The organism is Kitasatospora sp. NPDC036755, assembly GCF_040636595.1.
In the GTDB taxonomy this organism is placed as follows: domain Bacteria; phylum Actinomycetota; class Actinomycetes; order Streptomycetales; family Streptomycetaceae; genus Kitasatospora.
In genome coordinates, this window is record NZ_JBEZUT010000016.1 from 1 (window position 1) to 49,554 (window position 49,554).

The 49,554-nt window shown below is 75.1% G+C and carries 46 protein-coding genes and 1 pseudogene; 28 read left to right on the top strand and 19 right to left on the bottom strand.

The annotated features are described in order from the left end of the window. On the bottom strand, positions 1-752 hold a 752-nt coding region (locus AB0E96_RS04200), incomplete at its 3' end, for an AfsR/SARP family transcriptional regulator (RefSeq protein WP_359818216.1). A gap of 281 nt (positions 753-1,033) precedes the next feature. Between AB0E96_RS04200 and AB0E96_RS04205 the strand changes: the two genes are divergently transcribed. Together AB0E96_RS04205 and AB0E96_RS04210 are read left to right on the top strand one after the other, a co-directional pair. Continuing rightward, positions 1,034-3,703, top strand: a complete 2,670-nt coding sequence (locus AB0E96_RS04205; protein ID WP_359818219.1) for a BTAD domain-containing putative transcriptional regulator — start codon at positions 1,034-1,036, stop codon at positions 3,701-3,703. A gap of 252 nt (positions 3,704-3,955) precedes the next feature. Beyond that, entirely contained in the window at positions 3,956-6,364 is a 2,409-nt protein-coding gene (locus AB0E96_RS04210) for a tetratricopeptide repeat protein (RefSeq protein WP_359818221.1), read from the top strand. A gap of 140 nt (positions 6,365-6,504) precedes the next feature. On the opposite strand, the gene AB0E96_RS04215 is transcribed toward AB0E96_RS04210, so the two are convergent. After that, positions 6,505-7,782 (bottom strand): serine hydrolase domain-containing protein, encoded by a 1,278-nt coding sequence (locus AB0E96_RS04215; protein ID WP_359818224.1) that lies wholly within the window; start codon positions 7,780-7,782, stop codon positions 6,505-6,507. Between the two features lie 422 nt (positions 7,783-8,204). Between AB0E96_RS04215 and AB0E96_RS04220 the strand changes: the two genes are divergently transcribed. Beyond that, complete coding sequence (locus AB0E96_RS04220) at positions 8,205-9,101, top strand: alkaline phosphatase family protein (RefSeq protein WP_359818227.1); 897 nt, start codon at positions 8,205-8,207, stop codon at positions 9,099-9,101. A gap of 121 nt (positions 9,102-9,222) precedes the next feature. Here AB0E96_RS04220 and AB0E96_RS04225 read toward each other — a convergent pair whose 3' ends face one another. Together AB0E96_RS04225 and AB0E96_RS04230 are read right to left on the bottom strand one after the other, a co-directional pair. Further along, the gene (locus AB0E96_RS04225) at positions 9,223-10,290 is read right to left on the bottom strand and encodes a hypothetical protein (RefSeq protein WP_359818230.1); all 1,068 of its coding nucleotides are present in this window, start codon (positions 10,288-10,290) and stop codon (positions 9,223-9,225) included. Positions 10,291-10,414: 124 nt separating this feature from the next. Next, positions 10,415-10,897, bottom strand: coding sequence for a nuclear transport factor 2 family protein (locus AB0E96_RS04230; protein ID WP_359818232.1), 483 nt, complete (start codon positions 10,895-10,897; stop codon positions 10,415-10,417). A gap of 100 nt (positions 10,898-10,997) precedes the next feature. On the opposite strand from AB0E96_RS04230, the gene AB0E96_RS04235 reads away from it, so the two are divergent. Continuing rightward, positions 10,998-11,561 carry a TetR/AcrR family transcriptional regulator gene (locus AB0E96_RS04235; protein WP_359818234.1) on the top strand — a complete coding sequence of 188 codons (564 nt, stop codon included), beginning with the start codon at positions 10,998-11,000 and terminating at the stop codon, positions 11,559-11,561. 30 nt (positions 11,562-11,591) lie between these two features. Here the strand turns inward: AB0E96_RS04235 and AB0E96_RS04240 are convergent, their stop codons facing one another. Next, positions 11,592-12,788: a hypothetical protein gene (locus tag AB0E96_RS04240; protein ID WP_359818236.1), complete on the bottom strand. Its 1,197-nt coding sequence runs from the start codon at positions 12,786-12,788 to the stop codon at positions 11,592-11,594. 305 nt (positions 12,789-13,093) lie between these two features. On the opposite strand from AB0E96_RS04240, the gene AB0E96_RS04245 reads away from it, so the two are divergent. Further along, positions 13,094-13,237: a hypothetical protein gene (locus AB0E96_RS04245; protein WP_359818238.1), complete on the top strand. Its 144-nt coding sequence runs from the start codon at positions 13,094-13,096 to the stop codon at positions 13,235-13,237. Between the two features lie 230 nt (positions 13,238-13,467). Here the strand turns inward: AB0E96_RS04245 and AB0E96_RS04250 are convergent, their stop codons facing one another. Next, a complete protein-coding gene (locus AB0E96_RS04250) occupies positions 13,468-14,715 on the bottom strand; it encodes a DUF5685 family protein (RefSeq protein ID WP_359818241.1) in 1,248 nt (415 codons plus the stop codon). 161 nt (positions 14,716-14,876) lie between these two features. Between AB0E96_RS04250 and AB0E96_RS04255 the strand changes: the two genes are divergently transcribed. The 4 genes from AB0E96_RS04255 to AB0E96_RS04270 all read left to right on the top strand — a co-directional run bounded on the left by AB0E96_RS04255 (position 14,877) and on the right by AB0E96_RS04270 (position 18,346). Beyond that, positions 14,877-15,419, top strand: coding sequence for a YrhB domain-containing protein (locus tag AB0E96_RS04255; protein ID WP_359818243.1), 543 nt, complete (start codon positions 14,877-14,879; stop codon positions 15,417-15,419). 86 nt (positions 15,420-15,505) lie between these two features. Beyond that, on the top strand, positions 15,506-16,069 hold the full coding sequence (locus AB0E96_RS04260) for an XRE family transcriptional regulator (protein WP_359818246.1): 564 nt from the start codon (positions 15,506-15,508) through the stop codon (positions 16,067-16,069). After that, positions 16,066-17,625, top strand: coding sequence for an MFS transporter (locus tag AB0E96_RS04265; RefSeq protein WP_359818249.1), 1,560 nt, complete (start codon positions 16,066-16,068; stop codon positions 17,623-17,625). The genes AB0E96_RS04260 and AB0E96_RS04265 overlap by 4 nt, the downstream gene beginning before the upstream one ends. Positions 17,626-17,653: 28 nt before the next feature. After that, complete coding sequence (locus AB0E96_RS04270; protein ID WP_359818251.1) at positions 17,654-18,346, top strand: alpha/beta fold hydrolase; 693 nt, start codon at positions 17,654-17,656, stop codon at positions 18,344-18,346. A 43-nt stretch (positions 18,347-18,389) separates the two neighbouring features. On the opposite strand, the gene AB0E96_RS04275 is transcribed toward AB0E96_RS04270, so the two are convergent. Continuing rightward, positions 18,390-19,751 carry a DUF2252 domain-containing protein gene (locus AB0E96_RS04275; RefSeq protein WP_359818324.1) on the bottom strand — a complete coding sequence of 454 codons (1,362 nt, stop codon included), beginning with the start codon at positions 19,749-19,751 and terminating at the stop codon, positions 18,390-18,392. A gap of 497 nt (positions 19,752-20,248) precedes the next feature. On the opposite strand from AB0E96_RS04275, the gene AB0E96_RS04280 reads away from it, so the two are divergent. Next, positions 20,249-20,698, top strand: a complete 450-nt coding sequence (locus AB0E96_RS04280) for a DUF2809 domain-containing protein (protein WP_359818253.1) — start codon at positions 20,249-20,251, stop codon at positions 20,696-20,698. 26 nt (positions 20,699-20,724) lie between these two features. On the opposite strand, the gene AB0E96_RS04285 is transcribed toward AB0E96_RS04280, so the two are convergent. Then, positions 20,725-21,507: an SGNH/GDSL hydrolase family protein gene (locus tag AB0E96_RS04285; protein WP_359818256.1), complete on the bottom strand. Its 783-nt coding sequence runs from the start codon at positions 21,505-21,507 to the stop codon at positions 20,725-20,727. 284 nt (positions 21,508-21,791) lie between these two features. On the opposite strand from AB0E96_RS04285, the gene AB0E96_RS04290 reads away from it, so the two are divergent. Together AB0E96_RS04290 and ddaH are read left to right on the top strand one after the other, a co-directional pair. Next, the gene (locus AB0E96_RS04290; RefSeq protein WP_359818259.1) at positions 21,792-22,685 is read left to right on the top strand and encodes an MBL fold metallo-hydrolase; all 894 of its coding nucleotides are present in this window, start codon (positions 21,792-21,794) and stop codon (positions 22,683-22,685) included. Between the two features lie 229 nt (positions 22,686-22,914). Next, positions 22,915-23,739, top strand: coding sequence for a dimethylargininase (ddaH, locus tag AB0E96_RS04295; protein WP_359818262.1), 825 nt, complete (start codon positions 22,915-22,917; stop codon positions 23,737-23,739). A gap of 25 nt (positions 23,740-23,764) precedes the next feature. On the opposite strand, the gene AB0E96_RS04300 is transcribed toward ddaH, so the two are convergent. The 5 genes from AB0E96_RS04300 to AB0E96_RS04320 form a co-directional block, all read right to left on the bottom strand. Beyond that, positions 23,765-24,496 (bottom strand): lactate utilization protein C, encoded by a 732-nt coding sequence (locus AB0E96_RS04300; RefSeq protein ID WP_359818265.1) that lies wholly within the window; start codon positions 24,494-24,496, stop codon positions 23,765-23,767. Continuing rightward, entirely contained in the window at positions 24,493-25,923 is a 1,431-nt protein-coding gene (locus tag AB0E96_RS04305) for a lactate utilization protein B (protein WP_359818268.1), read from the bottom strand. Before AB0E96_RS04305 ends, AB0E96_RS04300 begins: the two co-directional genes overlap by 4 nt. After that, the gene (locus tag AB0E96_RS04310; protein WP_359818271.1) at positions 25,920-26,681 is read right to left on the bottom strand and encodes a (Fe-S)-binding protein; all 762 of its coding nucleotides are present in this window, start codon (positions 26,679-26,681) and stop codon (positions 25,920-25,922) included. The genes AB0E96_RS04305 and AB0E96_RS04310 overlap by 4 nt, the downstream gene beginning before the upstream one ends. A gap of 162 nt (positions 26,682-26,843) precedes the next feature. Then, positions 26,844-28,025 (bottom strand): globin domain-containing protein, encoded by a 1,182-nt coding sequence (locus AB0E96_RS04315; RefSeq protein ID WP_359818273.1) that lies wholly within the window; start codon positions 28,023-28,025, stop codon positions 26,844-26,846. A 73-nt stretch (positions 28,026-28,098) separates the two neighbouring features. Then, positions 28,099-28,560 (bottom strand): Rrf2 family transcriptional regulator, encoded by a 462-nt coding sequence (locus tag AB0E96_RS04320; protein ID WP_359818276.1) that lies wholly within the window; start codon positions 28,558-28,560, stop codon positions 28,099-28,101. Between the two features lie 263 nt (positions 28,561-28,823). Here AB0E96_RS04320 and AB0E96_RS04325 point away from each other — a divergent pair, with 263 nt between their 5' ends. From AB0E96_RS04325 to AB0E96_RS04335, 3 genes are all read left to right on the top strand, one after another. Beyond that, positions 28,824-30,434: a YncE family protein gene (locus AB0E96_RS04325; RefSeq protein ID WP_359818278.1), complete on the top strand. Its 1,611-nt coding sequence runs from the start codon at positions 28,824-28,826 to the stop codon at positions 30,432-30,434. Between the two features lie 110 nt (positions 30,435-30,544). Continuing rightward, positions 30,545-31,201 carry a PAS domain-containing protein gene (locus AB0E96_RS04330; RefSeq protein ID WP_359818280.1) on the top strand — a complete coding sequence of 219 codons (657 nt, stop codon included), beginning with the start codon at positions 30,545-30,547 and terminating at the stop codon, positions 31,199-31,201. Continuing rightward, the gene (locus AB0E96_RS04335; RefSeq protein WP_359818281.1) at positions 31,198-32,328 is read left to right on the top strand and encodes an aminotransferase class I/II-fold pyridoxal phosphate-dependent enzyme; all 1,131 of its coding nucleotides are present in this window, start codon (positions 31,198-31,200) and stop codon (positions 32,326-32,328) included. Before AB0E96_RS04330 ends, AB0E96_RS04335 begins: the two co-directional genes overlap by 4 nt. A gap of 191 nt (positions 32,329-32,519) precedes the next feature. Here AB0E96_RS04335 and nagB read toward each other — a convergent pair whose 3' ends face one another. Continuing rightward, entirely contained in the window at positions 32,520-33,302 is a 783-nt protein-coding gene (gene nagB, locus AB0E96_RS04340) for a glucosamine-6-phosphate deaminase (protein ID WP_359818282.1), read from the bottom strand. Between the two features lie 341 nt (positions 33,303-33,643). Continuing rightward, entirely contained in the window at positions 33,644-34,051 is a 408-nt protein-coding gene (locus AB0E96_RS04345) for a hypothetical protein (RefSeq protein ID WP_359818284.1), read from the bottom strand. Positions 34,052-34,387: 336 nt separating this feature from the next. On the opposite strand from AB0E96_RS04345, the gene AB0E96_RS04350 reads away from it, so the two are divergent. The 4 genes from AB0E96_RS04350 (at position 34,388) to AB0E96_RS04365 (ending at position 39,136) form a co-directional block, all read left to right on the top strand. Continuing rightward, positions 34,388-35,488 (top strand): ionic transporter y4hA, encoded by a 1,101-nt coding sequence (locus AB0E96_RS04350; protein ID WP_359818286.1) that lies wholly within the window; start codon positions 34,388-34,390, stop codon positions 35,486-35,488. A 693-nt stretch (positions 35,489-36,181) separates the two neighbouring features. Continuing rightward, positions 36,182-37,507 carry a geranylgeranyl reductase family protein gene (locus tag AB0E96_RS04355; RefSeq protein ID WP_359818289.1) on the top strand — a complete coding sequence of 442 codons (1,326 nt, stop codon included), beginning with the start codon at positions 36,182-36,184 and terminating at the stop codon, positions 37,505-37,507. A gap of 213 nt (positions 37,508-37,720) precedes the next feature. Further along, positions 37,721-38,377 carry a TNT domain-containing protein gene (locus AB0E96_RS04360; protein WP_359818292.1) on the top strand — a complete coding sequence of 219 codons (657 nt, stop codon included), beginning with the start codon at positions 37,721-37,723 and terminating at the stop codon, positions 38,375-38,377. A gap of 150 nt (positions 38,378-38,527) precedes the next feature. Continuing rightward, positions 38,528-39,136, top strand: coding sequence for a GNAT family protein (locus AB0E96_RS04365; RefSeq protein ID WP_359818294.1), 609 nt, complete (start codon positions 38,528-38,530; stop codon positions 39,134-39,136). A gap of 103 nt (positions 39,137-39,239) precedes the next feature. Here AB0E96_RS04365 and AB0E96_RS04370 read toward each other — a convergent pair whose 3' ends face one another. After that, on the bottom strand, positions 39,240-39,941 hold the full coding sequence (locus AB0E96_RS04370) for a DUF4328 domain-containing protein (protein WP_359818297.1): 702 nt from the start codon (positions 39,939-39,941) through the stop codon (positions 39,240-39,242). A 361-nt stretch (positions 39,942-40,302) separates the two neighbouring features. Between AB0E96_RS04370 and AB0E96_RS04375 the strand changes: the two genes are divergently transcribed. The 4 genes from AB0E96_RS04375 to AB0E96_RS04390 all read left to right on the top strand — a co-directional run bounded on the left by AB0E96_RS04375 (position 40,303) and on the right by AB0E96_RS04390 (position 42,159). Beyond that, positions 40,303-40,779: a hypothetical protein gene (locus AB0E96_RS04375; RefSeq protein WP_359818298.1), complete on the top strand. Its 477-nt coding sequence runs from the start codon at positions 40,303-40,305 to the stop codon at positions 40,777-40,779. A gap of 66 nt (positions 40,780-40,845) precedes the next feature. Beyond that, complete coding sequence (locus tag AB0E96_RS04380) at positions 40,846-41,259, top strand: hypothetical protein (RefSeq protein WP_359818301.1); 414 nt, start codon at positions 40,846-40,848, stop codon at positions 41,257-41,259. Between the two features lie 4 nt (positions 41,260-41,263). Next, positions 41,264-41,563: a PRC-barrel domain containing protein gene (locus tag AB0E96_RS04385; protein WP_359818304.1), complete on the top strand. Its 300-nt coding sequence runs from the start codon at positions 41,264-41,266 to the stop codon at positions 41,561-41,563. A gap of 11 nt (positions 41,564-41,574) precedes the next feature. Further along, complete coding sequence (locus AB0E96_RS04390) at positions 41,575-42,159, top strand: DJ-1/PfpI family protein (RefSeq protein ID WP_359818306.1); 585 nt, start codon at positions 41,575-41,577, stop codon at positions 42,157-42,159. 87 nt (positions 42,160-42,246) lie between these two features. On the opposite strand, the gene AB0E96_RS04395 is transcribed toward AB0E96_RS04390, so the two are convergent. After that, a complete protein-coding gene (locus AB0E96_RS04395) occupies positions 42,247-43,101 on the bottom strand; it encodes a DNA ligase (RefSeq protein ID WP_359818326.1) in 855 nt (284 codons plus the stop codon). A 102-nt stretch (positions 43,102-43,203) separates the two neighbouring features. Then, positions 43,204-44,073, bottom strand: a pseudogene (ligD, locus tag AB0E96_RS04400) (non-homologous end-joining DNA ligase); the annotation flags it as partial. Between the two features lie 343 nt (positions 44,074-44,416). Here ligD and AB0E96_RS04405 point away from each other — a divergent pair. Next, positions 44,417-44,851 (top strand): CBS domain-containing protein, encoded by a 435-nt coding sequence (locus AB0E96_RS04405; RefSeq protein WP_359818309.1) that lies wholly within the window; start codon positions 44,417-44,419, stop codon positions 44,849-44,851. A gap of 162 nt (positions 44,852-45,013) precedes the next feature. Then, complete coding sequence (locus tag AB0E96_RS04410) at positions 45,014-45,607, top strand: pyridoxamine 5'-phosphate oxidase family protein (protein WP_359818312.1); 594 nt, start codon at positions 45,014-45,016, stop codon at positions 45,605-45,607. A gap of 139 nt (positions 45,608-45,746) precedes the next feature. On the opposite strand, the gene AB0E96_RS04415 is transcribed toward AB0E96_RS04410, so the two are convergent. Next, complete coding sequence (locus AB0E96_RS04415; protein ID WP_359818315.1) at positions 45,747-46,142, bottom strand: transglycosylase family protein; 396 nt, start codon at positions 46,140-46,142, stop codon at positions 45,747-45,749. Positions 46,143-46,632: 490 nt separating this feature from the next. Between AB0E96_RS04415 and AB0E96_RS04420 the strand changes: the two genes are divergently transcribed. From AB0E96_RS04420 to AB0E96_RS04430, 3 genes are all read left to right on the top strand, one after another. Continuing rightward, positions 46,633-47,202: a universal stress protein gene (locus AB0E96_RS04420; RefSeq protein WP_359818317.1), complete on the top strand. Its 570-nt coding sequence runs from the start codon at positions 46,633-46,635 to the stop codon at positions 47,200-47,202. A gap of 81 nt (positions 47,203-47,283) precedes the next feature. Continuing rightward, positions 47,284-48,738: a PLP-dependent aminotransferase family protein gene (locus AB0E96_RS04425; protein WP_359818319.1), complete on the top strand. Its 1,455-nt coding sequence runs from the start codon at positions 47,284-47,286 to the stop codon at positions 48,736-48,738. Between the two features lie 177 nt (positions 48,739-48,915). Next, positions 48,916-49,431, top strand: a complete 516-nt coding sequence (locus AB0E96_RS04430) for a hypothetical protein (RefSeq protein ID WP_359818321.1) — start codon at positions 48,916-48,918, stop codon at positions 49,429-49,431. The last annotated feature ends 123 nt before the right edge of the window (positions 49,432-49,554 follow it).

A 49,554-nucleotide genomic window follows, 5' to 3' on the forward strand; every position in this document is an offset into this window, starting at 1 on the left:
GGCGCCGGCGCCGGACGGTCGTCGGCCAGCACCTCGGCGAGTGCCGCCCGCAGCGCCGGGCCCGGGCGGATGCCCAGCTCCTCGTCCAGCCGCACCCGCGCCTGGTGGTAGACGGTCAGCGCCTGCGCGGACCGGCCCGCCTGGTGCAGACAGCGCATCAGCAGCGCCACCAGCTCCTCGCGCAGCCCGTCCCGCCGGACGCCCTGCTCCAGCAGCGGCACGGCCGACGCCCCGGCGCCCTGGCCCAGCCGCAGCCCGGCCCAGAAGAGCAGGGCGGCGGTGCGGGACTGCTGCAGCCGGTCCACCGCGGCGGCGCGCAGCGGGGTGTCGGGCAGGTCGGCGAGCGCCTCGCCGCGCCACAGCCGCAGCGCCTCCTCCAGCAGGGCGACGGCCGCGGTGCGGTCGCCGAGCCCGGTCCGCTCCTCGGCCGCGCCGGCGAGTTCCTCGAAGCGCAGCGCGTCCACGGCGTCGGCCGGCCCGGCCAGCAGGTAGCCGGAGTCCCGGGTGCGCAGCTCGAACGGCGTGTCGGCGAGCACCTTGCGCAGCGCGGCGACGTGCCCCTGCACGGCCGCCCGGGCGCTCGGCGGCGGCTGCTCGGCCCACAGCAGCTCGCACAGCTGGTCCATCGTCACCAGGCGCCCCAGCCGCAGCGCCAGCAGCGCCAGGACGGCCCGCCGCTGCGCGCCCGCCACCCCGGCGAAGCCGTCCGTCCCGACCCGCAGCTCCACCGGCCCGAGCAGTCGAATCCGCACCGGTACTCCCACCTCACCGCACAACGCCCGTGGCACCGGAAGCCTCGGGGTGGAGCAGTGTAGTGCGCGAAGGTGTCCGGTCCGAGCCGGACGGTCCTCCGCCGCCGCGCCGCGGGCCACCCCCCGGGAGGACGCCGCGGAGGCGGGCCGGGGTTGCACCGGTCGGCGGGCGCGGCACCGCTGTCGTACCCACCGGGTACGGTACGGCCGACGTCAGGGGCCCGGTCGGCCCTATCCTCGATCCGGCCGGGGAAGCGATGGTGGGGGAGGGGAACGGGCGCGTGCACATCGATCTGCTCGGACCGGTGGTGGTGCGGTGGGAGGACGGGGCGGTGGTGACGCCCTCGGCGCCCAAACGCCGGGCGCTGCTGAGCGCGCTCGCCCTCCGGCTGAACCGGACGGTGGCCACCGAGGAGCTGATCGAGCTGGTCTGGGAGGGCTGTGCGCCGCCCACCGCGCGGGCCGCCCTGCAGGGCCACGTCGCGGCGCTGCGCCAGCTGCTGGACGGCTCCGGGCTGGAGCTGGACACCCGCGGGTACGGCTACCTGCTGGCCGGCGAGCCCGACCGGATCGACGTGCTGAGCTTCGGCCGGCTCTGCGAGCGGGCGGGTGTGCCGCTGCCCGGTCCCGCCGTCCTGCCGCTGCCCGAGCCCGCCGTCCCGCCGGCCGACCCGCCGTGGGACGCCTCGCCGGACCGGGCCCTGCCCCTGCTGCGCGCCGCGCTGGACCTGTGGCGCGGCCCGGCGCTCGCCGACTGCGGGTCCGCGCTGCTGCGCGAGCGGGCCCTCCCGCACCTGACCGACCTGCGGCTGCGCGTCCTGGAGCGGCTGGCCGACGGCCTGCTCCGGGCCGGCCGGGGCGGCGAGCTGGCCGCCGAACTCGCCGAGGCGGCCGACACCAACCCGGCCCGGCAGCCGCTGGCCGCCCGGCTGGTGCGCTGCCTGGAGCAGGACGGCCGGAGCGCCGAGGCGCGGGAGTGCTACGAGCGCGCGGTCGCCCGGCTCGGCGGGCCGCCCGGTCCGGAGCTGCGCCGGGCCGGGGAGCAGTGCGGCGCCAGGCTCGCCGCCGACCGCCGGTTCGTCGGCCGGGGCGCCGAACTCGCCCGGCTGGACGAAGTGTTGCCCGCCGCGCGGGACGGCCGCCCGATCCTGGTCACCGGGCCCGCCGGAGTCGGCAAGACCAGCCTGGTCCGCCAGTGGACGGCCGGGCGCGCCGAGGACTGCTTCCCGGACGGCGTCCTGCGCGCCGAGCTGCACGGCTTCGACCCGGACGGGCCGCGGGAACCCGCCGAGGTGCTCGGCGATTTCCTCGCCGCCCTCGGGGTCGCCCCGGAGGCGCTGCCCGCCGACCCCGGGGACCGCGCCCGCCGCTACCGCGAACTGGTCGCCGGCCGGCGGATGCTGGTCGTGCTGGACGACGCGGCCGGCTACGAGCAGCTCGCCCCGCTGCTGCCCGACCCGCCCGCCACCGACAGCGAGCCCGCCCCGGTCGCGGTCGTCACCAGTCGCAGCCGGCTGCGCCACCTGCTGGTCCACGTCGGAGGCATTCCGCTGCCGCTGGGCGTGCTCGGCGCCGACGAGGCCGCCGACCTGCTCGCCCGCGCTCTCGGCGAGGACCGTACGGCCGGGGAGCCGGAAGCGGTCGCCGAACTCGTCGAGCGCTGCGACCGGCTGCCGCTCGCGCTGCGGCTGGCCGCCACCCGCCTGGCCGCCCGGCCGGACTGGTCGGTGGCCGACCTGGCCGCCGAACTCGCCGCCGAGCAGACCGGCCTGGCCGCCCTCTCCGGCGCCGGAACCGGTGGCACGCGCGGCCCGCTCGGCCTCACCACCGCGCTGGACGACACCTACCGCACGCTGGCGCCCGAGGCCGCCCGGCTGTTCACCCTGCTCGGCCTGCACCCCGGCGCGGAGATCGGCACCGACACCGCCGCCGCCCTCGGCGACCTCCCGCCCGTCACCGCCCGCACCCTGCTGACCCGGCTCGACGCCGTCCACCTGCTGGAGGAGACCAGCCCCGGCCGGTACGCCCGGCGCGAGCTGGTCCGTCGGCACGCCGCCGCCCAGGCCGCCGAACTCACCTGCGACGAACGGTACCTGGCCCTCGACCGGCTGATCGCCCACTACCTCGACGTCACCGCCGACTGGACGGCCGAGAGCGCGCCGGCCGGGGGCTGCGCCCGGGCGGCGGCCTGGTTCCGCCGCGAGGAGAGCGCCCTGCGCGCCGTGGTGCTCTGCGCCGAGCAGCGGGGGCGGCCGAGTGCCGCCTGGAAACTCGCCCACCGCGCGGGCCTGCTGTACGAGGCCGGCGGCCACGACCGGGCGCACTGGCGGGCCGTGGTCGAGGCAGGGCTGAGCGCCGCGCACACGGAGCGGGACGAGGCGGCGGTGGCCCGGCTCGCCACCGACCTCGCCGTCCTGCACGTCGACCGCGCGGCCCACCGCACCGCCGCCGACACCCTGGAGCGGGCCGTCGCGGCCGCCGACCGGGCCGGGGACCCGGTGCTGCGCCACCACTGCCGCAGCCGGGTGGCCGCCGCCCTGCTGCGGGCCGGCCGGTACGAGCGGGCCGTCCCGATGCTCGGCGACCTGGTCGCCGCCGCCCGCACCCCGGCCGTCGGCCACCTGCTGGTCCGCGCGCTCACCGACCTCGCCGACGCGCTGGTCCTGGCCGGAGACCCGGGGCCCGCCCTGCGTCACGCCGACGAGGCGGTGCGCGCCGCCACCGCCCGGTCCGGTGGCGCCGAGGCCGTCCTCGCCACCCACAGCCGGGCCCGCGCGCTGCACGCGCTCGGCCGCCGGGACGCCGCGCTCTCCTCGGCCCGGCTCGCCGTAGCCCTCGGCCGTACCGTCGGTGACCCGGCCCTCGAAGCCCGCTCCCACGGCCTGCTCGCCGACCTGCTGGACGCGCTCGGCCGCACCGTCGAGGCCGCGCGGACACGGGGGCGACCGTGACCGCCCCCGGGCCTCCGGTGGCGGAAAACCGCAGATCGGCCAGCGGAACCACAGGCGGAACTATCGGCGGTTCTCATTCCGGGGGGCCGTCTGCACCCTGCCGACCGTCCCCTGTGCATACCTCCTGACCTGGGCGGATACCCTGGGGGAGGGTCAAGTAGGACGAACATGTCGGCCCGGGCATACTTCTGCCTGGAGCGAATCGCCGGAGGCGGTTCCAGGCAGAAGTGCGGAACTGCGCAGGACGAGCGAGTGGGGGCGGGTATGGCGGCCGGGGGCGGCACGGACACGGACACGAACGAGTTCAGCTGTCTGCTGGCCGGGCACCGGGTGGCGGCCGGCCTGACCCAGGAGGAGCTCGCCGCGGCCGCCGGGGTCAGCCTGCGGGCCCTCGGGGACATGGAGCGCGGCCGCACCCGCGGCCCGCAGCGGCGCACCGTACGGGCCCTGGCCGAGGCGCTGGGACTGGACGGCGCGCAGGCGGAGGCGCTGGACCGGGCCGCGCAGTCCGGGCGCCCGCGCGGGACACGGCCCGGCTCCGTGCCCGTCGTCGGCGCCCGGCCGGGCGTGCCCGCCCCGCGCGAAGCCGCCTTCGCCCGGGAGGCGGCCTCGGCCGACGCCCCGCCGCAGGCTTCCGCGGAGGCCGCCCAGGTCGTTCAGGTCGCCCTGGAGGCGGGCCAGAGCGCCCTCGCGCTGCCCCGTGACATCGCCGACTTCACCGCCCGCGAGGACGCCCTCGCGCTGCTCGCCGGCCTGGCCGAGGACGAGCGGCCGGCCCACCCGCGGGTGGTGCTGATCAGTGGTCAGCCGGGCCTCGGCAAGACCGCCTTCGCGCTGCACGCCGCCCACGCCCTGGCCCCGGGCTTCCCGGACGGCCAGCTCTCCCTGGACCTCGGCGGCATGTCCCCGCAGCCGCTGCCCGCCCGGGACGCGCTCGGCCAGGTGCTGCGCGCCCTGGGGGTCGCGGACGGCGCGGTGCCCGCCGGCACGGAGGAGCGGGCCGGCCTCTACCGGGCACTGGTGCGCGAGCGTCGGCTCGTGCTGGTGCTGGACAACGCCGCCGACGAGAGCCAGGTGCGCCCGCTGCTGCCCGGTTCGGGCCCGGCCGTGACCATCGTGACCAGCCGCAACGTGCTGCCCGGCCTGGAGTCGGTGCACCGGTTGAGCCTGGACGTGCTGTCCCCGGCCGAGGCCGCCGGCCTGCTGGCCCGGATCGCCGGGCGCGAGCGGATCGAGGCCTCGCCCGACGCCACCGCCGAACTGGCCAGGCTCTGCGGCTACCTGCCGCTCGCGCTGCGGATCGCCGGGCAGCGCCTGGTCGCCCGCCCGCAGCAGCCGGTCGCCCACCTGGTGCGCCAGCTCGCCGCCGAGGAGAACCGGCTGGACCTGCTGGAGACCGGCGACCTGGCCGTCCGCCCGGCCTTCGAACTGTCCTACCGGAGGCTGCCCGCAGAATCCCAACTCGTGCTCCGCCGCTGCGCGTTGACCGCCGGGCAGGACTTCACCGCGGAGATCGCCGCGGCCTACGCGGGCCGGTCCGCGGCCCGTACCGAGCTGGTGCTGGAACAGCTCGTCGACGCCGGGCTGATGCAGGCCGCCACCCCGGACCGCTACCGGCTGCACGACCTGGTGCGGCTGTACGCGGGCGAGCGGCTGGCCGCCGACGAGACCGCCCGGGAGCTGGCCGAGGCCAGCACCAGGGCCGGCCGCTGGATCCTCGCCAGGGCGGCCGAGTACGGGCTGCGGTTCGACCCCGACCACGCCACGGACGGCACCGGCACCGGCGGTACCGCACCCGCGCACCTCACCGAGGCGGCCGCCTGGCTGGAGTACGAGCACCCGGAGTGGCTGGCCGCCCTGCACCAGGCGCAGCGGGCCGGCCGCCACCGGGAGGTGGTGGAGACCGCCGAGGCGATGCACTGGTTCTCCGACCGCCTGCTCAGCTGGGGCATCTGGGCCGAGGTGTTCCAGCTCTCGGCGGACGCGGCCCGGGCGATCGGGGACCGGCGGGTCGAGGCGGTGCACGTCAACTACCTGGCCTGGACGTACGTCACCTGCCTGCACCGCTACCAGCGCGGCATCGAGCTGGCCACCGAGGGGCTGGAGCTGGCCCGGGCGGTCGGCGACCGGGAGCAGCAGGGCTGGGCGCTGACCTACCTCGCCTCGGGCCTGCGCTACCTCCAGCGGCACCGCGAGGCGACCGACGCCTTCCACCGGGCGGCGGACGCCTTCGCCGAGGTCGCCACCCGCTCGGCGATGATCGGCCGGCTGGTCACCCTGCGCGGAGCCGCCAACTGCCTGCGGGAGTCCGGCCGGGCCGAGGAGGCGGTGGAGTCGCGCCGGCGGGCCCTGGCGGAGGCGCTGGAGCTGGTGGAGCGCTGGTCCTCGCCGCTGATCCACCTGCTGGCGGCCATGACCGCGCACGAACTCGGCCTGGACCGCGCGGCGCTGAAGCGCTGGCCGGCCGCCGAGCGGGCCTACCGGCAGGCCCTCCTGCACTTCGAGGCGGTGGGCCGCCCGGACAGCATGACCAAGACGCTGACCGAACTGGGCACCGCGCTGATCGAGCAGGGCCGCCCCGAGGAGGCCCGCGAGCTGCTCACCGAGGCGCTCACCGACCTGAGCGCGGAGGGGCCCCGTACGGCGGGCGCCCGGCACTGACCGGCACCGCCGGGGGCTGCCGGGTGCCGGTCGGCACCGACGGGCGCCGACCGGCAGATGCCGCGACGTGCCGCCACGCGGCGGCGCCCGCTCCCGGTCGGACCGGAAGCGGGCGCGCGGGTGCCGGGCGGGACGGCGGGTCAGATCCGGGTGTCCTCCACCACCGGCAGCGAGTTCACCGGGGCCGGGACCGAAGCCGGGGCCGGGGCCGGCGCGAAGGCCGTCCGCGGGGCGACGGGCTGCTTGCCGCAGAAGGCCGGCTCCAGGGTGTTCATCAGCCCCTGCGTCACCGAGCCGTTGTTGGAGGCGTTGGCGAAGACCACCACGCTGCGCCGTCCGTCCTGGGTGGTGAAGGACTGGGTGTTGAAGCCCTGCACGATGCCGCCGTGCCCGTACACGTCTCCGCAGGAGAGGGTGATGCGGCGCAGGCCCAGGCCGTAGGAGATCTTCGCGGTGGGCGTGGCCAGGGCGGCGGTCATCTGCTGGAGCGAGGCGTCCGAGACGAGCCCGCCGTTGCCGCCGGCCATCAGCGCGGTGAGGAAGCGGTCGAGGTCCTCGGCGTCGGAGATGACGGCCCCGGCGGCCCACAACCAGGAGCCGGTCTGCGCGGTGGAGTCCAGCAGCGGCTTGGTGCGGTCGTCGTTGGTGAGGTAGCCGGTGACGTGGGCGCCGCGGATGTCCTGGTCGGGCACCACGAAGGAGGTCTTGCGCAGGCCGAGCGGCTGGAGGATCCGCTCGTTCAGCACCTCCTGGTACGGCTGGCCGGTGAGGTGCTCGACCGCCAGGCCCATCAGCACGAAGTCGGTGTTGGAGTAGGAGTAGCGGGTGCCGGGGGTGTACTGCACGCCGTGCTTGACGGACATCGCCACCAGCGCGCGCGGGTCGTAGACCTTGGTGCGGATGCGTGCCTCGAAGGCGCTGGTGGTCTCCTCGCCGGCCTGCTCCAGCAGGTCGTTGGTGTGGTCGAAGACGCCGGCCCGGTGCTCCATCACCTGGCGGCCGGTCATGGTCCAGCCCTCCGGCAGGGTGCCCTCGGGCAGGTACTCGCGCAGCGGCCGGTCGAGGTCGATCCGGCCCTCCTCCGCCAGCTGCATCACGAGAACGGCGGTGAACATCTTGCTGTTGCTGCCGACCCGGAACCTCCACGAGGAGTTCATCGGGGTGCCGTCCAGGTCGGCCAGGCCGACCGAGACCGAACGGGTGCGGGCGGCGGCGTCGTGGTCGCGGATCACCGCGAAGGCGCCCGGGGCGCCGGCCGCGGCGGTGGCGTCGAGAGCGGCGCGCACGCCGGCGAGGTCGGGGGCGGTCGTGTCGGTGGTGCCCTGTCCGGCGGCCGCGGCGGGCAGAGCACCCGTCGCCACCAGGACGGCGGCGGCCGCGACGGTCGCGAGCGGACGCAGAAGGCTGGTCTTCGCCATGTTCATCGGTTCTCTCGTCAGCTGACGCGGTGTCGGACCGCGCCGTTCGATGATCACTATCACCGGCCGGGGCGGCTGATGGCAATGTGAACCGTTTCGCCCGCAATTCGCGTTGTCGGTGGTGGTATCGGCGGCCGCACCGTCCGTTCTCCGCTCCGGGGCCAAGGTTTCACCTGCCGTCGTCTACCCGCGTCGACCTGAGCGCCCCATGCTGTTCGGGCGCCTTCGCGCACTCCGGTGCGCTCGCCGCACCGGCTTCCCGCCCCACCGACCACGGAGCTTCCCCCGAGTCCGCGGTCACCGCCGACTCCGCCGACGGCAGGCCGCCCGGCCGCACCGGATCCGCCCGGCCGCACCCCGGCGGCACGCACCTCCCGTCCCGCGCCCGGCTCGCCGGGCCGTCCACTACCCGAGGAATTGTCATGACTTCGTCCACGAAGCCCGTGAACCCCCGCTCCCGCCTCACCGCGACGGCGATCGGCTCCGCCGTCGCCCTGGTCGCGGCCTCCGCCGGCCTCTGGGCGGCGACCGCCACCACCGCGCAGGCGGCCGCCCTGCCCACGCCCGACCACATCATCGTGGTGGTGATGGAGAACCACGCCTACACCCAGGTCGTCGGCAGCAGCAGCGCGCCGTACCTCAACAACACCCTGATCGCGGGCGGCGCCAACCTCACCCAGTCGTACGCCATCACCCACCCGAGCGAGCCGAACTACTACGCGCTGTTCTCCGGCTCCACCCAGGGCACCGTCGACGACAGCTGTGTGAAGGTCGGCGGCTTCCAGGCCGCCAACCTGGCCTCCGAGGTGATCGCCGCCGGCAAGACCTGGGCCAGCTACAACGAGACCCTGCCCAGCCAGGGGAGCACCGTGTGCAGCAGCGGCAAGTACGCGCAGAAGCACAACCCCTGGTTCGGCTTCGGCAACGTCCCGCTGAGCTCGGCGAAGACCTTCGCCCAGTTCCCGACCGACTACAGCACCCTGCCGAACGTCTCCTTCGTTGTGCCGAACCTCTGCAACGACATGCACGACTGCTCGGTCGGCACCGGTGACACCTGGATCAAGAACAACCTGGGCGCGTACGCCACCTGGGCGCAGACCCACAACAGCCTGCTGGTCGTCACCTTCGACGAGGACAACTCGCTGTCCGGCAACCGGATCCCGACCGTGGTCTACGGCGCCCACGTGACCCCCGGCAGCACCAGCTCCACCACCTACAACCACTACAACGTGCTGCGCACCCTGGAGGACCTGGCCGGCACCACCGGCCACGCGGGCAACGCTGCCTCCGCCGCCGACATCACCGGCATCTGGAACTGACCCGCGCCGATCAGCCCCTGCCCGCCCCGCTGTCGCGGCCGGGTCCGGGCCGGTGGCCGTTCGGCCGCCGGTCCGGACCCGGCCGGCGGGAGGTGCCCGCAGGCCCGGCGGAGCCCGGTGGTCAGACCGCCCGGGTCCGCGCCCAGTCGTAGAGGCGGTGGGCGCTGTCCCCGAGGCGGGTGGCGTACAGCGTGCCGGCCGGGCCGCCCGCGAGCTCGTCGGTGGTGGTGGTGACGCCGACGACGGTGCCGGTGCCGGTGCGCGGGTCGAACCCGGCGAAGTGCGGGCCGCCGCTGGCCCCGTGCGACATGTCGCAGGCCCCGCCCCACAGCAGCGGGGCCGTGGGGCCGGGGTGGGCCGGTCCGGCGCAGTGGATCATGCGCGAACCGGTGTACCGGGCGGCGGGGTTGTTCAGCCGGTCCTTGGGATACCCGAAGGTGTGGACGAACTCGCCCTCGGTGGGCGGGGTGAACGCGATCCGCTGGCTTCCGGTGACGTCCGCGACCGGCCGGCCGTCGGCCGAACGGTTCGCCACCAGCAGCCCGGTGTCGTAGCCGGCCACGGCGACCTGGTCCGAGCCGGTGCCGGCCGGGACGGCGTCCCAGCGGGAGGAGGTGGCCGCGGTCCTGATGCTGAAGCCGCCGAGCGGCTTGGTCCCGTTGCGGTAGCCGGGCACGAAGTAGAGGTTGTGGTTCCAGGTGTCGTCGGCGCCGGGTGCTCCGACGCCCCGCAGGCAGTGGGCCGCCGTGACGACGGTACTGCGGTTCGGGGCGGCGACGACCGTCGCGGTGCAGCTGCCGTCGTAGCCGTCGGAGAAGGTGAAGAAGAGCCGGCCGACGCTCCGGTCCACCGCTCCGCCGTGGGTCCACACGGCCCCGGGGTCCGGGGTGTCCGCGGGCAGCGGCCGGGGGTCGTCGGGGGTGTCGTCGTCCTCGGGCACGGGCGTGATCTCGGGGACGAGGGCGCCCGCCAGCTTCATCCGGGCGGGCGTCCAGTAGGCGTCGATCCGGTCGCGCTCCTGCGTGGTGGTGGCGCCGGCGTGCGTGGTGACGGTGTCCCGCTCCACGGCGGCGGCGGTGCCCGGCAGCACCGCCGCCATCGTGGCGGCACTCAGCAGGGCGGCCCCCGCGGCGGCGAGCCTGCGGGCGAGCGTACGGTCGGGGGCGGACGTTCCAGGTGTCTTCGGCATGTCCGGCACCGTAGGCGCGGAACGTCAGGGTCCCGTGTGGAGCGGGTCTCGGTGGGCCGTCGGAACGATCAGGTTGCGGTAACGGTGTCGCGGCCGTGTATCGGCGGCCCGCCGCCCGGGCGGCTCAGAGGCCGAGTTCGGTGAGGCCCGGGTGGTCGTCGGGGCGGCGGCCGAGCGGCCAGTGGAACAGGCGGTCCCCGGGGGCGATCGGCAGGTCGTTGATGGAGGCGTGCCGACGGGCCATCAGCCCGTTCCGGTCGAACTCCCAGTTCTCGTTGCCGTAGGAGCGGTGCCAGCGGCCGGCGTCGTCGTGCCACTCGTAGGCGAAGCGGACCGCGATGCGCTCGCCGTCGAACGCCCACAGCTCCTTGATCAGGCGGTAGTCCAGCTCGCGCTGCCACTTGCGGGTGAGGAACCCGGCGATCCGCTCGCGGCCGACGAGGAACTCCGAGCGGTTGCGCCAGCGGCTGTCCGGTGTGTACGCGAGGGCGACCCGCTGCGGGTCGTGGGTGTTCCAGGCGTCCTCGGCGGCCCGGACCTTCCGCCGGGCGGTCTCCGCGGTGAAGGGGGGCAGGGGCGGGCGCCGTTCGGTGCCGGTCTCGGGCATGGGTGCTCCTCGGAATGATCGTTCCGCCGGTGAGAACGATCGTTCTCACTGCTATGGCTACGATAGGAGAACCATCGTTCTCACGCAAAGGGCACGGCAGATGGAGCAGGAAGACCCACGGAGCCGGATCCTCGACGCGGCCGAGGAGCTGTTCTACGGGCAGGGCATCCAGGCGGTCGGCATGGACGCCGTCCGGGCCGCCTCCGGCATGACCATGCGCCGCCTCTACCAGCACTTCCCGTCCAAGGGCGAGCTCGTCGAGGCCTACCTGCTGCGCCGTGACGGCCGCTGGCGGGCGAGCCTCGCCGTGTACGTCTCGCGCACCGGGGGCTCCCCGCTGGAGCAGTTGCTCGCGGTCTTCGACTGGCTCGGCCGGTGGTTCGCCGAACCCGGCTTCCGGGGCTGCGCCTTCGTCAACTCGCTCGGTGAGCTGGGCGCCCTCAGCCCCGCGGTGGTGGCCGCCGCCCGGCACCACAAGGAGCAGTTCGGCGGCTACCTCGCGGGCCTGGCCGAGGCCGCCGGAGCCCCACCCACCACGGCCGTCCACCTGGCCCTGCTGGCGGAGGGGGCGATCACCAGCGCGGCCGTCCACGGCGATCCGACGGCCGCCGCCGACGCCAGGGAGGCCGCCCGAGTCCTGCTCGACGCGGCGCCGGCCCGGTAGTCGGCGGCGGGTGACCCGCGGCCGTGCGACCTACAGCTTCCAGCGCATGGAGAACGGCAGGCCGTACTGCGCCATGCCGCGCAGGAGGATCTGACCAGAGACGAGCCCGCTGTTGCTGATGTAGTGCGGCGTGGCGTACGGGATGTGCGGCGCCCACCGGGGAAGCGCGCTGACGGACCCGTCCGGGTTCCAGAGCTGCGCGTAGAACTGGGCGCGGGTCGGCGGCGGGTCGCTGGTGTACCCGACGACGGTGCCCTGGTCGTTGATCGCGGTCGCGAAGCTCGCCAGCGCGGTCGGTTGGAGCGGCCGCGGCGTGCCGTCGGCGTCCCAGCGCGCGGCCTGCCCGTTCTGGCGGCCCACCACCGTTCCCGAGGTGTTCACGGCCGTCGCCTCGGTGTGCGCCCCCAGGTCGGCGACCGCGCCGAAGGCGTCCCAGACGAGTCCGTGCCGCGGCCCGGACGAGGCGTCCGCCCAGCCGATCACGATGCCGGAGTCGGTGATGCGGGTCGCGCCGCCGCGCGTGAGGCCCGCCGGCAGACTCAGCGCGGTGACGGTTCCGTCGGGGCTCCAGACGACCGCCCGCGGGGAGGCGGTGCCGCCGGCCGGGTAGGAGTGTCCGACCGCCGTGCCCGCGCCGTTGACGGCGACGGCCGCGCTCCCGGTGTCGCCCGGCAGCGGAGGCAGGGCGACGGGCGTGCCACTCGGCGGCCACGCCACGGCGTGCTCCGAGGACGCGTCCGAGGAGGATCCCACCGCGGTGCCGTCCTCGCTGACCGCGGCCGGGGCCGCCTCCGAGTCGCCGGGCAGTGGAAGCAGTTCGACCGGCGTGCTCCCGGAGGCCCAGCGCAGTCCGTGCTGTTCGCCCGTCTGTGACCGGGAAGTCCCCACCACGGTCAGGTTGTTGTTGATCGCGGTGGCCTTCGCGCGCCCGCCGCCCGGCAGCGGGTCGAGCCCGCTCATGGACCAGTCCGTCTTCCAGAGCATCAGGGAGATCCTGAGCGGCCCGCCACCGGCGTAGTCCCCCACGATGACCTCGGAGACGCTGTCCCCGTTGCCGTTGGCGACCTGGAGTTCCCGGGAGTACGTGCCGGGTTCGGTGGGAGGTGCCTCGATCGAGATCTCGGCCAGGGAGGGGCCGGCGGCCGCTGGTGCCGAACCCGCGGTCAGGGCCGTGGCCGCGGCCGCGGCGACGACCGCGGCGAGTGTGCGAGAGGTGCGCTTGCTCATGGGATGTGCAGCTCCTGTCTCTCGTCGGTGCCACGGAGGCGGGGTGGAGCCGGCGGCACGCCGGTTCCCCGCCCCCGTACCGCCCGCAAGTCTTCACCGACCCGGCCCGGCCGCGCAGCCCGACGGATGATTTGCCCCCGTCCGGTTCGTCGCCGGAGCGATGTCAACTCCCCTGTGGTGGAAGGCGATTCCGGACGGGGAGGTCGGCTGCGGCGGCAACTCCCGGACGAACCGCGCCGGGCGAGTGCTTTTCGCCCGAACGCGCGTTTATCGCCCATTGATCGTCACCGCCTAGCCTCGGGCGCATGGACAAGAGGACGGCCGAGAGGCCGGGGGCGTTGCCCGAGGGACGGATGACGGAGCAGGACACCGAGCGGTTCCGGCAGTTGCTGGCGCGGTTGGAGGACTCGCTGGCGGTGGACCGGAAGACGGCCGGGCGCGATGCCTGAGTGCGCCGAGCTGCGCCCGGCGGCGTCATCGGTGGTGGTGTCACCGGTGACGGTGCTGCCGCTGTGGCGGCGGGGGGAGGACGGGCCGGACCGGGGCGCGGACCGGCCCGGGGTGCCGCGGGGGCACTCCGGGCCGGTGGCGGCCGGGCAGGGCGGTCGCGCTGGTCAGGGCGGTCGTGCCGGTCAGGACGGGACGGGCGAGGTGGAGCCGGTGGGCTGACCGGTCGGCTTCAGCCGCAGTCGCAGCAGCAGCCGTCGCAGCAGTCGCACCCGTCGCAGCAGTCGCAATCGCAGCCGCAGTCACCGCAGTTGCAGCAGTCGGTGCAGTCGCAGTCGTGCCGTTCGCAGAAGCCCTTGCGCGGCTCGCGGGTGAACGGGTCGTTGTGGTCGCAGCAGAGCAGCTGGCAGGTGCAGGCCATCAGCGCCCACACCGCGCACCCGGCGAGCAGGTTGCGCGGGTTCGGCGGCTTCCCGCCGGGCGGGGTGAAGCCGGGGCCCTGCGGCACCCACGGCGGGATCGGCGCCTGGCCCGGCGGCGTCTCCCGCGGCGGCGCCTGGTGCGGGTGTTCGTCCGTGGCGTGGCCGGCCGCGCCCGGGCGGCGGCAGCCCGCCCCGTGCCGGGCAGGACCGAAGACCCGGTCCACCGCACGCTCGGTCTCGTGCCCGAGCAGAACGTGCACCAGCGCGCGGTCGGTCAGTTCGACCTCGCGCAGGGCGAGCCGGATGCCGTGCACGGCGTCGCGGCAGAGCCGCTCGGCCTCGGCGCGGTCGGTGCCGGTGGCGGTCAGCGGGTTCCACGCGCCGGAGGCGGCGTCGGCGCTCTGGTCCTCGGCGGCGTCGAGGAGGTGGGCGAGCCGGCCGAACAGCCGTCCGGCCTCGGCGAGCGGGGCGGCGTTGCCGGGGCGCCCGGCGATCACGGCCGTGTGCGCGAAGGCGGCCGCGGTGGCGGTCTCGGTGGGCTCGGTGACGAGCAGGACGGACCCGCCCGGCCCGAGCGAACGCTCCAACTCGCCCTGCCGGGAGGCCGCGTCGAGCAGCACGGCGGTGTCGAAGCCGACGACGGAGGCGCTGCCCGCGCTCTTCCGGTCCCAGCGCCGGGTGACGGCGCGGGCTCCGGCCGCGACCGGGCGGCGGGCGAAGACGCCGTCCCGGTCCTCGACGTGGTCGCGGATCTTCACCGAGGCCAGGGCCAGGGAGACGGCGGCGGCGAGCCGGGCGCCCTCGCCCTTGGCGACGGAGGCGGTCCGCATGCCGCGCAGCGGGCACGGTCCGGCGGTGCGGCGCCAGGAGGAGTCCTCCCGGGCGGCCTGGGCCTCGACCAGCACGGAGATGATCAGACCGTCGTAGTTGGTCGCCGTCCGGGCCAGCTGCCCGTGGTCGTCCCGCAGCGCGAGGCAGAGCCCGCAGAGGTGGGCCATCCAGGAGGTCTGCAAGCGCTCGGACAGTCGGTGCCTGCACGGTTTGATGATGCCGAACACGCGGGTCCCCCTCGCCTCACGGGCCGCCGACCGGCCACGATTCGCCGGACATCATATGATCGCCGCCCCTCCTTGACGGAGAATCCGCAGCTTCGGCCGGCCCGCCCGCCGAGCGACGCCCGGGGCCGAAATCCGGTTGACCCGAGCGGAAGGATGGAGGCGTGATCTCCCAGGAGCGAGCGGTCGAGCTGGTCGAGTCCTTTCTGGCACGGGAACGGCCGAGCTGGGAATGGGCTCGGCTGATCCCGGAGTTGGCCGCCTACGCCGTCGTCGAACGGTCGGTCGGGTGGCTGGTCCACTGGACGTCGGCGGAGGGCGCCCGTGACCCCGCCCTGCGCGGGAACCTCCTCGGCGGCCCCTATCTGGTCGACCGGGAGGACGGGAGCATCCACTTCGTCCCCGGCACCGACTGGGACGACGGCTGGGAGCAGGACTACCTCCGACAGGTCAGGGGCGTCAGGGTGCCGGACCCCCTGGCCGCGGAGGTCCGGGAGCTCGCGGTCGCCGCCGGAGCGGTCGCCGCCATGCGGCACCTGCGGGCGCGGGCTCCGCGGATGGGGCTGCGGGAGGCCAAGGACTACGTCACGGCCGTCGGGGGCGGGAGTGAGCCGCCCGAGGAGCTGGCGGCCCTCACCCGGGAGCCCGGGACACCGGACCGGGGCCCGATCGAGACGCTGGCCGGTCCGGTGGGCCCCGTCCCGTAGCGCCTCCGGTCCGTGGGGCGGCGGCTCTGCTCCGGCTGGTCGGCCGGCGAGTGAGTGGATCTCATATCCGGGATAGAATCGCGAATATGGGAATCGACACGGCCGCCGACGAGCGGCTGGCACAGCGGCTCGCCGAGCTGAGGCTCGAACGCGGATGGACGCTGGAGGAGTTGGCGCGGCTGGCGGACGTGAGCCGGTCGACGCTGTCCCGGGTGGAGCGGGCGGAGGTCAGCCCGACGGCCGCGCTGCTCGGGCGGCTGTGCGCCGTGTACGGGCGGACCATGTCGCGGCTGCTGGCCGAGGTGGAGCCCGGCCCGGCCCGACTGGTGCGCGCCGGGGAGCAGCAGGTGTGGCGGGACGGGACGACCGGGTTCGTCCGCCGTTCGGTTTCGCCGCCGCACGGCTCGCTGCGAGCGGAGATCGTCGAGGGCCGGCTGCCGGCCGGCGCGGACATCGCCTACGACCGCGCCTGCACGCCGGGTCGGGAGCACCACCTCTGGCTGTTCGAGGGGCACCTGGAGCTGACCGTGGACGGCGAGCCGCAGCCGCTCGGCCCCGGCGACTGCCTGCGCTACGTCGGGAGCACCAGCCGCTTCCGCAGCCTCGGCCCGGGCGAGGCCCGCTACGCGCTGGTGGTGGTCGAGCCGTGAGCGCCGTCACCGGTCCGATACCCGAGAAGCCCGAGGACCGCCGCGCCCCCGGGACCGGGAAGCCCGAGAAGCCCGGGAAGCCCGGGAAGTCCGAGGCACCCCGGAAGCCCGAGGAGCGCTTCGACGCCGCCGGGCGCCGGGTCCTGGCGGTCTGCGTCGCGGGCGGATTCACCACGCTGCTCGACCAGTCCGTCCTCAACACCTCCATCCCCGCCCTGCGCGAGACCCTGCACGCCGGGCCCGCCGACCTCCAGTGGATCGTCGCCGGCTACTCGCTCTCCTTCGGCCTCGCGCTGATCCCGGGCGGCCGGCTGGGTGACGTCAAGGGCCGCAAGTGGTTCTTCGTCACCGGCCTCGCCCTGTTCACCCTGGTCAGCCTGGTCTCCGCGACCGCCACCGGGCCCGGCGTGCTGATCGCCGCCCGGCTGCTCCAGGGCGCGGGCGCCGGCCTGGTCAACTCCCAGATGATCGGCACCCTCCAGGACGTCTTCGACGGCCAGCTGCGGGCCCGCGCCCTCGGCATGTACGCCGTCACCGGCGGCCTCGCCTTCGCGCTCGGCCCGCCGATCGGCGGCGCGGTGCTGGCGCTGGCCGGCCCGGAGCACGGCTGGCGGCTGACCTTCCTGCTCAACGTCCCCTTCGGCCTGGCCACCGTCGCCCTGGCCGCCCGTCACCTGCCGAGGCCCCGCCCCAGCGCGCGCAGCGCGAACCTCGACGTCCTCGGTCTGCTGCTGGTCGGCGCGCTGACGCTCGCCCTGATGCTGCCCTTCGTCCAGCCGCCCGGCTGGACCGGTTGGCTGGCCTTCGCGGCCGCCGCCCTGCTGCTGCTCGGCGCGCTCGCGTGGTGGCAGCGGCGCTGCGCCCGGGCCGGCGGCCACCCGCTGATCCACCCGGCGCTCACCCGTTCCGCGCCGTACGCGCTCGGGACGGCCACCGCGATGGCCCAGTTCGGCTCCTCGCTCGCCGCCTCGCTGGTGCTGACCATGTTCCTCCAGGACGGCCTCGGCCTCTCCCCGATGGGGGCCGCGCTGGTCGCGCTGCCCTCCGCCGTGGCCATGGGCGTGGCCTCCGCGCTCGCCTGGCGGGTCGTCCAGCGCTTCGGCCGGCGCACCGTCACCGCCGGGATGGTCGGCTCCGCGCTCGCCATGCTGCTGAGCGGACTGCTCGCGCACTGGGCGCCCACCGCCGTCCTGCCCTGGCTGCTGGCGCTGCTGCAGCTGCTCGGCGGCGCCTCGGTCGGGCTGATGGGCTCCACCAACCAGGCGTACGTGCTGCGCCACGCGCCCGCGGAGGCGGCCGGGGTGAGCGGGGCGATCCTGCAGATGGCCCAGCGGATCGCGGCGGCCGTCGCGGTCTCGGCCCTGTCCGGGGTCTACCTCCGGGAGACCGCCGGGGGCGGCGGGCACCGCTCCGCCTACCTGACGGCGAGCGTGGTGTGCGCGGCGGTGGCCGGACTCGCCGTCCTGGCCTCGGTGTTCGCCGGCCGTGCCACCGCCCGGGAACGGCAGGAGGACGAGCCGGCCGCGCTGAGCCGAGGGCGAACGCCGGTCCGTTAGCGGGGAGTCGGCACGTACCGTGGCGGACATGACCGATGTACGGAACCGGACCGTGGACCTGCCCGGAGTGACGCTCGCCTACCGCGAGAGCGGGCGGCCCGACGGCCCGCCGCTGGTCCTGCTGCACGCCCTCGGCGAACGCGCCGCCGACTGGGACACCGTCCTGCCCGACCTCGCCCCCGGCCACCACGTGTTCGCGCTCGACCTGCGCGGCCACGGCCGCAGCGCCCGCACCGCCGCCTACTCGCTGGAGGCGATGCGGGACGACGTGCTGGCCTTCCTCGACGCCCTCGCGCTCGACCGTGTCGACCTGGTGGGCCACTCGATGGGAGGCGTCGTGGCCTACCTGCTCGCGCAGGCGGCGCCGGAGCGGATCGACCGGCTGGTGCTGGAGGACATCCCCGTGCTGTACCCGCGTCCGGCGAGCGCGCTGCCCGAGCACCCGGACCCGGACGTGCACTTCGACTGGGCGATGGTGCGGGCGGTCAGGGCCCAGCTCGACGACCCGGACCCGGCCTGGCGGTCGGGCCTGGCCAGGATCACCGCCCGCACCCTGGCCGTGGCCGGCGGTCCGGCCAGCCACATCCCGCAGGAGCGGATCGCCGAACTCGCCCGGCTGATCCCGGAATGCCGCCTGGTCACCGTCGAGGCCGGGCACCTGGTGCACGGTGCCCGGCCCGCGGAGTTCGTCGCCGTGGTGGCGCCGTTCCTGGCCCGCTGAGCCTGGCGGCCGGGCTCGGCGGACAGGGGCCGGCCCGGGTGGGTCAGACGCCGTGCTCGACGGGCAGCCGCCCGTTGCGCACCGCCGTCAGCAGGTCGGCGTGGTCGGCCTCGGTGCGGTCCGCGTAGGCCACCGCGAAGGCGGCGACCGCCTCGTCCAGCGCCTCGCTCTTTCCGCAGTACCCGGCCAGCACGCTCGGGTCGGCGGTGTGCGAGTGCGCCCGGGCCAGCAGGGCGCCGGTGATCCGGGCGTAGTCGTCCAACTGGGCCGGCAGCAGCGCCGCCGGGTCGACGCTGCCCTTGCGGTTGCGGAACTGCCGTACCTGGTAGGGGAGTCCGTCGACCGTGGTCCAGCCCAGCAGGGTGTCGCTGACCACCTGCATGTGCTTCTGGCCGAGCACCACCCGGCGGCCCTCGTGCCCGTCCGTGGCCGGCTGCGGCCCGCTCGGCAGGTACGGCAGCAGCGCGGACGGCCGGGCCTCCTTCACCTGCAGCACCAGCGGCTGGTCCCGGTGATCCGTGAGCAGCACCACGTACGAGCGGGTGCCCACGCTGCCCGTGCCCACCACCCGGAACGCCACGTCCTGCACCCGGTAGCGGGACAGCAGGGTGCGTACCTCGGCCGGTACCGTCTCGACGTACGGGCCGAGCGCGTGCGCGACGGCGCGGGCGGTCGCGTCGGTCACCTCGGTGAGCACCGGGGGAGCGGCCGTGAAGCGCCAACCGCCGTCCGCGGTACGGTCGGTGCTGCGGGCGGCGAACCGCGCGCTGGTGTTGCCGAGCGCCTTCGCCCCGACCTTGCGCAGCACCTCGGCGAGGTCGTGCGCCTCGGCGAAGGAGACCAGCTGCTCGTCCGCGATGGCGTTCCAGGCGTCCAGCCCCGGCAGCTTGGCGAGCGTGCGCACCGTCCGGCGGTAGGAGCCCGCCGCGTGCTGGGCGGCCTCGCGCGCGGTGGCCTCGCTCGCCCCGGCCTCCCGGGCGGCCAGCACCAGGCTGGCGGCGAGCCGCTTGAGGTCCCACTCCCAGGGGCCGGGGACGGTCTCGTCGAAGTCGTTGATGTCCAGGACGATCTGGCCGCGCGCGTCGCCGTACAGGCCGAAGTTGGCGGCGTGGGCGTCCCCGCAGAGCTGCGCGTCCACGCCGGTCACCGGGGTGGACGCGAGGTCGGCGGCCATCAGGCCGGCCGAGCCGCGCAGGAACGCGAACGGGGTCGCGGCCATCCGGCCGACCCGGATCGGCACCAGCCGGGCTATTCGGCCCGTGTTGGAGGCCTCCAGCGCGGACACGGCCGTCGGCCGGTCGGGGGCGGGGGTGAACTCCGCGTGCCGCTCCCGGGGCACCCGCGCCCGCAACTCCTTGCCGCGCTCCCGCGCCCGCCCGTCCTGGGCCGGGGCGAACCCGGCCACCGCGAACCCGCGCCGGGTCCGCTCGCTCCGCCCCGACCCCGGCTCTGCCCCGGCCACCTCGGCCCCACCCACGTGCGCCACGTTCCCCGCCCGTCCCTTCCGGTCCTCACCCCGCCCGCGACCTGCGCGGACGTTCGTTCGGGGGGAGTGACGTACGGGGCGGTGCGGTGGTTCCGGGGGAGGGGGGCCGCTTGTGGGGTTCGGGGGTGGTGCGGGGGTGCGGAGGGGTGCGTGGGGCGCGGGGTGCGGGGTGGGTGCGTGGGGTGCGGGGTGGGTGCTGTGGGGAGGGGGAACGGCCCCCGGGACGTTCGTTCGGGGGGAGTGACGTACGGGGCGGTGCGGTGGTTCCGGGGGAGGGGGTCCGCTTGTGGGGTTCGGGGGTGGTGTGGGGGTGCGGAGGGGTGCGTGGGGCGCGTGGTGGGTGCTGTGGGGAGGGGGAAGGAGCCTGCGCGGGCGTCCGTTCGGCGGAGGATGACGCGCGGGGTAGCGTGGCGCGGGTGAACGATCTCGGGGGGAACGGTTTCCGGGCGCACCGGCTCACCCGCCCGGCGGCCGCGTCGGCGGCGGCCCTGACCGTGGCGGCCGGACTGGGCGTACGGGCGGTGCTGGGCGGGGAGTTCGCCAAGTGCGCCGGGGACGCGCTCTACACCGTCCTGGTGTACGCCCTGCTGGTGCTGGCCGTCCCGAGGGTGCGCCCCGGCCGCGCCGCGGCGCTGGCCGCCGCGCTCAGCTGGGCGGTGGAGCTGTTCCAGCTGACCGGACTGCCGGACGACTGGGGCCGCCGCAGCACCCTGGCGCGGCTGGTGCTGGGCTCGACCTTCAACCCGCCGGACCTGTTCTGGTACCTGGTCGGCGCGGGCTGCGCGGGCGTGCTCCACCGGGTGCTGCGGACCTCCCGAATCGCAGCAACCGGTGGAGCCCCGGTCCGACCGGGGCGGCCGTGGTGAGCGGGTCCGCACGGCCTGACGGACCGTCAGAGCGGAAGCAGCTCCGGCCGCTTGGGCTCGACGTGGTCGCCCGAGGACTCGCCGCGCAGGCGCCGGCCGACCCAGGGCAGCAGGTGTTCGCGGGCCCACTGGATGTTCTCCCGCCGCTGGTCGGCGGGGGTGAGCACGGGGGTGTCCGGCCACGGGGCCTCCGGGTCCTGCTCGGTGCGCAGGCCCAGCGAGCGGGCGGCCAGCAGGGCGACCCGCTGGTGTCCCTCGGGGGACAGGTGCAGGCGGTCCTCGCTCCACGCGCGGCGGTCCTGTACGGCGCGCAGCGACCACAGGTCGGCGACCTTGCAGCCGTTGCGGTCGGCGACGGCGCGCATGTGCCCGTTGTAGGTGGCGATCTTGCCGCGCAGGTGCTTCAGCAGCGGCACGTCCTTGGTGTCGAAGCCGGTGCAGATCAGCACCGTCCCCGCGTTCTCGGCGAGTTGTACGACGGCGGCCTCGAAGCGCTCGGCCACCTCGTCCGGGTCGGCGCCCGGCCGGAGGATGTCGTTGCCGCCCGCGCAGAAGGTGACCAGGTCGGGCTGGAGGCGCCGGACCTGCGGCACCTGCTCGGCGGCGATCTGGTCCAGCAGCCGGCCGCGCACCGCGAGGTTGGCGTAGCGGAAGCCGCCCGGCGGGCGTCCGTCGGCGAGGATCCCGGCGAGGCGGTCGGCCCAGCCGGCGAACCTGCCATCGACGCCGGGGTCGTTCAGACCCTCGGTGAAGCTGTCCCCGAGGGCGGCATACGAATCGAGGTCAAGGGTCTCCTGGAGATTCGGCATGAAAGAGATAGTTCACCCAATCAAGTGACCTACGCCACCGTAGGTGACCCTCGCGGCACGTGAGATGGACCACGTGGTCTCCGTCGGCCCGGTCGGCCCCGTGGGCCCGTCCGGGCGGCGGATGTCCACGGACGTCCGCGGACGTCCACGGGGACCCGCGGCGCCGCAGAGAGCCGGTGCCCGGAAAGCACAAGATCGGCACCCCCTTCCGCTTTCCGGCCCCACCGGCGGATGCTCGAAGGGAGCGGCCGGTCCGGCCGCCGTCCTCCTGGGGGTAGTGCGCCATGACCACCGACCTGCGTCCCGACCGTCCCGAGAACTGGTCCATCGACGACCGGTGCACCAACTGCGACGTCGCCCGACAGCTCGCGCCCGGCCTGGTCCGCGAGCTGGAGGGCCGCTCCGTGCTGGTCCGCCAGCCGCGCGACGCGGCGGAGCGACGACAGCTGCTCGCGGCCGCCCACGCCTGTCCGACCCGTTCCGTCCGGCCCGGCACCGGGCCGCTGGACCCGGCCGGGGACCCGTTCCCGCTGGCTCTCGACGACGGCCTGCTGCTGCTCGGCCACAACTCCCGCCGCACCGCGGGCGCCAACTCCTACCTCTGCCGCCGGCCGACCGGGTGGGTGATGGTGGACACGCCGCGCTACAGCGAGGCCCTCGCCGCCCGGTACACCGCGCTCGGCCCGGTCACCGACGTCCTGCTCACCCACGGCGACCACGCCGCGCACGGCCGGGCGTACGCCGACCGGTTGGGCGCCCGGCTCTGGATCCACGAGGGGGACCTGTCGGCCGCCCCCGACGCCGACCGGGTGCTGCGCGGCACCGCGCCGACGGAGGTGTCGCCCGGCCTGGTCGCCCACCCGTTCCCGGGCCACACCCGGGGCAGCGTGGTCCTTCTGGCGGACGAGCGGTACTGCTTCAGCGGCGACAGCCTGTACTGGTCCCGCGGCGCCGGTGACATCGAGGTGGCGGAGTCGGTGACCTGGTACTCGATCGAGGAGCTCGCCGCCTCGCTGCGGCGCGCCGTCGGCGTGCTGCGCTTCGAGTGGCTGCTGCCGGGCCACGGCGACCGGCGGCGGATGCCCGCGGAGGAGGCGGACCGCCGGCTGCGGGCGCTGGCCGAGCGGTGCCGGGAGCTGCGGCCGAGGCCCGTGGACTTCGCCGCGGTCCGCTGGTAGCGGCGGCCGTCCGCCGACGGTGACGGCACCCGGGGCTTCCGCGTCCGTCCGGCGGGCCGGTGCGCCGGTGCCTGCGCCGGGTGCGCGGGGGTGTGCGACCGCCTGGAGCGTCCGCCCGGGTGTACGAATGGGTCCGCCGGGGCAGCCGCCTTGGGAACGAAGGTGTCCGGGCCCCGCGGACCCCGAACTCCGTGCGGCGAATTCCCCGCGATCCAAGGACGGTTGAGCCATGCGCACACAGACCCCGGAGCGCCACGCCCGGCCGCGGCGCTACCTGATGTGTCGGCCGACGCACTTCACCGTGGACTACGCGATCAACCCGTGGATGGACCCCACCCAGCCCACCGACACCGCGCTCGCACTGCGCCAGTGGGAGCGGCTCTACTGGACGTACCGCCGGCTCGGCCACACCGTCGAGCTGATCGACCCGGTGCCCGGCCTGCCCGACATGGTGTACGCCGCGAACGGCGCCACCGTGCTGGACGGCCGGGCCCTGGTGGCCACCTTCCGGCACCCGGAGCGGGCCGGCGAGTCGGAGGCCTACCAGGCCTGGTTCCGCGAGCACGGCTACCGCGAGGTGCGCCGGGCCTGGCACGTCAACGAGGGCGAGGGCGACCACCTGGTGGTGGGCCGCCGGCTGCTCGCCGGGACGGGCTTCCGCACCTCGCGCGCCGCGCACGCCGAGGCCGGGGAACTGTTCGGCGTCCCGGTGGTCAGCCTGACCCTGGTCGACCCCCGCTTCTACCACCTGGACACCGCGCTGGCGGTTCTCGCCGACGACCACGTCATGTACTACCCGGAGGCCTTCGACGCCGACAGCCGTTCGGTGCTGCGGGCGCTCTACCCGGACGCGATCCTCGCGGACCGGGCCGACGCCGAGGTGTTCGGGCTCAACGCGGTGTCGGACGGCCGCCGGGTGCTGCTGCCGGAGGCCGCCAAGAACCTGGCCGGCCGGCTGGCGGAGCACGGCTACCAGCCGGTCCCGGTGGACGTGTCGGAGCTGCTGAAGGGCGGCGGCGGGGCGAAGTGCTGCACCCTGGAGCTCAGGCCGTAGTGACGGCTCGGGCCGGGGTGACAGCTCAGGCCGGCGTGACGGCTCGGGCCGCAGCGACGCCGTTCCCGTCCGTCGCCGCCGTGACCAGCAGCACCTCCAGGGTGCGCGGCCCGTGCACGCCCTCCACCCGGTCCAGCTCGATGTCGCTGGTGGCGGACGGTCCCGAGATCCAGGTCTGCGGCCGTACCGGATCGAGCCGCGGCAGCGCGAGCGGCACCGAGGCGACGATCTGCTCCGGCGCCCGCACCACGCAGACGTGGTGGTCGGGGACGAGCGAGAGCAGGCGTCGGCCCTGGCCCGGGCCGGCGTCCAGCACGATCGTCCCGGTCTCGGCGACGGCCAGCGCGCAGCCGGTCACCACGCTGTCCACGGCGTCCAGCCGGGCGGCGGTCAGCGCCCCGTCGTCCGGGAGGAGTTCGACCCCCTCGGCTTCGGCGTCGGCGAGCCAGCCGGATGGCAGCCCGGCCGGCACCGCGACCGTCCGGCTGCCCCGCTCGGCCAGCAACCCGGCGATCCGGTGCGGCAGTTCGTCCTCTCGGCAGCGGTGCACCAGGGCCCGGTAGTCGGCCAGGTTGCGGTGCAGCAGGTCGAGCAGGGCCGCCGGGTCGTCGGTCGGCACGTGCGCCGTCAGGTAGTCGCGGGGAAGCGGCTGTCCGGCCGGCTCGACGGTGTCGCCGAGTGCGGCCCGGATCCGGCCGAGGATCAACTCCCTGGAGCTGCCGGGGCGGTGGGGTCGGGCGGGATCGGGCGTGGTCATGTGCGGTTCCTCCGCCACCAGTCGCGGAACGGTTCGGCGGGCACCTCGGGCAGGTCCCGGGTGTCGGTCCAGGCCCGCCCCGGCCCGGGCAGCCGGCGAGGGTGCAGCCGCCGGGTGCGGCCGGCCAGCCGCTCGGCGGCGGCGAGCGCCGCCGGGTGGTCCAGGACGAACCCGGCGGCGGCCATCGCGGCCCGTTCCATCGGGTGGCCGCCCTGCTCGGCGACCCGCTCGCGCAGGTGCACCAGCACCTCGGGGATGTCGATGGCCACCGGGCAGACTTCGTAGCAGGCCCCGCAGAGCGAGGAGGCGTACGGCAGCGAGGCGTCCACCGGGCTTTCCACACCACGTAGTTGGGGCGTCAGGATGGCGCCGATCGGCCCCGGGTAGACCGATCCGTAGGCGTGGCCGCCGGCCCGTTCGTACACCGGGCAGACGTTGAGGCAGGCCGAGCAGCGGATGCAGCGCAGCGCCTGGCGGCCGACCTGGTCGGCGAGCGCGGCGGTGCGGCCGTTGTCGAGCAGCACCAGGTGGAACTCGGACGGGCCGTCGCCCGGTGTCGTCCCGGTCCAGAGCGAGGTGTACGGGTTCATCCGTTCGGCGGTGGAGGAGCGCGGGAGCAGCTGGAGGAAGACCTCCAGGTCCCGCCAGGTCGGTACGACCTTCTCGATCCCGACCACCGAGATCAGGGTGTGCGGCAGGGTGAGGCACATCCGGCCGTTGCCCTCGGACTCGACCACCACCAGGGTGCCGGTCTCGGCGACCATGAAGTTGGCGCCGGAGACGGCGACTTCGGCGCGCAGGAACTTCTCCCGCAGGTGCAGCCGGGCGGCCTCGGCGAGTTCGGCGGGGGAGTCGGTGAGGCCCTCGGGCGCCGGGCGGCCCCAGGAGGCCATCCGGTCGGCGAAGATCTCCCGGATCTCGGCCCGGTTGCGGTGGATCGCCGGCACCAGGATGTGCGAGGGCCGGTCGTCGCCCAACTGCACGATCAGCTCGGCGAGATCGGTCTCGTAGACGGTGATGCCCTCGGCGGCCAGCGCCTCGTTGAGCTCGATCTCCTGGGTGGCCATCGACTTGACCTTGACCACCTCGGGCTTCTCCGGGCCGCCGGCCCCGGCGGCCCTGACCAGCCCGGCGACGGTCCGGTTGGCCTCCTCGGCGTCGGCGGCCCAGTGCACGGTGCCGCCGGCCGCGGTGACGGACTCCTCCAACTGTGCGAGGTAGTGGTCGAGGTGGCGCAGCGTGTGGTCCTTGATCGCCTTTCCGGCGGCGCGCAGCTCCGTCCAGTCGGCGAGTTCGGCGACGGCCTTGGCCCGCTTGTCGCGGATGGTGTGGGTGGCGTGCCGCAGGTTGGCGCGCAGCCGCTCGTTCCGTACGGCTCCGGCGGCGGCCCGGGGGAAGGCGGGCATGCCGAGGAAAGCGCTGTTCACGACGGGCTCCACGGGTGCTCCTCGGTGCCGGCCAGGATCTCCGCCAGGTGCACCGGCCGCAGTGGGGCGCCCGTGCGGCGCAGGGTGGCGCCGAGGTGCAGCAGGCAGGAGTTGTCGGCGCCGCACAGCACGCGGGCGCCGGTGCCGAGCGCGTTGGCGATCTTGTCCTCGGCCATCGCCGCCGAGACCGCGGCGTTCTTGACCGCGAAGGTGCCGCCGAAGCCGCAGCACTCCTCGGCCCCGGGCAGTTCGACCAGTTCCAGGCCCCGGACGGCGTTCAGCAGCCGGCGCGGGCGCTCGCCGAGGCCGAGCAGGCGCAGTCCGTGGCAGGACGGGTGGTAGGTGACGGTGTGCGGGAAGTGCGCGCCGACGTCCTCGACCCCGAGCACGTCGGTCAGGAACTCGGTCAGTTCGAGGACCCGTGGCGCCAGGCCGGTGGCCAGGTCGGCGAGTTCGGTGCCGCGGCCCTCGGCGGCGGCCCGGGCGCCGATCCGGGGGTAGTTGTCCCGGACCATGGCCACGCAGGACCCCGAGGGCGTCACCACGTGGTCGTACCCGGCGAAGGCCCGCGCCGTGCGCCGGACCAGTGGCTCGCAGCCCCTGCGGTAGCCGGTGTTGTACTGCGGTTGCCCGCAACAGGTCTGCCCGGCGGGGAAGTCCACCGTCACGCCGAGCCGCTCCAGCAGCCGGACGGTGGCCACCGCGGTGGCGGGGAACAGCGCGTCGTTGACGCAGGTGGCGAACAGCGCGACCCGCATCCGGGCTCCCTCCTGCCGGGACCCTCTGCGCCAACGGCACCGGGCCGCTCGTGATCGTACCGAGCGGACCGGTGCCGTGGTGGGACCTCGGGGATCCCGGGGACCGCCGGGGCCTCAGGGACCGCCGGAGCCTCAGGGGCCGTCAGGCCCGGAGGGCGCGGTTCAGGCGCCGAGCCAGAGGTCCGGGCCGAACACCTCGTAGTGGATGTCCGCCGCCGGGACGCCCGCGGTCAGCAGCTGCTCGCGGACGGCGCGCAGGAAGGGGATCGGGCCGCAGAGGTAGGCGGTGGTGCCGGCCGGGACCTCGACGGTGGAGAGGTCCACCAGCCCGGTGCGCTCGGCCGGCCACTCGCCGAGCGGCCGCTCGTAGAAGACGTGCGAGGTGGCGTTGGGCAGGTCGGCGGTGTGCTGCGCCAGCTCGGCCCGGAAGGCGTGGCTCAGCTGGTCGCGGTCGCCGTGCACGGAGACGATCCGCCGGGTGGAGCCGGTGGCGGCCAGGTGGTCGAGCATGGCGGTCATCGGGGTGTTGCCGATGCCGGCGGAGGCGAGCAGCACCGGGCCGTGGCCGTCGGCGAGGGCGATGTCGCCCAGCGGGGGTGCCAGTTCGATGGTGTCGCCGGCCCTCAGGTGGTCGTGCAGGTGGCCGGAGACCTCGCCGCCGTCCTCGCGCTTGACGCTGAAGCGCAGAGCGCCGTCGGCGCCGCCGGAGAGGCTGTACTGGCGGATCTGGTGGGCGCCGTCGGCGAGTTCGGTGCGGACCGAGACGTACTGGCCGGGGCGGAAGGCCGGCACGGGGAGGCCGTCGGCCGGGCGGACCAGGTAGGTGGTGACGGCCTCGGTCTCCTGGACGCGGGCGACCACGGTGTAGCTGCGCCACAGGTCGCTCGGGTCGCCGCCGGCGGCGACCTCGGCGCGCAGCCGGCCCTCGATGGCGATCAGGGCGTTCGCCATCAGCCAGTAGACCTCGTCCCAGGCGGCGGCGACCTCGGGGGTGACGGCCTCGCCGAGCACCTCCACGATGGCGGCGAACAGGTGCTCGTGGACGATCTTGTACTGGTCGTCGGTGATGCCGACGGAGACGTGCTTGTGGGCGATGCGGGCGAGCATCGCGTCCGGCCGCTGGTCCGGGTGGGCGATCAGCGCGGTGGCGAAGGCGGCTATCGAGCCGGCCAGGGCCTCGCGCTGGCTGCCGTTGGCCTGGTTGCCCCGGTTGAAGAGGTCGCGCAGCAGCTCGGGGTGCGCGGCGAACAGCCGGTCGTAGAAGCGCGGGGTGATGTCACCGATGGCGGCGCCCACGACGGGCAGGGTGGCCTCGATGACCTCGGCGGACTTCGCGGACAGCATCAGTCGGCTCCTAAGTGGTATCTGAGATTCGCATTAAAGGCCGCAAAGGGGTGTGCGGCCCCGGGTGGGCCGATCAGCCGGTGGGTCCGGCGGTGTCGGCGGGTCGGGCGGTCAGGCTGAGCAGCACCGGACCGGTGGGGGAGGCCACCAGGTCGTCGACGCAGAGGTGGTCGAGCGCGGCGAAGAAGGCCTCCTGCGCGGCCCGCAGCGCGCCGCGCAGCCGGCACGCGGCCCGCAGCGGACACGGCGGGTCGTCCTCGCAGCCGACCACGTCGCCGCCCCCCTCCAGCTCCCGCAGCAGCAGTCCGAGCGAGCCGGTCCGCCCGGCGAAGGTGAGCATCAGTCCGCCGCCGCGACCGCGCCGGGCCTCCACCACCCCCAGGTGCTGCAGCCGGCTGACCACCTTCGCCGCGTGGGTGTACGGCACGCCGACCGACTCGGCCACCTCGCGGGTGGTCGGGTTGTCGCCCTCGCCCAGGACGGCCAGTCGCATGGCGATCCGCAGGGCGATGTCGGTGCTCTTGGTCAGCCTCACGTTCGAAACGCTATCGAATGCGACTCTGCAACTCCAATTTGCTGCACGACGTCGACCGAGACCCTGGTCACGCGGGTCGGAGGGGTGATGGCGATCGAATTCGAACAGTTGGCGACATTTGTAGTCACTCCCTGACGCAATGTCATGGCGGCTTCTACGCTTCCCCCGGCTCCGAACACCACCACACCCACACCGTCCGTACCGCCGAGCAGCCGGAGGACCCCGTGAGAACACCCCGCACACCCCGCCGCACCAGGACGGCCGTGGCCGCGATAACCGCGACCACGGCCGCACTGTTGTCGCTGCCCGCGACGGCCGAGGCCGTCACGCCGCCGCCGACCGTCGCCGCGCACGTCGCGGTGGCGCCGTACCCGGCGGGCGTCGCGCTGACGCCGGACGGCGCCCACGCCTACGTGACCAGCCAGAGCAGCGGCGCCGTCAGCGTGCTGGACACCGCGAGCAACACCGTCTCGGGCACCTTCACCGCCGGGAGCGGCTCCTACGCGGTGGCCGTGTCCCCCGACGGCCACCGGGCCTACCTGACGCACCACCTGGACAACACCGTCAGCGTCGTGGACACCGCCACCGGCGCCGTCACCGCGACCGTCCCGGTCGGCGCCCAGCCCTGGGGCCTGGCCCTCTCGCCGGACGGCTCGCGCGCCTACGTGAGCAACGCGGGCGCCGCCACCGTGAGCGTGCTGGACACTTCGTCCGGCACCGTGACCGCCACCGTCCCGGTCGGCGCCGAACCGCACGGTCTGGCCGTCTCCGCGGACGGCGCCCGGCTGTACGTCGCCGCCTCCGGGGCGAAGGCGGTCACCGTGGTCGACACCACGACCGGCGCGGTGAGCGGTACCGTCCCCGTCGGCCACAGCGCCTTCGGCCTCGCGCTCTCCCCGGACGGCACCCGGCTCTGGGCCGCCGACGGCGACGACGCCACCGCCGCCGTGATCGACACCGCGGCCGGTACCGTCCTCGGCACCGTCGCGGTCGGCTCCGGCCCCTACGCCGTGGCGCTCTCCCCGGACGGCGCGGCCGCCTACGTCTCCAACTACGCCGACAGCACCCTGAGCGTGGTGGACACCGCGAGCCGGACGGTCACCGCGACCGTCCCGGTCGGTGCCGCCCCGTACAGCCTGGCCGTGGCCGCCGACGGGCGGCACGGCTACCTCGCCGACTTCACCGGCAACGCCGTCGACGTGGTGAACTTCCCGCTGCCGGTGCCGGAGGTGACCGCGATCAGCCCGAACGGCGGCTCCGGGGTCGGCGGCACCACCGTCACCATCACCGGCACCGACCTGGCCGGAGCCACCGGCGTGACCTTCGGCGCGGCCGGCGCCGCCGCCTCGTTCAGCTGCGGCAAGGCCGGCTGCACCGCGACCGCCCCCGCCACCACCGTCACCGGCCCGGTGGACGTGCGGGTCACCGCGCCCGGCGGCACCAGCGCGGCCGTCGCCGCCGACCGCTTCACCTACACCGCCCCCGCCGCCCACCTGGGCGTCGCGCTCACCGCGACCCCGGTGAACGGGCTGCTCTCCAGCCGGGTCGACTACACCGTCACCCTCACCGGCCAGGGCCCCGACCCGCTGACCTCGGCCACCGTCACCGCCGACCTGCCCGCCGGGCTGACCACGACCTCCGGGGACTGCGCCGTCGCCGCCGGGAAGCTCGGCTGCACGCTGACCGCGCCGCTGGCCAAGGGGGCGAGCACCACCCGGCACTTCTCGATCGGGGTCGGCCTGTTCACGCTGCTCCGCAGCTGGGACGTCACCGTGGCCCGCACCGCCGGGGTGCCCGCCGACCCGTCGCCCGCCACCAGCCGGGCCACCCGCAGCTGCTCCGCGCTGCTCGGGCTGCTGATCACCTGCAAGTAGCGCCCGCCCCGCCCGCGGGCCGTCACGCCGGGCCCCGCCGAAACCCTTCGGCGGGGCCCGGCGCGTGAAAGCGCTGGACGAAGCGTCCGATTTGGACGTACAGTCCAGTCATGCCTGAGGAGAACCCCGACCCGCGGGTGCGGACCTGGTCACCGGTGTGCCGCGCGGTGGCCCTGTTGCTCGGCCCCTACGCCGAGGTGGTGCTGCACGACCCCGCCACCGACCGGGTCCTCGCCATCTGGAACCCGATGACCCCCCGTGCCCCCGGGGACCCGTCGCTGCTCGGCGAACTCGACGGGATCGACCCCGCCGCCCCCGACGTCTACGGCCCGTACGAGAAACTGCTGCCCGACGGGCGGAAGCTCTCCTCCGTCAGCGCCGTGCTGCGCGACGACGCCGGACGGCCCGCGGCGGTGCTCTGCGTCAACCTCGACCGGGGCCCGCTGGAGCAGGCCGCCGCCCTGCTGGCCGGCTTCGCCGCCCCCACTGCCCCGCGCCCCGAACCGCTCTTCGAGCGCGACTGGTCGGAGCGGATCAACGACGTGGTCGGCGGCCACGTCCGCGACCGGGGTCGCCCGCTGGAGCGCTTCACCCGCGAGGACCGGCTCGCCGTCCTGGGTGAACTCGACCGGGCCGGGGTGTTCGCCGTCCGGCGCGCCGTCCCCGCCGTCGCCACCGCGCTGCGGATCTCCCGTTCCACCGCCTACAGCCTGCTCGCCGAGCTCAAGCACCACCCGGCGGGCCCCAGCAAGGAGTACCACCAGTGACCAGCCTCCCCGACTTCCGGCTCGAAACCCACTTCTCGCGTTGGGAGTTCACCGCCCGCCACCACCTCGCCGCCTCCGACGCGCAGACCATGACGATGGCCGAACTGCTCGCCCTGGCCGGCCCCGAGGACCGCGAGGCCTGGGACACCCTGGCCCTCGGCTACACCGAGACCTTCGGCGACCCGGGGCTGCGCCGCGCCGTCGCCGGGATGTACGAGCGGGTCGGCGAGGACGACGTGATCTGCTTCGGCGGCGCCCAGGAGGGGATCAACCTCGCCATGCAGGTGCTGCTCGAACCGGGCGACCACGCGGTGGTGCTCACCCCCGGCTACCAGTCCGCCGAGACCATTCCGCTCTCGCTCTGCGAGGTCACCGGCGTCGCGCTGGACCCCGGGCGGGACTGGGCGCTGGACCTGGACGCGGTCGAGGCGGCGCTGCGGCCGAACACCAAGGTGCTGTCGGTCAACTTCCCGAACAACCCGACCGGCAAGGTGATCGACGCCGCCGACTTCGTCCGGCTGGTCGAGCTCTGCGACGAGCGCGGCATCCGGCTGTTCTCGGACGAGGTCTACCGGGGCCTGGAGCTCGACCGGGCCCGCACCCTGCCGCAGGCCGCCGACCTCTCCGAGCGGGCCCTGTCGCTCAACGTCGTCTCCAAGTCGCTCGGCCTGGCCGGCCTGCGGATCGGCTGGATCGCCTGCCGGGACAAGGAGCTGCGTTCGCGCCTGGAGCGGGCCAAGCACTACACCACGATCTGCAACTCGGCGCCGAGCGAGGTCCTGGCCCGGATCGCCGTCACCGCCCGGGAGCGGATCCTGGAGCGCAACCGCGCGATCATCGCCGAGAACCTGCCGTTGTTCGACGCCTTCTTCGCGGAGTTCGCCGACCTCTTCGAGTGGCGCGCGCCGGACGGCGGCTGCGCCGCCTACCCGCGGTACCTGGGACCGGAGGGCGTGGCGGAGTTCTGCGCCGGGCTGGTCCAGGAGGCGGGCGTGCTGCTGCTGCCCGGCGACGTCTTCCGCTCGGAGCTGACCCCGTCCCCGGCGGACCGCTTCCGGCTCGGCCTCGGCCGCCGCGACCCGGGCCCGGCCCTGGCGGCCTTCGCCGACTGGCTGCGCAAGCGCTGAAGCGGGTCCGCACCAGGTCCGCGCCGGGTCCGCGCCGGCTCCGCACCAGGTCCGCACCAGGTCCGCACCGGGTCCGCGCCGGGCGGACGAACGGCGACGCGAAACAGCGCGCGGCGACGCGAAACGGCCGGGGCGCCGGCCACCGAGGGGATTCGGTGGCCGGCGCCCCGGCCGTCACGGCGTCGGAACGCTCAGAGCTTCTGCCAGGCCGGCTTGGCCGCGTAGGTGTCGCGGAAGTAGTCGGCGAGCTTGAGGCGCGAGGCGGCCGCCTCGTCCACCACCACGGTGGCGTGCGGGTGCAGCTGGAGCGCGGAGGCGGGGACGACCGCGGACAGCGGGCCCTCGACGGCGAGCGCGACGGCCTCGGCCTTGGCCTCGCCGGTGGCCAGCAGGACCAGGTGGCGGGCCTCCAGGATGGTGCCGATGCCCTGGGTGATGACGTGGTGCGGGACCTGGTCGATGCTGTCGAAGAAGCGGGCGTTGTCCTCGCGGGTCTGCCGGGTCAGGGTCTTGATCCGGGTCCGGGAGGACAGCGAGGAGCAGGGCTCGTTGAAGCCGATGTGGCCGTCCGTGCCGATGCCGAGCAGCTGGAGGTCGACGCCGCCGGCCTCGGCCAGCGCGCGGTCGTAGGCGACGGCCGCGGCGGCGATGTCGGAGGCGTTGCCGTCCGGGCCGAGGAAGGAGTCCTCGGTCAGGCCGAGCGGCTCCACGACCTCGCGCAGCACCACCGAGCGGTAGGACTCCGGGTGGCCGGCGGGCAGGCCGACGTACTCGTCCAGCTGACAGATCCGGGCCTCGGCGGCGTTCAGCCGGCCGTCGCGGACCCGCTCGCTCAGGGCCTGGTAGATCGGCAGCGGGGTCGAGCCGGTCGCCACGCCGAGCAGGGCGTCGGGCTTGTCGGTCAGCAGATCGGTGATCGCCGCGGCGATGAGTTCGCCGGCCGCACGGGCGTCAGGGACGATCACGATTTCCATACTGGGTCCACCGTTCTGAGGCGAGGCTGAGGTCTAGACCTCCGAGGTCTAGACCAGTTTGCCGTGAAGGGGTGCCCCAGGTCCACCCGGGTCCGGTCCCGGGTGATCTTCCGCCTCCCGCCTCTTCTGCCTGGTGGGACCGGTCGGATCCGTGCGGTGAACGCTCGGGCCCGACCGGTGAACGGCCGGGGCCGGCCGTCGGGACTGGATGTCCCGGCGGCCGGCCCCGGCGCTCCGTGCCGACTGCCGCTTCCGCGCCCCGCCCCCGGACCGTCCGGACGGCTGCCCGGTCGTACGGACGGTGTGGGGGTGGCGGGGGCGCTGCCTCGGCGGCTGTGCGGTCAGAACGGGTTGGTACAGGTGGTGACCTGCTTGGTGACGTCCAGCGCCGGGCCGGCCGTCGCGCAGATCATCCGGGGGGCGGTCGCGGTCACCCGCGGGGTGGTCGCCGTGGCGGAGCCGAACCGGACGGTGGTCGCGGTGGCGACCGCCTCCCAGGGGCTGCCCCAGGCGGCCTGGGTCCGGACCTCGACCCGGACCATCGTCAACTGGCCCGGGTCGGCGCTGACCTGGGCCACGCCCACGATGCCCCGGCCGTCGGCCTGGTGCGAGATGCAGGGCTGGTTGAGCACCGTGGCGCAGACCGCCGCGTCCGTCCCGGACGTCGCGGTGGCGGCTATGGCCGGAGCCGCCGTCAGACCCGCGATCCCTACCGCCGCCACCGCCACAGCTGCAATCCGAGCGCGCATGATGCGAACCTCCTTGGAAAGTAAGGGAATCTCACTCCTTGAGATGAGTCTTGCACACAACGTGGACGCCAGGTGTGTGCGTTGCGTCACACTCATGGTGACGGTTCAACTACATCCTGCAACCATTCGGCGTCCGTTCAGCGCACGGACAACTTCCGCCCCGACGGATGATCGGTTCGAGTCCCGGAGCAGCTTCGGCAACATGTCGACAAAGCGCTTCAGTGCCCTCGTGGCTACGGTGAGTGACTGTCGAAATGGGATGAGTTATGCCACATCCCTACGAATCCCGGCGCGGGCACCCGGGTGACGGGCCTCCGGTCTGGGATCCTCGGCGGCATGATCACGAAGCTCCGAGCCACTGCCACGCAATGGACCGTCGTCGTACCGGTGGTGTCGTTCCTCGTCCTCGCCCTGACCTGGCACAAGGATCTGCCCGGCTGGGTGGTGGCGGTGGTCGCCTGCTTCCTGGTGGGCGCCGTCCTGTCCGCCGTGCACCACGCCGAGGTCATCGCGCACTGGTCGGGGGAGCCCTTCGGATCACTGGTCCTCGCCGTGGCGGTGACCGTGATCGAGGTCGCGCTGATCGTGACGCTGATGGCCGACGGCGGGGACAAGTCCTCCACCCTGGCCCGCGACACCGTCTTCGCCGCCGTGATGATCACCTGCAACGGAATCCTCGGACTGTCCATCCTGGTCGCCGCGGTCAAGTACCGGACCGCCGTCTTCAACGCCGAGGGCACCGGCGCCGCGCTCGCCTGCATCGCCACCCTCGCGACCCTCAGCCTCGTCCTGCCGACCTTCACCACCAGCTCGCCCGGCCCGCAGTTCTCGACCACCCAGCTGACCTTCGCCGCCATCGCCTCGCTGGTGGTCTACGGGCTGTTCGTGGCCACCCAGACCGTCCGGCACCGGGACTACTTCCTGCCCGTCACCCCCGAGGGCCGGGTGCTGGACGAGGAGGAGCACGCCTCCCCGCCCACCCTGCGGGCCGCCGGAATCAGCCTGCTGCTGCTCGCCGTCGCCCTGGTGGCGGTGGTGGGCCTGGCCAAGGGCGTGTCGCCGACCATCGAGAAGGCGGTGGACGACGCCGGGCTCCCGCACGCCGTGGTCGGCGTGGTGATCGCCATGATGGTGCTGCTGCCGGAGACCATCGCGGCGCTGCGTTCCGCCATCCGCAACCGGGTGCAGACCAGCCTCAACCTCGCCCTCGGCTCGGCGCTCGCCAGCATCGGCCTGACCATCCCGGCGGTCGCGATCGCCTCCAGCTGGCTCTCCGGCCCGCTCGTCCTCGGCCTCGACCCGGCGCACATGGTGCTGCTCACCCTGACGATCGTGCTGCTCACCCTCACGGTCATCCCGCGCCGGGCCACCCCGCTGCAGGGCGCGGTGCACCTGGCGGTGCTGGCGGGGTACGTGGTGCTCGCGTTGAACCCGTGAGGCGCCGCCGCCCGTAGTCCCCGATGGAAGCCCCTGGCCCGCTCCCCCGTGCGGCCAGGGGTTTCCGTCGTTCCCGGGGCCGGGCCGGGGCGGTGGCCCCGGCGGGGAATCCGGATGGTCCCCCCGGTGGTGAACCCCGGGGGAGGCGACGGCCGTGGAGACGGATGAGGGCCCCGGTCCGCCCCCGTGGCCGGGGTCCTCGTCGATTCCGCCGCGTTCTCCCGATGAACCCCCGCCGGTGAACCCTCGGCGGTGAAGCCCCGCCGGTGAACCTTCGGCGGACCGCCCGGCGTGGAACGAGGGGGAGCCCCTGGCCCCGTCGTGGTCGCGGGGCCAGGGGCTCGGTGGCGCCGCGGCTGGGCCGTGGTGCGCCGCCCGGCAGCCCGCGCGGCGCCGGTGCCGGCCCGGAGCGGGGCGCCCGTGCCGCCGCCCGTACCGCCGTCCGGGATCGCGGCGGGTGCGTCGGCCCCCGTCGGGCCCGGCCGGTGCCGCTCCCGGCCGCGCGGTCAATTCCGGGCCCGGGTCCCGAGGGTGAACCCGGACGGCCGGGGTGGCCGATATTGGCCGGTCCGGGGCGGCGGCCTGCGTGTCGGGGCGGCGGGCGGGCACCGGTGTTCTCTATCGTCCGTCCGGAACCGACCAGTCCGATGATTCCGCTGCGTGCACAGCCGATGCGACCCGTGGGAGAGTGCGATGCCCGGCCCAGAGCAGACCGTCCGGCCCGAGGAGACCGTCAGGGGCGAGGAGGCCGCCCAGGCCGGGGAGAGCGCCGACGTCATCGTGGTCGGCGCCGGACCGGCCGGCTCCACCGCCGCCGCCCACCTCGCCAGGACCGGACTGGACGTCCTGCTGCTGGAGAAGTCCGCCTTCCCGCGCGAGAAGGTCTGCGGGGACGGCCTCACCCCGCGCGCCGTCAAGCAGTTGACCGACCTCGGCATCGACGTCTCCGAGGAGGCCGGCTGGCTGCACAACCGGGGCCTGCGGCTGATCGCCGGGCGCCGTTCGATCGAGTTCGACTGGCCCGAGCTCTCCGCCTACCCCGGGTACGGACTGGTCCGGCGCCGCGCGGACTTCGACGAACTGCTCGCCCGCAAGGCCGCCTCGGCCGGCGCCAGGGTGATCGAACGCGCCAATGTGACGGGCCCGTTGCTGGACGAGCGGACCGGCCGGATCACCGGCGTCACCGCCAGGCTGGGCGAGGAGCGCAGGCCGGTGGTCCACCGGGCCCCGGTGGTGGTCGCCGCCGACGGCAACTCCACCCGGCTGTCGGTCGCGATGCGGCGGTACCGCCGCACCGACCGCGCGATGGGTGTCGCCTACCGGACGTACTTCACCACCCCCCGGCACGAGGACCGCTACCTGGAGGCCTGGCTCGACCTGCGCGACCCCGGCGACCCGGCCCGGCGCCTGCTGCCGGGCTACGCCTGGGTGTTCGGCATGGGCGACGGCACCGCCAACGTCGGCCTCGGGGTCCTCGACACCGCCAGGACCGAGGTGGACTGGCGGGAACTGCTGCGCCGCTGGTGCGACGGACTGCCCCCGGAGTACGGCTACAGCCCCGACGCGGTCACCGAGCCGATCCGCGGCGCCGCCCTGCCGATGGGCCTCAACCGCCAACCCCACTACGCCGACGGCCTGTTGCTGATCGGGGACGCGGGCGGCACGGTCAGCCCGGGCACCGGCGAGGGCATCGCCTACGCGATGGAGTCCGGCCGCATGGCCGCCGAGACCATCGTCCAGGCCCTCGCCCGCCGTACCGACCGCGGCCGCGAACTCGCCCTGCGGGCCTACCCGCAGACGCTGCGCTCCACCTACGCGGGGTACTTCGCGCTCGGCCGTCTGGCCGCCGACCTGCTGGGCCGCCGGAAGCTGCTCGGTGCGGCCGGGGCCGCCGGCCTCGGGCACCCGGCGCTGCTGAAGGTGGCGTTCCGGCTGATGGTCAACCTGACCGAGCCGAACTCCAAGGACGCCCTCGACCGTCTGCTCTACCTGCTCGGGCGGGTGGCCCCGGGGCGCTGACCCGGCGGCGCCGGACCGCTCATCCTCGCGGACGGGCGGTCCCGGCGTCCCGGCTTCGGTCGAATCCGCGGAGTCGAACGGGCAGAAGTTCGGATCATGTTGACGAATGATCAGCTGATCCGATTCTCTGGTGTCGGACCAGCCACGGAGGGTGAGCGCAACGCCCTCTCCGTGGCTCCTTCTTTCGACCGCTGACCGTTCGACGGAGACACCGTGCGCCTTCGCCTTCGCCTGCTCGTCGCGCCGCTCGCCGCGGCCGCCGCCCTCACCGCCCTGAGCGCCCCCACCGCCGTCGCGGCCCCCGCGGCGACCCCCTCCGACCAGTGCTCCGCCGCCTTCCGGCACGACGACGCCCGTCTCGGCCCCGCCGACCTCCCGAGCACCGGCCCCGTCGGCCGCCAGCTCGCCGGCTACCAGCGCACCGGCGGCGCCGGCGAGCAGGACTTCCTGGCCCAGTACTACGACCCGGCCGGCAACGGCGGCAAGGGCGGTTGGATATACCCGCCGGCCGACGGCTACGTGACCCTGCCCGACGGCAGCCCGATCGAGTTCGAGCTCACGCTCCACCCGAACCAGAACATCGACCGCTACGGCAGCGAGTACGGCGCCTACCTCGCCCCCGAGGGCCTGCCCTACGCCAGCCGCGCGCTCCCGCCGCAGAGCCTGGACGGCAACCCGCCGGCCGCCTGCAACTACCACGACTACAAGGTGGTCAAGGCCTTCACGGTGCACGCCGGGCCGATCGCGCCCTGGTTCAACCAGCCCGGCTGGGGCCTCCAGTACCAGCTCGACGGCGCCCTGCTGCCCGGCGGCCCGGCGAAGCTGAACGTGCTCTGGCTGGTCGAGAACGGCTACCTGGCCCGGGTCTGACCACGCCCCGCGCGCACCGACCGGCGGTCTCCGGCGGCCCGTCGTGACCGACGCACGCCGGTCGCCGGTCGCCGGTCGCCTGATGTCGGCGGCGGCCCGGGCGCCGGAAAATCGCTGGCGGCCCCGGGGCCGGGGGACTAGGAAGACGGGATGACCATCAGTGATCCCACGACCGACCGGCGCGTCTTCCACCGCACCGTCCTCGACCTCGGCGACGCCCTGCTGCGCCCGTTCGGACCCGACCTCGACGTGCCCGGCGGCATCGTGCCCGCCCTGGTGGCCGCCGCGGCGGATCCGGCGGTCGCCCGCTGGTCCCCGCTCAAGGCCTCCGGTCCGGTGGACTCCGCCGCCGCCGAGGCCTACCTGGAGCGCTGCGACTCCGGGTGGACCGACGGCACGGCGGCCCCCTTCGCCGTGATCGACGCCGCCACCGGCCGCCTGTCCGGCAACGCCTACCTGGGCTGGACCAACCGCGACGACGGCGTGGCGATGGTCGGCTACTGGCTGCTCGCCTCCGCCCGCGGCCGGGGCCTGGCCACCCGCGCCGCCACCGCCGTCACCCGCTGGGCGGTGGAGCACGCGGACGCCCGCAGGATCGAGCTCTACCACGCCGTCGGCAACGAGGACTCCTGCCGGGTCGCGCTGAGGGCCGGCTTCCCGTACGAGGGCACCCTGCGCGGCTCCTACAGCTACGTCGGGGGCGTCTACGTGGACGAGCACCTGCACGCCCGGCTGGCCTCCGACCCGTTCGCGGACTGAGCGGGCCGAGCTGATCGATCGGGCCGAGCTGATCGATCGGGCCGATCGGGCTGAGGGGCCCGGGGCCCGCCCGGCAGGCGCGGCCCCCGGCCCGCGGGGCGGGTCAGCCCCGGACGGCCGTGCCCTGCGCGCCGAACGCGCGGCCGGCGGCCTCGGCGAACAGCTCCTCCTGCATGGCGGTCAGCCTGCGGACCAGCAGGACGGCCAGGACCGCGCCGGCCACCTCCGTCACGGCGGCGGCGATCAGCCAGCCGACGGCCTGCTGGTAGCTGTCCGGGTACCGCGCCGAGTTCAGGAACCTGCTGCCGAGGCGGTCGAGCGCGTTGGACAGCAGGAAGGCGGCCCACCAGAGGTTGATCAGGATCTGCGGGGCCGGCAGGCGCACCCCGGAGGCGTCCGGCCGGGTGCTGGCCTGCCAGATGTCGCCCGCGATCTGCCGGGGGAACCAGAGGGCGACCACGGGGGTGACCCAGCCGCCGATCGCCCAGCCGCGCCGGAACCGGTGCCCGTGCGGGTCGAAGGCCTCGGCGTTCACCCGGACCCGGTGGAACCAGGTGACGAAGGCGGCCGCCGTCGCGATCAGCGTCACCAGCTGGAGCACGCTGATGGAGTCGTAGAGGTGGGCCGTGTCCATCAACGAGGACTGGTCGACCAGCTCGGTGTCCTCGGCGATGTCGCCGACCTGTCCGTACAGGCGGAAGGCGGTGCCGAGCGAGGCCAGGGCCTCGGCGCCGCTCACGGCGAGCAGGACGGTGGCGGCGACGGCGCTGGTTCTCGGCGAGCGGTAGACGGCGGGGGAGGGCATCGGGGACGGGCTCCTGAACTGGGTCGGATGGACATGATCGATGTGACGGAGCGCCACCCTAGGGCCAGGAAGATGTGTACGACCAGCACATTTTCTCCGTAACCCTTGCCGGCCCCCACGAACCGCGTCCACGAGCCGCGTCCACGGGCCCCACCCCGGCCGGGCGCCGGGCCGGGGCCGCGCGCCGGATCGACGGTGTGCGAGCCGGGCTGCGGCGCCGCCGTCGAGCACCGACCGCCGTGGCCCCGGCACACCCGGCCTCCGGGCCCCGCCCCGGCCCGCGCACGCACGCACCCGCGCACCGCCGTCCGCGGGCTGGGCGCTCGGCGGGAGAGCGACCTAACCTGGAAGGGAGCGTTCGGTGCCTCGCCCGCGAACGGAAGCGGTGGTCATGACGGTGGTCTCGGCGGCTCTCTTCGGTTCCGACTGGTGGCAGCCCGCGCTGCCCGGCGGTGCCGAGTTGCTGCGCGAGTGCGCCGCCCGGGGATGGACGGTCGTGCTGACCGGCCCCGGGCCGGCCGGCGCTCCGGCGCTGGTCGTCGCCGAACCCGGGGGCGACCCGGTGCGGGCCGCGCTGGACCTGGTCGACGGCAGGCCCTCGCACGCCGTGGCCGTGGCCGGGAGCGTGCGCGAGGTACGGGCGGCGCGGCGGTCCGGAGTGCCCTGCGTCGCCCTGGCGGCCGGCCGGGACACCGGCCCGCAGCTGCGGGCGGCGGGCGCGGCCGAGGTCCACCGCGACGCCGCCGCCCTGTTGGGCGTCCTGGACGACAGCCTGCTCGCCCGCCCGCGGGCGTTCGGGCCCGTCGGCGCGGCGACAGGCGGCGCCCGGAACGGTTAGCGCGAGCCCGTACCGGGCAACCGCCCGGGTGCGAGCACGTCACCCGAAGTGTCGGAGGTGACCGAGATGGACGGACCCGCGTTGAGCGGATGGGAGCGGCGGCTCCTCGAGGAGATCGAGTCCGATCTGCGCCAGGACACACGGCTCGACCGGAAGCTGAGCACCATGGGTGCCAAGCCGCCCGGACGCGTCCGGGGCGTGCTCCGCGGTGTCGGGCGCCGGCTCACGGCGGGAGTGGTGCTGACCGCCCTGGTGATGACGGCGATCTGCCTCGGCGTGGGCGTACGGACCCCGGCCACCGCGGTGCTGGTCGCGCTCGGCGTCGTCTGGGCGGCCACGGTGGCGGCCGCGGTCGCCGCGTCCGAGCTGCTGCGCCGTCGTCGCACGGCCCGCGGCGGCATCGAAGCGGTGGACCCGGCGGAGGCCCGGGAGCACCGGGAGCGCCGCGAACGGCGGCCCTGGGACCGTCCGGAGGCATGAGGCGATGACCACCGACCTGTGGGAGAACCGCCCGGGCTCCCATCCCGCCGCCGACCTCAGCCTGGTCGGGTACGAGGTGCACGCCACCGACGGCCCGGTCGGCCGGGTCGAACAGGACGCCGGCGACCACCTGTTGGTCGACGCCCAGCCCTGGGTGCCGGGTGCCCGGGTGCTCGTCCCGGCCGGGCTGGTCGCCCGGCTCGACCACCTCGACCGCGCCGTCCACCTCGACTGCCCGCGCGCCAGGCTGAGTTCCGCCCCGCCGCCGGCCGTCGTCGACCTGACCGCCCCGCACCCGCGCTGAGCCGACCCGCCATGCCCTGGCCGTCCACCACGCTCACCGGCCGGACGATCGCCTTCCTGGTCGCGCCGTACGGGGCCGAGCAGGTCGAACTGACCGACCCCTGGCAGGCCGTCGCCGAGTCCGGCGGAACCCCGCGGCTGCTCTCCACCGAGCCGGGCCGCGTCCAGGCCGTCCGCCACCGCGCCGCGGGCGACACCTTCGCCGTGGACGCGGTGGTCGCCGACGCCGACCCGGCGGACTACGACGGGCTGGTCCTCCCCGGCGGCGTCGCCAACCCCGACCGGCTGCGGGTGGACCGCCCGGCGGTCGCCTTCGTGCACGCCTGCTGCGCCGCCGGCCGCCCGGTCGCGGCGATCTGCCACGCGGCCTGGACGCTCATCGAGGCCGACGCTGTCCGCGGCCGCACCCTCACCTCCTGGCCGAGCCTGCGCACCGACCTGGTCAACGCGGGCGCGCACTGGGTGGACGAGCCGGTCCACGTCTGCCACGACGGCCCCGGCCCCCTCGTCACCAGCCGGAAGCCCGGCGACCTGCCGCTGTTCGACGACGCCTTCGTGACCGAGTTCGCCCACTCGACGGCGAAACGGCGCAGGTGAGCGGCGGGCCGACGCGGCGCCCGGCTCCGGGCCGGGGCGTCGGCGGGGGAGCGCACGGCGGGCCGGGGCGGCGTTCGGTTCCGGCCGTCAGTCGCCCCGGAGGCGGACGAAGGTGGCGACGGGCGGGCGGCCGGTGAGGGTGAGTTCGGCGCGGAGCGGGGACGTCAGCGGGTGGACCTGGCCGTGGTCGGGGTCGGTGGCGGGCGGGCCGAGCAGCGGGCGGGCGATCTCGGCGACCTCGCGGGACTGGACCGGGGTGAGCCGCGGGGTGGTCAGGAACACCCGGCCGTCGTCGAGCCGGAGCACCAGCGCGTGGGGGTGGGCGGCCGGGCCGGTGACGGCGCGGACGGTGGCGTCGAGGGTGTCGCCGCGCCGGTACTTGACCCAGACCCGGCCCGCGCCGCCGGCTCGGTAGGGAGCGGCGGCGGCCTTGCAGACCAGGCCCTCCACCCCGGTGTCGGCCAGCCGCTCCATCCACTCCAGCGCCTCCGCCCGGTCTGTGGTGGCCATGACCGGCTGGATCGGCGGCGGGACGTCGGCCAGGGCGGCGAGCAGCAGCCGACGACGGTCGGTGAGCGGCAGCCGGCGGACGTCCCGGCCGGGCAGCGCCAGCAGGTCGAAGGCGATCAGCCCGAGTGCCACCTCGGGGGCGGCGGCCCGGGCCCGGCGGGTGCGCAGCAGCTCGCCGAAGGCGAACCGGCCGCCGCGCCAGGCGACCAGCTCGGCGTCCAGCACCAGCCCCTCCGGCAGCCGGGCGACGGCGGCGGCGATCGGCGGGAACTCGGGGGCGAGGTCGCGCCCGCTGCGGGACTGGAGGTACGCGGGCTCCCCGCCCCGGGCGAAGGCGACGCAGCGGAAGCCGTCCAGCTTCAGCTCGTACTGCACGCCCCCGCCGCCCAGGCCGTCGGCGGGCGGGACGGCGGTCACGGCGGCCGGGCGCATCACCTCGACGGGCGGGTGCAGCACCTGGCGTGCGCGTTCCGGAGCCCGGCGGGCCCGGCCCGGCTCGGTCGGCGGCCGCGGCCCGCCCGCTGACGGCGCACCGGGCAGCGGCCGGGCCCGCTCCCGCTCCAGCAGCGGGGCGAGCAGGTCGCCGTGCGCCGCCAGCCGGTCGGGCACCTCGGCGAGGGTGAAGACCAGGTCCCGCTCGTCGGCGGCCCGTTCCAACTCCGCCCAGGCCAGCGGGGTGGAGACGGTCGGCCGCGGCCGGGCCCGCAGGGTGTACGGCGCGGCGGTGGTCTTCTTGGCGTTGTTCTGCGACCAGTCGACCAGTACCCGGCCCCGGCGGCGGGCCTTGGCCATGGTGTGCACCACCAGCTCCGGGTGCTCGGCCTCCAGGGCGGCCGCCAGGGCCTTCGCGTAGGCGGAGACCCGGGCGCTCGGCGTGGGCTCGATCGGGACCAGCAGGTGCAGGCCCTTGGATCCGGAGGTCTTCACCCAGGCGGCCAGGCCGTCCGCGGCCAGCCGCTCGCGCAGCAGCAGCGCCACCGTGCGGCAGGTGAGCACGTCGGCGCCCTCGCCGGGGTCGAGGTCCAGCACCAGCCGGTCGGCGAGGGCGGGGGCGGCCGCGTGCCACTGCGGGACGTGCAGTTCCAGGCAGCCCAGGTTGGCGACCGCCAGCAGTGCCGCGCCGTCCTCCAGCACCACCTGGCGCAGCTCCCCGGTGTTGCTCGGCACCTCGACCGTGCGCACCCAGTCCGGGGTGCCGGGCGGCGGGTTCTTGGCGACGAACACCTCCGCCTCGACGCCGTCCGGGCAGCGCAGGAAGGAGACCGGGCGGTCGCGCAGGTGCGGGAGCAGCACGGTGTGCACGGCGGCGTAGTAGCGCAGCACCTCGCCCTTGGGGGTGCCGGTGCGCGGGTAGTAGACCTTGTCGAGGTGGGAGAGGGCGAGGGTGCGCCCGTCCACCGTCATCTGCGGCACGGTCGGCCTCCGAAGTGTCCGAGGCGTCCGAGGCTTCCGGGGAGTCCGCCGGTCTCCCGGGTGTCCGGCGGTCTCCCGGGTGTCCGGTCTCCGGGGCCTCCGGCGGGGTGGCCCCGCAGCCAAGTCTGCCCCGGCCGGGCGGCCTCCGCCCTCCACTGTGCGGCCGCACCCGCGGTCCCGGCCTTCCGGGCCGGGCCGGGGTCGCGGGCGGGGGCGGGGCTGCTTATGGTGAGGGCGCGGTCACACCGCTCCCGCTCCGACGGCGGGAGCCCGGGAGCACCGCCGGGGGGACGTGGGGGGACCAGCGGGGGGAACCACCGACGAAGGAGTCCCCGTGACCACTGCCCGAGACATCATGCACACCGGCGCCCAGTGCATCGGCGCCCACCAGACGTTGGCCGAGGCCGCGCGGATGATGCGCGACAAGAACGTGGGCGCGCTGCCGATCTGCGGCGACGACCAGAAGCTCAAGGGCATCATCACCGACCGCGACATCGTGCTGCGATGTATCGCGGAGGGCAAGGACCCGGCCACCATGACGGCCATGGAACTCGGCGGCCACCTGCACTGCGTGCGCGCCGAGGACAGCATGGAGGCGGTGCTGCGCAAGATGGAGCAGCACCAGATCCGGCGCATCCCGGTGATCGACGGGGACCGGCTGGTGGGCATGATCAGCGAGGCCGACCTGGCGATGGGCCACCGTGACGGCCAGCGGCTGACGGACCAGCAGATCATCGAGTTCATGGACAGCGTCTACATGAAGCACTGACCGGCCGGCGCCCCGCGTGCCCGTGCCCCGCCCCTCGTTCCGCCGGCCGGCCGGTCCCTCCGTACCGGCCGGGCCGTTCGAGCCGTACGGGCGGGGCACCGGTGCGTCCCAGCGGGTGGATCGTCCTTTCCCGCGGGCCGGGGCGGGGGCAGACTGACGCCCATGGGAAAGCAGTACGAATCCATCGACGGCCGGCTGCGCGCCTTCATCGAGAGCCAGCCGGTCTACTTCGTGGCCACCGCCCCGCTGGCCGCCGACGGGCACGTGAACCTCTCACCCAAGGGCCGCGCCGGGACGCTCGTGGTGATCGACGAACTCACCCTCGCCTACCTGGACTTCGGCGGCTCGCAGGCCGAGACCGTCGCCCACCTGCGGGAGAACGGCCGGATCACGCTGATGTGGTGCGCCTTCGAGGGCCCGCCGACCGTGGTGCGGGTGCACGGGCGCGGTGAGCCGGTCTTCCGGGACGATCCGCGCTTCGCGGAACTGCTCGGCCGCTTCGAGCCGTCCGCCGACGGCTCCGGTCTGCGGGCGATCGTGCTCGTCCGGGCCGAGCGGGTGAGTGACTCCTGCGGGTACGCGGTGCCCTTCATGGACTACCGGGCCGACCGCGACCTGCACGCCCGGTACTTCGACCGCAAGGACGAGGAGGAGTTCGGCGCCTACTGCGAACGCAAGCCGCTGGTCGGCACCAGCATCGACGGCCTGCCGGCCGTCCCGCTGCCGCTCCCGCCACGGCCGGGTCCGCGCGGGTGAGGTCCGCGACCGGGGCCGTGGGTGACGCACCGGGGCTGCCGGGTGATGCGGTGAGGCTGCCGGGAGACACGACGAGGCCGCCGCGCCCCGGGACGGGGTGCGGCGGCCTCGGTGCGTGCGCGCTCGGTGCGGGCGGTCCTTACTTGCTCAGACCGGCCTTGACGGAGCAGATCGGCCAGGCGCCCGGGCCCTGGGCCGCCAGGACCTTCTCGCCGATGGCGATCTGCTGGTCCTTGGTGGCCTGGTGGGCCTGCGGGGCGTAGGAGGTGCCACCGAAGGCCGCCCAGGTGCTCTGGGTGAACTGCAGGCCGCCGTAGAAGCCGTTGCCGGAGTTGATGGCCCAGTTGCCGGTCGCCTCGCAGGCGGCGACCTTGTCCCAGACCGAAGCCGGCGCGGCGGAGGCGCTGGTGGCCGTGACGAGGCCGGCCACCGGGAGGGCGGTGAGCGCCCCGGCCATCAGAGCCATCCGGACGCGGTTGCGGCGCTTCGGGGTGGCAGTGGTGGTGGCAGCGGCGGTCTCGTTACGGAAGGTCATGGAGTTCCTTTCGGAGGGGTCTGCGAGCGCGCGGAACCAGGCCCTCGGAAGGCCGTCGGTTTCGGGGACACGTCACTCGCGTGGTCCTGCACCGTTCTGCTCGGGGGCGGTGGGCCGCCCGGCCGGAGCCGATCGCTCGGTGCAACGAGTTCGAAGTTACGGGGGTGGTCGTGGCGGTTTCAAGGATTCGAAGGTTTAGCCATGTCAGAGGGCTGTTACCGGGGGTAAAGATCAAGGAATTATGGCGATTTCGACCGATTTGCCCCCATTTCCAAGATCGAATCAGCCCCGGAAGTGGCCCGCGCCACTCCGAACCGGCCCCCGAACCGCTGTGAGGCCGCCCACACGGTCGACAGCGCGTGACGACCACCCAGCCGCCGGTGCCGATTCCGCCGCCTCGGCCGACCCTCCGGGTGGCCCGCGCCACAGGCCTCACCCGGAGTACCCCCTGCCGTCACTCCCGGTGTCGGACGGGCATAGCCTCACCCCCATGAGCAACGAGAGCGATGCAGCGGACACGGCGGATCCGGGAGAGGTGGACGCCGGTACGGGAGGGGCGGCCGCGGCCGGTGTGCCGATCGGCGCCCCGGGTCACGAGGCCGCGACCGCGCCCGCGGGCTTCGAGCTGGGCACCGACGGCCCCGGCGTGATCCTGGCCGGCCTGGACGGCTCCGACTCCTCCTGGCGCGCCACCGCCTACGCCGCCGGACTGGCCCGACGGCAGGGCGCCGTCCTCGCCGTGGCCTACATCCAGCCGATCCTCGGCGCCGCGACCGCCCTCGCCGGGGCCGCGGTCGAGGAGACCACCCAGGAGATCGCCGAGGAACTGCTGGCCGCGCTGCGCGAGGCCGAGCACCGGGTGCGCGAGGTGTGGAAGGTGGAGTGGCGGTTCCTGACCATGCGCGGCGACCCGTACACCGGCCTGGCCAAGCTCGCGGACGAACTGCGCGCCGACGCCGTCGTGGTCGGCGTCTCCGAGCAGGCCGGGCACAAGGTGATCGGCTCGGTGGCGGTCCGGCTGGTCAAGGCGGGCCGCTGGCCGGTCACCGTCGTGCCGTAGGGAACGGTCGCGGTGCCGCCGGAGGGGGGCCGGGCGGGCGCCCGCGAAGTGCCGGGCCGGCGGCCGGTAGGGTGCGTGACCATGACGGACACGCGGGGCACGCACCCCTCCGAGCCCGCCCACCCGACCGGTAACGACCTGTACCTGGACCTCCCCGTCACCGGAGGCCGGCGCGCCGCACTGATGGCGGCCCTGCGCGAGGCGATCCGCAGCGGCAGACTCGCCCCCGGCACCCGGCTGCCGCCCTACCGCGCCCTCGCCGCCGACCTCGGCCTGGCCCGCAACACCGCCGCCGAGGCCTACGCCGAACTCGTCGCCGAGGGCTGGCTCACCGCCCGCCAGGGCTCCGGCACCGCCGTCGCCGAACGCGCCGAACCCGCCCCCCGCGCCCGGGCCCGCAGGCCCTCCCGCCGCCCCGGCCCCACCCACGACCTGCGCCAGGGCCGGCCCGACGCCTCCTCCTTCCCCCGTACCGCCTGGCTCGCCGCCGCCCGCAGGGCCCTCACCGCCGCCCCCAACGAGGCCTTCGGGCCCGGCGACCCCCAGGGGCGCCGCGAACTGCGCACCGTCCTCGCCGACTACCTCGCCCGCGTCCGGGGCGTGCGCACCGACCCCGACCGGATCGTGGTCTGCTCCGGCTTCGCCCACGCGCTGCGGCTGCTCTTCGACGGCGCCGCGCCCGTCCTGCCGCCCGCCGAGTACGGCCCGCTGGCCGTCGAGGCGTACGGGCTGGGCTTCCACCGCGGACTGCTGGCCGCCTCGGGCGTCCCCGTCGTGCCGCTGCCGATCGACGAACAGGGCGCCCGGGCCAGCGAGTTGGCCCGGCACCCGGACGTCCGGACGGCCCTGCTCACGCCCGCCCACCAGTTCCCCACCGGCGGTCCGCTGCACCCCGGCCGTCGCGCCGCCGTCGTCGACTGGGCGCGCGGGCGCGGCGGGCTGGTCCTGGAGGACGACTACGACGGGGAGTTCCGCTACGACCGCCAGCCGGTCGGCGCCCTCCAGGGGCTCGACCCCGAGCGGGTGGTCTACCTCGGCAGCGCCAGCAAGAGCCTGACCCCCGCGCTGCGGCTCGGCTGGATGGTGCTGCCCGACCACCTCGTGGACCGGGCGCTCGCCGCCAAGGGCGAACGCGAGGGCTGGGCCAGCGCCCTCGACCAGCTGACCCTCGCCGAGTTCATCGACTCCGGCGGCTACGACCGGCACGTGCGCCGGATGCGCCGACGCTACCGGGACCGCCGTGACCAACTGGTCGACGCCCTCGCGGCCCGCGCCCCGCACGTCGAGGTGTCCGGCATCGCGGCCGGCCTGCACGCGGTGCTGCGCCTGGAGCCGGGCACCGAGCGCTCGGTGCTCAAGGCCGCCGCCTACCGGGGCCTGGCCGTCGAGGGGCTCGCCGACTACCGGCACCCGGCGATCGGCGAGGAGGCGATGCCCGCCGTCGACGGCCTGGTGGTCGGCTACGCCACGCCGCCGGACCACGCCTACCCGGCGGCGCTCGGCGCGCTCTGCGACATCCTGCCGCCGTGCGGCTGAGACGGCCGGGGTGCGGCGGCCGGGGGAGAGCGGCGGCGAAGCATAGGCCCCCGGACGCGCCCGCGGGGGCGGAACGCGAGCGGCGGGTGCGCGCCGTCCGCTCGCCGCTCCTGCGTCGGTACGGATCGGGGCAGAGGAGCGCAACCCCGGCGGAACCGGCGCCTACGCTCCTTGGTCATGCGCAGAACACACCTGAGTCGCGCCGCGCTGGCCGCATGCCCAGCCCTTGTCCTCGGCCTGCTCCTCTCCGCGGCCCCCGCCGCCAGGGCCGACAGCCAACTGCCGCTCACGGTCGCCTCCGACAAGCAGACGACCGTCCGGGGTGGTGAGTTCACGCTCACCCTGACGCTCACCAACCCGTACGACACCCCGATCCAGTTCGTCTACCAGAGCGTCCAGGAGACCTACGCCACCAGCCTGGTGCCCGGGCTCAAGTTCACCGCGACCGCCTGCGGCACCCAGACCAACGGGTGCAGTGACAACGTCCACGGCGGCATCGCCCGCTACAACGTGCCGCTCGCCCCCGGCGCCAGCAGCGCCTTCACGGTGACGTACACCGTCGCCCCGGACTCGGCCTGCGGCCCCGACACCCGGATCGACTTCTACTCCTACCTGTACTACGAGTACAAGGCCGGTGAGGCCAACAACTCGGGCATCGTCGGCATCCCCGGCACCCAGGTCGCCTGCGCCTGACCGGCCGGCACCGCCGCCGCGATCGGCGGACCGCGCGGACGCGCGAACCTCCCCGGTGCGGAACACGAGGAGCTGGCGGCCTGGCTGGAGGCGGGCACGGTGGACGCCGCCGTCCTGGTGGAC

What these genes read in the sequence shown, in the direction of transcription:
- AB0E96_RS04215 (WP_359818224.1), bottom strand. Translation starts at nt 7,782, where the DNA reads ATGGCGAAGACCAGCCTTCTGCGTCCGCTCGCGACCGTCGCGGCCGCC.
- AB0E96_RS04220 (WP_359818227.1), top strand. Translation starts at nt 8,205, where the DNA reads ATGACTTCGTCCACGAAGCCCGTGAACCCCCGCTCCCGCCTCACCGCG.
- AB0E96_RS04225 (WP_359818230.1), bottom strand. Translation starts at nt 10,290, where the DNA reads ATGCCGAAGACACCTGGAACGTCCGCCCCCGACCGTACGCTCGCCCGC.
- AB0E96_RS04230 (WP_359818232.1), bottom strand. Translation starts at nt 10,897, where the DNA reads ATGCCCGAGACCGGCACCGAACGGCGCCCGCCCCTGCCCCCCTTCACC.
- AB0E96_RS04235 (WP_359818234.1), top strand. Translation starts at nt 10,998, where the DNA reads ATGGAGCAGGAAGACCCACGGAGCCGGATCCTCGACGCGGCCGAGGAG.
- AB0E96_RS04240 (WP_359818236.1), bottom strand. Translation starts at nt 12,788, where the DNA reads ATGAGCAAGCGCACCTCTCGCACACTCGCCGCGGTCGTCGCCGCGGCC.
- AB0E96_RS04245 (WP_359818238.1), top strand. Translation starts at nt 13,094, where the DNA reads ATGGACAAGAGGACGGCCGAGAGGCCGGGGGCGTTGCCCGAGGGACGG.
- AB0E96_RS04260 (WP_359818246.1), top strand. Translation starts at nt 15,506, where the DNA reads ATGGGAATCGACACGGCCGCCGACGAGCGGCTGGCACAGCGGCTCGCC.
- AB0E96_RS04270 (WP_359818251.1), top strand. Translation starts at nt 17,654, where the DNA reads ATGACCGATGTACGGAACCGGACCGTGGACCTGCCCGGAGTGACGCTC.
- AB0E96_RS04285 (WP_359818256.1), bottom strand. Translation starts at nt 21,507, where the DNA reads ATGCCGAATCTCCAGGAGACCCTTGACCTCGATTCGTATGCCGCCCTC.
- AB0E96_RS04290 (WP_359818259.1), top strand. Translation starts at nt 21,792, where the DNA reads ATGACCACCGACCTGCGTCCCGACCGTCCCGAGAACTGGTCCATCGAC.
- ddaH (WP_359818262.1), top strand. Translation starts at nt 22,915, where the DNA reads ATGCGCACACAGACCCCGGAGCGCCACGCCCGGCCGCGGCGCTACCTG.
- AB0E96_RS04300 (WP_359818265.1), bottom strand. Translation starts at nt 24,496, where the DNA reads ATGACCACGCCCGATCCCGCCCGACCCCACCGCCCCGGCAGCTCCAGG.
- AB0E96_RS04310 (WP_359818271.1), bottom strand. Translation starts at nt 26,681, where the DNA reads ATGCGGGTCGCGCTGTTCGCCACCTGCGTCAACGACGCGCTGTTCCCC.
- AB0E96_RS04315 (WP_359818273.1), bottom strand. Translation starts at nt 28,025, where the DNA reads ATGCTGTCCGCGAAGTCCGCCGAGGTCATCGAGGCCACCCTGCCCGTC.
- AB0E96_RS04330 (WP_359818280.1), top strand. Translation starts at nt 30,545, where the DNA reads ATGCCTGAGGAGAACCCCGACCCGCGGGTGCGGACCTGGTCACCGGTG.
- nagB (WP_359818282.1), bottom strand. Translation starts at nt 33,302, where the DNA reads ATGGAAATCGTGATCGTCCCTGACGCCCGTGCGGCCGGCGAACTCATC.
- AB0E96_RS04345 (WP_359818284.1), bottom strand. Translation starts at nt 34,051, where the DNA reads ATGCGCGCTCGGATTGCAGCTGTGGCGGTGGCGGCGGTAGGGATCGCG.
- AB0E96_RS04350 (WP_359818286.1), top strand. Translation starts at nt 34,388, where the DNA reads ATGATCACGAAGCTCCGAGCCACTGCCACGCAATGGACCGTCGTCGTA.
- AB0E96_RS04355 (WP_359818289.1), top strand. Translation starts at nt 36,182, where the DNA reads ATGCCCGGCCCAGAGCAGACCGTCCGGCCCGAGGAGACCGTCAGGGGC.
- AB0E96_RS04365 (WP_359818294.1), top strand. Translation starts at nt 38,528, where the DNA reads ATGACCATCAGTGATCCCACGACCGACCGGCGCGTCTTCCACCGCACC.
- AB0E96_RS04370 (WP_359818297.1), bottom strand. Translation starts at nt 39,941, where the DNA reads ATGCCCTCCCCCGCCGTCTACCGCTCGCCGAGAACCAGCGCCGTCGCC.
- AB0E96_RS04380 (WP_359818301.1), top strand. Translation starts at nt 40,846, where the DNA reads ATGGACGGACCCGCGTTGAGCGGATGGGAGCGGCGGCTCCTCGAGGAG.
- AB0E96_RS04385 (WP_359818304.1), top strand. Translation starts at nt 41,264, where the DNA reads ATGACCACCGACCTGTGGGAGAACCGCCCGGGCTCCCATCCCGCCGCC.
- AB0E96_RS04390 (WP_359818306.1), top strand. Translation starts at nt 41,575, where the DNA reads ATGCCCTGGCCGTCCACCACGCTCACCGGCCGGACGATCGCCTTCCTG.
- AB0E96_RS04395 (WP_359818326.1), bottom strand. Translation starts at nt 43,101, where the DNA reads ATGCGCCCGGCCGCCGTGACCGCCGTCCCGCCCGCCGACGGCCTGGGC.
- AB0E96_RS04410 (WP_359818312.1), top strand. Translation starts at nt 45,014, where the DNA reads ATGGGAAAGCAGTACGAATCCATCGACGGCCGGCTGCGCGCCTTCATC.
- AB0E96_RS04415 (WP_359818315.1), bottom strand. Translation starts at nt 46,142, where the DNA reads ATGACCTTCCGTAACGAGACCGCCGCTGCCACCACCACTGCCACCCCG.
- AB0E96_RS04420 (WP_359818317.1), top strand. Translation starts at nt 46,633, where the DNA reads ATGAGCAACGAGAGCGATGCAGCGGACACGGCGGATCCGGGAGAGGTG.
- AB0E96_RS04425 (WP_359818319.1), top strand. Translation starts at nt 47,284, where the DNA reads ATGACGGACACGCGGGGCACGCACCCCTCCGAGCCCGCCCACCCGACC.
- AB0E96_RS04430 (WP_359818321.1), top strand. Translation starts at nt 48,916, where the DNA reads ATGCGCAGAACACACCTGAGTCGCGCCGCGCTGGCCGCATGCCCAGCC.